The 55,271-nt window shown below is 59.7% G+C and carries 55 protein-coding genes, 1 tRNA gene, 3 pseudogenes and 1 riboswitch (2 of these 60 running past the window's edge); of the genes and pseudogenes, 29 read left to right on the top strand and 30 right to left on the bottom strand.

What is annotated here, in order from left to right; genetic code table 11:
- Positions 1–577 carry the 5' portion of a LysR family transcriptional regulator gene (locus F8N85_RS02850; RefSeq protein WP_150802160.1) on the bottom strand. Its footprint begins 332 nt before the window's first position, so the window shows 577 of its 909 coding nt (coding positions 1–577); the start codon lies at positions 575–577; its stop codon lies off the left edge, out of view.
- 153 nt (positions 578–730) lie between these two features.
- Here F8N85_RS02850 and F8N85_RS02845 point away from each other — a divergent pair, with 153 nt between their 5' ends.
- Together F8N85_RS02845 and F8N85_RS02840 are read left to right on the top strand one after the other, a co-directional pair.
- Positions 731–1,801, top strand: coding sequence for a sigma-54-dependent Fis family transcriptional regulator (locus F8N85_RS02845; protein WP_150802159.1), 1,071 nt, complete (start codon positions 731–733; stop codon positions 1,799–1,801).
- 90 nt (positions 1,802–1,891) lie between these two features.
- Entirely contained in the window at positions 1,892–2,674 is a 783-nt protein-coding gene (locus tag F8N85_RS02840) for an SDR family NAD(P)-dependent oxidoreductase (protein WP_150802158.1), read from the top strand.
- A 61-nt stretch (positions 2,675–2,735) separates the two neighbouring features.
- On the opposite strand, the gene F8N85_RS02835 is transcribed toward F8N85_RS02840, so the two are convergent.
- From F8N85_RS02835 to F8N85_RS02820, 4 genes are all read right to left on the bottom strand, one after another.
- Positions 2,736–3,674, bottom strand: coding sequence for an AEC family transporter (locus F8N85_RS02835; RefSeq protein ID WP_150802157.1), 939 nt, complete (start codon positions 3,672–3,674; stop codon positions 2,736–2,738).
- 69 nt (positions 3,675–3,743) lie between these two features.
- On the bottom strand, positions 3,744–4,541 hold the full coding sequence (locus F8N85_RS02830) for an SDR family NAD(P)-dependent oxidoreductase (RefSeq protein ID WP_150802156.1): 798 nt from the start codon (positions 4,539–4,541) through the stop codon (positions 3,744–3,746).
- Positions 4,542–4,602: 61 nt separating this feature from the next.
- Entirely contained in the window at positions 4,603–5,391 is a 789-nt protein-coding gene (locus F8N85_RS02825; RefSeq protein WP_150802155.1) for a phytanoyl-CoA dioxygenase family protein, read from the bottom strand.
- 27 nt (positions 5,392–5,418) lie between these two features.
- On the bottom strand, positions 5,419–6,117 hold the full coding sequence (locus tag F8N85_RS02820; protein ID WP_150802154.1) for a GntR family transcriptional regulator: 699 nt from the start codon (positions 6,115–6,117) through the stop codon (positions 5,419–5,421).
- 101 nt (positions 6,118–6,218) lie between these two features.
- Here F8N85_RS02820 and F8N85_RS02815 point away from each other — a divergent pair, with 101 nt between their 5' ends.
- Positions 6,219–7,250 carry a TRAP transporter substrate-binding protein gene (locus tag F8N85_RS02815; protein ID WP_150802153.1) on the top strand — a complete coding sequence of 344 codons (1,032 nt, stop codon included), beginning with the start codon at positions 6,219–6,221 and terminating at the stop codon, positions 7,248–7,250.
- 161 nt (positions 7,251–7,411) lie between these two features.
- Here F8N85_RS02815 and ychF read toward each other — a convergent pair whose 3' ends face one another.
- The 8 genes from ychF to F8N85_RS02775 all read right to left on the bottom strand — a co-directional run bounded on the left by ychF (position 7,412) and on the right by F8N85_RS02775 (position 14,335).
- Positions 7,412–8,512, bottom strand: coding sequence for a redox-regulated ATPase YchF (gene ychF, locus F8N85_RS02810; RefSeq protein ID WP_150802152.1), 1,101 nt, complete (start codon positions 8,510–8,512; stop codon positions 7,412–7,414).
- Between the two features lie 22 nt (positions 8,513–8,534).
- Positions 8,535–9,119, bottom strand: a complete 585-nt coding sequence (gene pth, locus F8N85_RS02805) for an aminoacyl-tRNA hydrolase (protein WP_150802151.1) — start codon at positions 9,117–9,119, stop codon at positions 8,535–8,537.
- Positions 9,120–9,287: 168 nt separating this feature from the next.
- Positions 9,288–9,887, bottom strand: coding sequence for a 50S ribosomal protein L25/general stress protein Ctc (locus F8N85_RS02800; protein ID WP_150802150.1), 600 nt, complete (start codon positions 9,885–9,887; stop codon positions 9,288–9,290).
- A gap of 138 nt (positions 9,888–10,025) precedes the next feature.
- The gene (locus tag F8N85_RS02795; RefSeq protein WP_003208392.1) at positions 10,026–10,967 is read right to left on the bottom strand and encodes a ribose-phosphate pyrophosphokinase; all 942 of its coding nucleotides are present in this window, start codon (positions 10,965–10,967) and stop codon (positions 10,026–10,028) included.
- Positions 10,968–11,013: 46 nt separating this feature from the next.
- A tRNA-Gln gene (locus tag F8N85_RS02790) sits at positions 11,014–11,088 on the bottom strand.
- Between the two features lie 37 nt (positions 11,089–11,125).
- Positions 11,126–11,977 carry a 4-(cytidine 5'-diphospho)-2-C-methyl-D-erythritol kinase gene (ispE, locus tag F8N85_RS02785; RefSeq protein WP_150802149.1) on the bottom strand — a complete coding sequence of 284 codons (852 nt, stop codon included), beginning with the start codon at positions 11,975–11,977 and terminating at the stop codon, positions 11,126–11,128.
- The gene (lolB, locus tag F8N85_RS02780) at positions 11,974–12,606 is read right to left on the bottom strand and encodes a lipoprotein insertase outer membrane protein LolB (RefSeq protein ID WP_150802148.1); all 633 of its coding nucleotides are present in this window, start codon (positions 12,604–12,606) and stop codon (positions 11,974–11,976) included. Before lolB ends, ispE begins: the two co-directional genes overlap by 4 nt.
- Positions 12,607–12,610: 4 nt before the next feature.
- Complete coding sequence (locus F8N85_RS02775) at positions 12,611–14,335, bottom strand: tetratricopeptide repeat protein (protein ID WP_150802147.1); 1,725 nt, start codon at positions 14,333–14,335, stop codon at positions 12,611–12,613.
- A gap of 278 nt (positions 14,336–14,613) precedes the next feature.
- Here F8N85_RS02775 and hemA point away from each other — a divergent pair, with 278 nt between their 5' ends.
- The 6 genes from hemA (at position 14,614) to F8N85_RS02745 (ending at position 19,985) form a co-directional block, all read left to right on the top strand.
- Positions 14,614–15,903, top strand: a complete 1,290-nt coding sequence (gene hemA, locus F8N85_RS02770) for a glutamyl-tRNA reductase (protein ID WP_150802146.1) — start codon at positions 14,614–14,616, stop codon at positions 15,901–15,903.
- A complete protein-coding gene (gene prfA / locus F8N85_RS02765; RefSeq protein ID WP_150802145.1) occupies positions 15,900–16,982 on the top strand; it encodes a peptide chain release factor 1 in 1,083 nt (360 codons plus the stop codon). The genes hemA and prfA overlap by 4 nt, the downstream gene beginning before the upstream one ends.
- Positions 16,983–17,813: a peptide chain release factor N(5)-glutamine methyltransferase gene (gene prmC, locus F8N85_RS02760; protein ID WP_150802144.1), complete on the top strand. Its 831-nt coding sequence runs from the start codon at positions 16,983–16,985 to the stop codon at positions 17,811–17,813.
- Complete coding sequence (locus tag F8N85_RS02755; protein ID WP_150802143.1) at positions 17,807–18,562, top strand: molybdopterin-synthase adenylyltransferase MoeB; 756 nt, start codon at positions 17,807–17,809, stop codon at positions 18,560–18,562. The genes prmC and F8N85_RS02755 overlap by 7 nt, the downstream gene beginning before the upstream one ends.
- Positions 18,555–19,346, top strand: a complete 792-nt coding sequence (murI, locus tag F8N85_RS02750) for a glutamate racemase (RefSeq protein ID WP_150802142.1) — start codon at positions 18,555–18,557, stop codon at positions 19,344–19,346. The genes F8N85_RS02755 and murI overlap by 8 nt, the downstream gene beginning before the upstream one ends.
- A 120-nt stretch (positions 19,347–19,466) precedes the next feature.
- Positions 19,467–19,985, top strand: coding sequence for an acyloxyacyl hydrolase (locus tag F8N85_RS02745; RefSeq protein ID WP_150802141.1), 519 nt, complete (start codon positions 19,467–19,469; stop codon positions 19,983–19,985).
- 53 nt (positions 19,986–20,038) lie between these two features.
- Here the strand turns inward: F8N85_RS02745 and F8N85_RS02740 are convergent, their stop codons facing one another.
- From F8N85_RS02740 to F8N85_RS02715, 6 genes and pseudogenes are all read right to left on the bottom strand, one after another.
- Entirely contained in the window at positions 20,039–20,344 is a 306-nt protein-coding gene (locus F8N85_RS02740) for a YkgJ family cysteine cluster protein (protein WP_150802140.1), read from the bottom strand.
- Between the two features lie 103 nt (positions 20,345–20,447).
- Positions 20,448–21,155, bottom strand: a pseudogene (locus F8N85_RS02735) (SDR family NAD(P)-dependent oxidoreductase); the annotation flags it as partial.
- Between the two features lie 18 nt (positions 21,156–21,173).
- On the bottom strand, positions 21,174–22,619 hold the full coding sequence (gene phrB / locus F8N85_RS02730; RefSeq protein WP_150802199.1) for a deoxyribodipyrimidine photo-lyase: 1,446 nt from the start codon (positions 22,617–22,619) through the stop codon (positions 21,174–21,176).
- Between the two features lie 19 nt (positions 22,620–22,638).
- A complete protein-coding gene (locus F8N85_RS02725) occupies positions 22,639–23,577 on the bottom strand; it encodes a MerR family transcriptional regulator (RefSeq protein ID WP_150802138.1) in 939 nt (312 codons plus the stop codon).
- Positions 23,578–23,580: 3 nt separating this feature from the next.
- Positions 23,581–24,546, bottom strand: a complete 966-nt coding sequence (locus tag F8N85_RS02720) for a YbgA family protein (RefSeq protein WP_150802137.1) — start codon at positions 24,544–24,546, stop codon at positions 23,581–23,583.
- Positions 24,547–24,764: 218 nt separating this feature from the next.
- Positions 24,765–25,751, bottom strand: coding sequence for an NAD(P)/FAD-dependent oxidoreductase (locus F8N85_RS02715; protein WP_150802136.1), 987 nt, complete (start codon positions 25,749–25,751; stop codon positions 24,765–24,767).
- Positions 25,752–25,959: 208 nt separating this feature from the next.
- On the opposite strand from F8N85_RS02715, the gene F8N85_RS02710 reads away from it, so the two are divergent.
- Both F8N85_RS02710 and hemH read left to right on the top strand, forming a co-directional pair.
- The gene (locus tag F8N85_RS02710) at positions 25,960–26,862 is read left to right on the top strand and encodes a TIGR01777 family oxidoreductase (protein WP_150802135.1); all 903 of its coding nucleotides are present in this window, start codon (positions 25,960–25,962) and stop codon (positions 26,860–26,862) included.
- An 11-nt stretch (positions 26,863–26,873) separates the two neighbouring features.
- A complete protein-coding gene (hemH, locus tag F8N85_RS02705; protein WP_150802134.1) occupies positions 26,874–27,896 on the top strand; it encodes a ferrochelatase in 1,023 nt (340 codons plus the stop codon).
- A 146-nt stretch (positions 27,897–28,042) separates the two neighbouring features.
- On the opposite strand, the gene F8N85_RS02700 is transcribed toward hemH, so the two are convergent.
- Both F8N85_RS02700 and upp read right to left on the bottom strand, forming a co-directional pair.
- A complete protein-coding gene (locus F8N85_RS02700; protein WP_150802133.1) occupies positions 28,043–29,317 on the bottom strand; it encodes a uracil-xanthine permease family protein in 1,275 nt (424 codons plus the stop codon).
- A 2-nt stretch (positions 29,318–29,319) separates the two neighbouring features.
- Positions 29,320–29,958 (bottom strand): uracil phosphoribosyltransferase, encoded by a 639-nt coding sequence (gene upp, locus F8N85_RS02695; protein WP_150802132.1) that lies wholly within the window; start codon positions 29,956–29,958, stop codon positions 29,320–29,322.
- A gap of 165 nt (positions 29,959–30,123) precedes the next feature.
- On the opposite strand from upp, the gene F8N85_RS02690 reads away from it, so the two are divergent.
- From F8N85_RS02690 to F8N85_RS02675, 4 genes are all read left to right on the top strand, one after another.
- Positions 30,124–30,681, top strand: coding sequence for a hypoxanthine-guanine phosphoribosyltransferase (locus F8N85_RS02690; RefSeq protein ID WP_150802131.1), 558 nt, complete (start codon positions 30,124–30,126; stop codon positions 30,679–30,681).
- Between the two features lie 3 nt (positions 30,682–30,684).
- The gene (locus F8N85_RS02685; RefSeq protein WP_150802130.1) at positions 30,685–31,158 is read left to right on the top strand and encodes a WbuC family cupin fold metalloprotein; all 474 of its coding nucleotides are present in this window, start codon (positions 30,685–30,687) and stop codon (positions 31,156–31,158) included.
- A 53-nt stretch (positions 31,159–31,211) separates the two neighbouring features.
- Positions 31,212–31,697, top strand: coding sequence for a hypothetical protein (locus tag F8N85_RS02680; protein ID WP_150802129.1), 486 nt, complete (start codon positions 31,212–31,214; stop codon positions 31,695–31,697).
- A gap of 63 nt (positions 31,698–31,760) precedes the next feature.
- Positions 31,761–32,048 (top strand): PA4642 family protein, encoded by a 288-nt coding sequence (locus tag F8N85_RS02675; protein ID WP_150802128.1) that lies wholly within the window; start codon positions 31,761–31,763, stop codon positions 32,046–32,048.
- 174 nt (positions 32,049–32,222) lie between these two features.
- Here the strand turns inward: F8N85_RS02675 and mqo are convergent, their stop codons facing one another.
- On the bottom strand, positions 32,223–33,731 hold the full coding sequence (gene mqo, locus F8N85_RS02670; protein ID WP_150802127.1) for a malate dehydrogenase (quinone): 1,509 nt from the start codon (positions 33,729–33,731) through the stop codon (positions 32,223–32,225).
- Positions 33,732–34,471: 740 nt separating this feature from the next.
- Positions 34,472–34,705, bottom strand: a complete 234-nt coding sequence (locus F8N85_RS02665) for a hypothetical protein (RefSeq protein WP_150802126.1) — start codon at positions 34,703–34,705, stop codon at positions 34,472–34,474.
- A gap of 362 nt (positions 34,706–35,067) precedes the next feature.
- Here F8N85_RS02665 and F8N85_RS02660 point away from each other — a divergent pair, with 362 nt between their 5' ends.
- A complete protein-coding gene (locus F8N85_RS02660; RefSeq protein ID WP_150802125.1) occupies positions 35,068–35,652 on the top strand; it encodes a YajG family lipoprotein in 585 nt (194 codons plus the stop codon).
- 125 nt (positions 35,653–35,777) lie between these two features.
- Here F8N85_RS02660 and F8N85_RS02655 read toward each other — a convergent pair whose 3' ends face one another.
- Positions 35,778–35,984, bottom strand: a complete 207-nt coding sequence (locus F8N85_RS02655) for a hypothetical protein (protein ID WP_150802124.1) — start codon at positions 35,982–35,984, stop codon at positions 35,778–35,780.
- A gap of 195 nt (positions 35,985–36,179) precedes the next feature.
- Here F8N85_RS02655 and F8N85_RS02650 point away from each other — a divergent pair, with 195 nt between their 5' ends.
- Positions 36,180–36,467 (top strand): hypothetical protein, encoded by a 288-nt coding sequence (locus tag F8N85_RS02650; protein WP_150802123.1) that lies wholly within the window; start codon positions 36,180–36,182, stop codon positions 36,465–36,467.
- 458 nt (positions 36,468–36,925) lie between these two features.
- Positions 36,926–37,297, top strand: coding sequence for a DUF6124 family protein (locus tag F8N85_RS02645; RefSeq protein ID WP_150802122.1), 372 nt, complete (start codon positions 36,926–36,928; stop codon positions 37,295–37,297).
- Positions 37,298–37,556: 259 nt separating this feature from the next.
- Here the strand turns inward: F8N85_RS02645 and F8N85_RS02640 are convergent, their stop codons facing one another.
- Complete coding sequence (locus F8N85_RS02640) at positions 37,557–38,720, bottom strand: 1-acyl-sn-glycerol-3-phosphate acyltransferase (RefSeq protein WP_191636096.1); 1,164 nt, start codon at positions 38,718–38,720, stop codon at positions 37,557–37,559.
- A 144-nt stretch (positions 38,721–38,864) separates the two neighbouring features.
- Here F8N85_RS02640 and F8N85_RS02635 point away from each other — a divergent pair, with 144 nt between their 5' ends.
- The 4 genes from F8N85_RS02635 (at position 38,865) to F8N85_RS02620 (ending at position 41,081) form a co-directional block, all read left to right on the top strand.
- Positions 38,865–39,047, top strand: coding sequence for a CPXCG motif-containing cysteine-rich protein (locus tag F8N85_RS02635; RefSeq protein WP_150802120.1), 183 nt, complete (start codon positions 38,865–38,867; stop codon positions 39,045–39,047).
- 13 nt (positions 39,048–39,060) lie between these two features.
- Complete coding sequence (locus F8N85_RS02630; protein ID WP_150802119.1) at positions 39,061–39,321, top strand: putative signal transducing protein; 261 nt, start codon at positions 39,061–39,063, stop codon at positions 39,319–39,321.
- A 36-nt stretch (positions 39,322–39,357) separates the two neighbouring features.
- On the top strand, positions 39,358–39,978 hold the full coding sequence (locus F8N85_RS02625; RefSeq protein ID WP_150802118.1) for an SOS response-associated peptidase: 621 nt from the start codon (positions 39,358–39,360) through the stop codon (positions 39,976–39,978).
- 284 nt (positions 39,979–40,262) lie between these two features.
- The gene (locus F8N85_RS02620; protein ID WP_150802117.1) at positions 40,263–41,081 is read left to right on the top strand and encodes a M48 family metallopeptidase; all 819 of its coding nucleotides are present in this window, start codon (positions 40,263–40,265) and stop codon (positions 41,079–41,081) included.
- A gap of 148 nt (positions 41,082–41,229) precedes the next feature.
- Here F8N85_RS02620 and F8N85_RS02615 read toward each other — a convergent pair whose 3' ends face one another.
- From F8N85_RS02615 to F8N85_RS02605, 3 genes are all read right to left on the bottom strand, one after another.
- Positions 41,230–41,814 carry a TMEM165/GDT1 family protein gene (locus F8N85_RS02615; protein ID WP_150645193.1) on the bottom strand — a complete coding sequence of 195 codons (585 nt, stop codon included), beginning with the start codon at positions 41,812–41,814 and terminating at the stop codon, positions 41,230–41,232.
- Positions 41,815–41,903: 89 nt separating this feature from the next.
- Positions 41,904–42,024: riboswitch (yybP-ykoY riboswitch) on the bottom strand.
- A 51-nt stretch (positions 42,025–42,075) separates the two neighbouring features.
- Positions 42,076–43,074, bottom strand: coding sequence for a class I SAM-dependent methyltransferase (locus F8N85_RS02610; RefSeq protein WP_150802116.1), 999 nt, complete (start codon positions 43,072–43,074; stop codon positions 42,076–42,078).
- 33 nt (positions 43,075–43,107) lie between these two features.
- A complete protein-coding gene (locus tag F8N85_RS02605) occupies positions 43,108–44,073 on the bottom strand; it encodes a 2-hydroxyacid dehydrogenase (RefSeq protein ID WP_150802115.1) in 966 nt (321 codons plus the stop codon).
- Between the two features lie 92 nt (positions 44,074–44,165).
- Between F8N85_RS02605 and F8N85_RS02600 the strand changes: the two genes are divergently transcribed.
- From F8N85_RS02600 to F8N85_RS02575, 6 genes and pseudogenes are all read left to right on the top strand, one after another.
- The gene (locus F8N85_RS02600) at positions 44,166–44,795 is read left to right on the top strand and encodes a LysE family translocator (RefSeq protein WP_150802114.1); all 630 of its coding nucleotides are present in this window, start codon (positions 44,166–44,168) and stop codon (positions 44,793–44,795) included.
- Positions 44,796–44,939: 144 nt separating this feature from the next.
- Positions 44,940–46,622, top strand: a complete 1,683-nt coding sequence (locus F8N85_RS02595) for a fatty acid--CoA ligase (RefSeq protein WP_150802113.1) — start codon at positions 44,940–44,942, stop codon at positions 46,620–46,622.
- Between the two features lie 336 nt (positions 46,623–46,958).
- Positions 46,959–48,848 (top strand): DUF1302 domain-containing protein, encoded by a 1,890-nt coding sequence (locus tag F8N85_RS02590; protein WP_150802112.1) that lies wholly within the window; start codon positions 46,959–46,961, stop codon positions 48,846–48,848.
- Positions 48,849–48,876: 28 nt separating this feature from the next.
- Complete coding sequence (locus tag F8N85_RS02585; protein ID WP_150802111.1) at positions 48,877–50,241, top strand: DUF1329 domain-containing protein; 1,365 nt, start codon at positions 48,877–48,879, stop codon at positions 50,239–50,241.
- A gap of 217 nt (positions 50,242–50,458) precedes the next feature.
- A complete protein-coding gene (locus tag F8N85_RS02580) occupies positions 50,459–53,197 on the top strand; it encodes a LuxR C-terminal-related transcriptional regulator (RefSeq protein ID WP_150802110.1) in 2,739 nt (912 codons plus the stop codon).
- A gap of 69 nt (positions 53,198–53,266) precedes the next feature.
- Positions 53,267–53,665 (top strand): annotated as a pseudogene (locus tag F8N85_RS02575) (ABC transporter ATP-binding protein); the annotation flags it as partial.
- A gap of 342 nt (positions 53,666–54,007) precedes the next feature.
- On the opposite strand, the gene F8N85_RS35400 reads toward F8N85_RS02575, so the two are convergent.
- Together F8N85_RS35400 and F8N85_RS35395 are read right to left on the bottom strand one after the other, a co-directional pair.
- The gene (locus F8N85_RS35400; protein WP_263596365.1) at positions 54,008–54,373 is read right to left on the bottom strand and encodes an Abi family protein; all 366 of its coding nucleotides are present in this window, start codon (positions 54,371–54,373) and stop codon (positions 54,008–54,010) included.
- Between the two features lie 97 nt (positions 54,374–54,470).
- Positions 54,471–54,572 (bottom strand): annotated as a pseudogene (locus F8N85_RS35395) (Abi family protein); the annotation flags it as partial.
- 366 nt (positions 54,573–54,938) lie between these two features.
- On the opposite strand from F8N85_RS35395, the gene F8N85_RS02565 reads away from it, so the two are divergent.
- Positions 54,939–55,271: the 5' portion of an MBL fold metallo-hydrolase gene (locus F8N85_RS02565; RefSeq protein WP_150802109.1), read on the top strand. The gene runs 309 nt beyond the window's last position; only the first 333 of its 642 coding nucleotides appear in the window; the start codon lies at positions 54,939–54,941; its stop codon lies beyond the right edge, outside the window.

The raw sequence follows: 55,271 nt of genomic DNA, 5'->3' as shown, positions 1-55,271 counted from the left end.
TGAAGGTTTCCCCGGCCAGTTCCCGTGGGTCGATCATCGGCTGCTCCAGCAGTCGATGATCCGGCGGCAGTACCACAGTCATTTCTTCCCGGTACAGGGTCACGGTCTCAAGCCCGCTGCAGTCCTGCGGACGGTACATGATCGCCACGTCCTTGTTGCCGTCGCTGATGTCCTGGGCAAGGTCCAGTGGCAAGGTCTCGGTCAGCTTGAGCCTCACCTGCGGAAACTGCGCGGCATAGCGTCGGGTAATCGCCGGGGTAACGCTGTAGGCCGTAGACATCATGAAACCCACCGACAGTTCGCCCGCCGCGCCCCGCGCGGCGGCCAAGGCGTTGCGCTTGGCTTGCTCGAACGCGGCAAACACCGTGGCGGTATCCAGGTAAAAGCGCTGGCCCGCCTCGGTCAGTTCTACCCGTCGGCGTGAACGATCGAACAGCTTGACCCCCAGTTCTTCTTCGAGCAAAGCGATCTGCCGCGACAGCGGCGGCTGGGAGATATGCAGGCGTTCAGCGGCACGGCCGAAGTGCAGGGTTTCTGCCAGGGTGCGGAAATATTGCAGATGGCGGAGTTCGATCATGATGCTCTAAAAGGTATCAATAGATGATTTATTATGGATTGGAAAATATAAGTGTGCCTGCCTTATTGTGATTCAACGCCATATCGACGGCTGCATCACAAGTGCGGCGAGTCGACATAGTCACGAGCTATACAATAAAAACAGGTGACGCTGATGCCTTCCGTACACGAACACCCTTCGTTTGCCCGAGCCCACGCAACCTCCGCTTACCCTGAATGCGATATTGCCCACGACAGTGACCCGCAAGTGCGCCAGGCTTTTCGCCGCGCGTTGCGCCTGATGGAGCGCGGCATCGCCGTACTCATTCAGGGGGAGACCGGTACCGGCAAAGAGGTACTGGCCCGTGCGCTGCACGAGCACGGTCAGCGCCACGCCGCGCAACTGGTCGCCCTCAATTGTGCGTCCATCCCCGAAACCCTGATCGAAAGCGAACTGTTCGGCTACTCCCGCGGTGCGTTTTCCGGTGCCCTGCCGAGTGGCAAGAAGGGCAAAGTGGCGCAGGCCGACGGCGGCACCTTGTTTCTCGACGAAATCGGCGACATGCCTTACGAGCAGCAAACCCGCCTGCTGCGGGTGATCGCCGAGCGCGAGATCACCCCGCTGGGCGCCGAGCGCAGTGTGCCGGTGAACTTCGCGCTGATCTGCGCCACCCACCAATCCCTTACCGCGCTGGTGGAAAACGGCAGCTTTCGCGAGGATCTGTTCTATCGCATTGCCACCGCAGTGGTGCAGTTGCCGCCGCTGCGCGAACGCACCGACCGTGCCGAGCTGGTGTGCAGCATGGTCGCCACCGAGCTGCCTGGCTGCGATCCACGCCAAGTCATCGCCGCCGATGTCTGGCCGTTGCTGCTTGGTCATTCGTGGCCGGGCAACCTGCGGCAGATGCGTGCGGTCATTCGTTATGCCTGTGCGGTGAAGGAGGGCGCGCGAGTTCAGCGCTGGGACCTGCCCGCTGACTTCCTCCCTCAGGCTGGCGGCCAGCCGTCGCTGCCGGTACGGGCGAAGGTGCAGAACGTTACGCCGATTCGCCAGACCCGACATACCGCCGCACCCGTGGATGAACGCGAGGACGTACTCGGCGTGCTCATCAATTGCCGCTGGAACATGACCGCCGCTGCTCGTGCGCTGGGGATCTGTCGGCCATCGCTGTATCGCGTGCTGCGGCGTCTGGATATCGCGCCGCTCAAGAACCAGTTGGCGCTGGGCAGCTACGCCCCTTCCTGACGGCATCAGCTGTCTGATTTTCATTGAACAACCGGCCTTTTCCCGTTGAGCGGGAAGGCCGACCTGCGTCCAGATCAAGGGATAACAATAATGAATGCCTCTGCCAATTTTGCGCCGATCAGTTTTTCTCTCGAAGGCCGTAACGCACTCGTCACCGGCGCCGCCCGCGGTATCGGCTATGCCATCGCTGTGGCTCTGGGCCAATGCGGCGCGCGGGTCGCAATCTGTGATCTCGACCATGGCGCCGCCGAACGGGCAGCAGCACAGCTAGGTGAGTTGGGCATTCATGCCATTGGCCTGGGGGTGGATGTTGCCGATGAGCAACAGGTGGAGGCCATGGTGAGCCAGGTTGGGCAGGCGCTGGGGAGCATCGATATCCTGGTCAACAATGCTGGCATCGTTTCCACCGCGCCGCTATTGGAGGTGAGCGCGGCCGAATGGAGGCGCGTTATGGCGATCGACCTGAACAGCGTTTTCTACTGCGCCAAGGCGGTCTTGCCGGGCATGATGGCCCGCCGCTCGGGACGGATCATCAACATCGCCTCGGTCGCTGGAAAACGCGGTGGCGGCCTGTTGGGCAACAGTTGTTATGCCGCGGCCAAAGGCGGCGTGATTGCCTTGACCAAGGGGCTGGCGCGCGAAGCCGGGCCGTTCAATATCACCGCCAATGCGGTGTCGCCAGCGTTGACCGATACCGACATGACCAGCACCCTGAGTTCCGAAGCACGGGCACGAGTGTTGGTGGACATGCCGTTGGGGCGCGCGGGAACACCGCGAGACATCGCCGCCGCGGTGTGTTTTCTGGCATCGGATGCGGCGAGTTTCGTGACGGGTGAAATCATGGATGTGGACGGTGGGTACATGCGTGATTAAGCGGTCACCGAGGGCAGGGCGCATCCGCTACAGGATCGTCGAGATCCTGTAGCGAGGGACTTCATTGTTGGGGGATCCACGCCAGAATCACCGACACCGTCAGCAACGAACACAAGGTCGACATCAGGATCGTGCGCGACATGGTGTTCGCCTCCCGACCAAACAATTCCGCCAGCATAAAGGGCCCGTTACCCACCGGTAATGCGCTCAACAGTAAAGCCGACCAGGCCCACATCGGCGGCAGCTCGAACACCCAGAACACCAATGCCCCCGTTACTGCCGGCTGCACGAGCAACTTCATCGTGACCAGCATGCCCAACGTCTGGCCGTCGACCTTGTGCGAACGGGTGGCGGCCAGGAACAGGCCAATGGAGACCAGTGCGCAAGGGCCCGCTGCCGCCCCGAGAAACTGGAACAACTGCTGCACCCCGGTGGGCAGCGCTACACCGCTCCACGCCACCAGGCAACCCAGCACCGGCGCCACCATGATCGGGTTGCGCAGCAGCGAGCCGCCCACCTTGGCCAACGTGCGGCCCAAGTGCTTTTCGCTCTGGCGAAACATCTCGATCATCACAATCGCCAGCGCGAATAGCAGGCACGCGGTCATCAAGGTGCCGATCACTGCGGGCGCAATGCCTGCCTCGCCGAAGGTCAACAAGCACAGTGGAATGCCCAGAAACCCGGAGTTGGGGTAGGCGGCGCCCAGCGCATCGATGGTGGCATCGATGAAGTGAGCCTTGTTGCGTAGCCGTAGCCACAAGGTGATCAGGAACACCACCGCCATGCCCAGGGCGAACGCGGCGATGAAACCCAGGTCGAGTGCCTGCACCGAGGCCAGTCGGGACATCGACTCGAACAGCAGCGCTGGCAGCCCCAGATAAATGACGAAGCGGTTGAGCTCGGTGGATGCGTTGGGCCCCAGGATGCCGCGACGGCGGCAGAAAAAGCCGACAAAAATCAGACTGAATACGGGAAAGGCAACATTGAAGATAGCGAGCATCGCCGCACGTGTCCTTACCGCCGCGGCACGCCACGGCAGATGCGAAGAGAAAAGGTGGCAGGTGCGGTTTCAGGCGCAGCGCAGGGTCAGGCCACCATCGACCACCAGATTGGTGCCGGTGATGTAACGCGCGGCATCGGAGGCCAAAAACAGCGCGGCGTGAGCCACGTCCCAGGCATCGCCCATGAAACCCATCGGGCATTGCGCGTGGCGGGTGTCGAGCATGGCTTGAACCCCTGCGCCGTAGGTCGCGGTCAGCGAAGCGCTGACCATCGGCGTGTTCATGAAGCCGGGCGACACGCAGTTGGCGCGGATGCCCAGCGGTGCGTACTGAACCGCAACGTTCTGGGTAAAGGCAATCATCGCCGCCTTGGTCGCTGAATAACCGACATAGGGGAAACCCAACCAATGCGTCGCGGCAATCGAGGCGATGTTGACGATGGCGCCGCACTTCTGTGCTTCCATCACCGGCAGGGCGTACTTGCAGGTCAGAAACAGGCTGGTCTGGTTGACGGCCAGCAAGCGGTTCCAGCTCTCTTCGCTGGCCTCCACCGGCCCGCCGGTTTCGGCGATGCCGACGTTGTTGTGCAACACGTCCAGGCGACCGAAATGATCCTGCGCCGCCTCGACCATGCGGCGCATGTCGGCTGAGTTGGACACATCGCCGGTGAACACTTCGCAGGTGCCGCCTTCTTCACGAATGATGGCGCAAGTAGCCTCGGCCGATTGTGGATCACGGTCCACCGCCAGCAGCCTGGCGCCTTCGCGGGCATATAACACTGCCGCCGCCCGGCCATTGCTCCAGCCCTCGGCGATGGCGCCGGCGCCCGTGACGATTACAACTTTGTCGCGCATGGAATCGTTCATCGTTGTTGTCCTTTTTATGGCGATGGCTGCCCGCCGAACGCGGTTCGGCGGGCGGCGGGGCTCAGGCTACAGCTTGTTGAAACTCGTCGAGGCAGGTGTCGTCGAGGGTCCGGATCGGTGTGAAATCGCGATGAGCGATGTAGTCCGGGCGCTGGAATTTGCGGATGGCGTTCTCCACTGAGTTGGTGGTGACGTACAGCGTGTTGCGGTCCCAGGGCGACAGATTGGGTGACGACGCATGCACCAGCGTGCTCTGGAAAATCAACACCGTACCGGCGACGCCCTTGGGTGCAACGATCCCCCCTTGCTCCACCAGCTCGGAGACCTTGGCATTGTCCAGCGTCCACAATGGATAGCTCGTCGTGGTCAGGTCGTGGCTGGCATCCAGGCGGCCTTCCTTGTGCGAGCGAGGAATGAGCATCAGCGGGCCGTTGAACTCGTTGACGTCATCGAGGAATATCGCAACGTTCATCGCCCGAGCCTCTGGCATGCCGTCATCCTGGTGCCAGGTGCCGAAATCCTGGTGCCATTGCCAGATATCGCCATTGAACGCAGCCTTGGCGTTGATCTTGAACTGATGCATGTACACCTCGCTGTTCAGCAATTGCCGCGCCGGATCGATCAAGCGTGGATGGCTGGCCACACGGGCGAATACCTCATCGAAGGTATGAGCGGCGAACACGGTGCGCACCACGCCGCTTTTTTCCTTGATCACTTCGTCGCGGTTCATCTGGTACAGCGCCGGAAGACGGGATTTCATCAGGGCTGCTTCCTGTTGTGAAAACAGGCTCGGCAGCAGGATGTAGCCTTCTTCGTCATAAGCCTTGATTTGTTCTTGTGTCAGCTTCATGAGTGTCTCCAGGGGGCAGTCCGCAGGTCAGGCCTGCTTCAGTTTTGTCGCGTGTTCCGCGCTCTCCAGAATCCGCGCCAGGTGTTCGGCGGCGCTTTCGGCGTGCTGTTGGGCAAGCCGCGCCGCCAGTTCTTCATTGCCATCGAAAATGGCGCAGAGGATGGCTTGGTGCTCATCCCATACGCCTTCGAACGTGCGCACGTCGTGTTGCAGAATCGAGCTCATGGTCCGGCGGATGTGATGCCAGTGCAGGGCGGTGGTCTGGGCGATCACCGGGTTGCCGGACATTTCGTAGATGAATTGGTGGAACGCCATGTCCAGGCGAACCAGGGCGCTGGTGTCATTGGCCGCGGCGGCCGCACGTCCCTGACTGACCAGCTTGTCGGCAATCGCCTGGAGTTTCTTTGCGCCATTTTGCTGAACAAGTCGCGCGGCGTTGCGTGCGGCGAGGGCGTCGAGGGCTGCGCGCACTTGATACAACTGCACCAGCTTCTGCGGGTCGAGTGGCGTGACGATCACGCCCTTGCGACCGTGATCTTCGATAAAGCCTTCGCGCTTGAGGATCTGGAATGCTTGCAGGATCGGCTGGCGTGAAACTCCCAGCTGCGCGGCCAGACCTTCCTGGGTCACGCGCTCGTTAGGCTGTAGTTGGCCTTGGCAGATGGCGTCGAGAATGGCGTCGTAAACCTGTTCGATCAGATGCGCCGGGGTATTGAGCTTCTGCATGTCCGCTTTCCTTTTTTCGTGTTCTGTATACAGACTACAAATCAATCGCTATGCTGTCAATGCACTCTTTTATCCATAAAAAAATCAAGTGGAGAGTCATCATGACCGGCATCTCACGTCGCCGATTTGTCCAGACCCTGTCCCTCGCCTCAGCGGCGGTGCTGGCCGTGGGATCAGGCCTGTATAGCGAAAACAGCCGAGCAGCAGAGTTTCGACTGAAGTTCGCCAACAATTTGCCCCTGAGCCACCCCATGAATGTCCGTGCACGCGAGGCCGCCAAGCGTATTGCCGAAGAGTCGCAAGGCAGTGTTGCGCTGCAGGTCTTCCCCAGCAGCCAACTGGGCGGCGACACCGACATGCTCGCCCAGGCACGTTCCGGGGCCATCGATTTTTATGCCGGGCCACCGGTCATCCTCGGCACGTTGATACCCTCTGCGCAGATCAGCGCAGTAGGCTTCGCGTTCAAGGACTACGATCAGGTGTGGGCCGCGATGGATGGAGAGTTGGGCGCACACATCCGCGCCGAGATTGCCAAGAGTGAGGTGTTGTTCGCCTTCGAGAAAATCTGGGATAACGGTTTCCGGGTCACGACCACGAGTACCCGGCCGATCGCGACGCCAGGTGACCTCGTTGGGATGAAGTTACGGGTACCGCCAAGCCCTATCATCATGTCGATGTTTCGCAGCTTCGAGGCTGCCCCGGCCAGCATCAACTTCTCCGAGGTCTATTCCGGGTTGCAGACCCATATCGTTGAGGGCCAGGAAAACCCGCTGACGTTGATTGCTTCCGCCAAGTTGTATGAAGTGCAGAAGTACTGCTCGATGACCAACCACATGTGGGACGGCTTCTGGATCCTCGGCAACCTGTCGAAGTTCGCCAGGCTGCCCGCGCCGGTGCAGGCACTCGTGACAAGGCACATCAACGAGGCCGGGGTGAACATGCGTGCCGATCTGCGAACGATGCAGCGGGGTGTTATCGAGGTGCTGAGTGGCAAAGGACTGATCCTGAGTAGCGTTGCCCCCGAGGCTTTCCGTCAGAAACTGCGCGATGCCGGTTATTATTCGCAGTGGCGCGAGACGTTCGCAGAGCAGCCTTGGGCACTGTTGGAGAAGGCTAGCGGGTCGCTGGTTTGATCGACGAAAAACACTCGCGCGCGATGCAGGCACTGCGGTCTGTCAGCTACACTGCGGTGATGCAATCGCGAGCAAGCCCGCATTAAATGGGGGGTGAGCCGACGATTGTTTCAGGCACAAAAAAGCCGCGTCGTGACGCGGCTTTTTCTTGGGTGTGGCTTTTACACGTTGAAACGGAAGTGCATCACGTCGCCGTCTTTAACGATGTAATCCTTGCCTTCCAGGCGCCATTTACCGGCTTCTTTGGTGCCGGCTTCGCCCTTGTACTGAATGAAGTCGTTGTAGGCGATGACTTCAGCGCGGATGAAGCCTTTCTCGAAGTCGGTGTGAATCACGCCGGCTGCTTGTGGCGCGGTAGCACCGACTTTTACGGTCCAGGCGCGGACTTCTTCGACACCGGCGGTGAAGTAGGTCTGCAGGTGAAGCATTTCGTAGCCGGCGCGGATCACGCGGTTCAGGCCAGGTTCATCGAGGCCCAGGGCTTCGAGGAACATGTCTTTTTCTTCGCCGTCGTCGAGCTCGGCGATTTCCGCTTCGATCTTGTTGCAGACCGGTACCACGATCGCGCCTTCTTCTTCGGCAATGGCCTTGACCACGTCCAGCAGCGGATTGTTTTCGAAACCGTCTTCAGCAACGTTGGCGATGTACATCACCGGCTTGGTGGTCAGCAGGTGGAAGCCGCGGATCACCGCCTTTTCGTCGGTGCTCATGCTCTTCATCAGGCTGCGCGCGGGCTTGCCTTCGGTGAAGTGAGCGATCAACTGTTCCAGCAGGCCTTTCTGGACCACTGCGTCCTTGTCACCGCCCTTGGCATTGCGGGTGACTTTCTGCAGTTGCTTTTCGCAGCTGTCGAGGTCGGCGAAGATCAGCTCGAGGTCGATGATCTCGATGTCGCGTTTCGGGTCGACGCTGTTGGAGACGTGGATCACGTTCTCGTCTTCGAAGCAGCGGACCACGTGGGCGATGGCATCGGTTTCGCGGATGTTGGCCAGGAATTTGTTGCCCAGGCCCTCACCTTTCGAGGCGCCGGCAACCAGGCCGGCGATGTCGACGAATTCCATGGTAGTCGGCAGGATGCGCTTGGGATTGACGATGGCCGCCAACGCGTCCAGACGCTTATCCGGCATCGGCACGATACCGGTGTTCGGTTCAATGGTGCAGAAGGGGAAGTTCTCGGCCGCGATACCGGATTTGGTCAGGGCGTTGAACAGGGTGGACTTGCCGACGTTAGGCAGGCCGACGATGCCGCAGTTGAATCCCATGGTGTTTCCCCTTGGATAAGAGTCAGGCCTTCTGGCTGTGCAGGTTTTTCATCGCGCGGTTCCATTCACCGGCGAAGATATCCGGCAGCACGCCGAGGGCAAAATCGATGCTGGCATCGAGTTTTTCCTGTTCGGCGCGTGGCGCACGACCCAGGACAAAGTTTGAAACCATACTGGCAACGCCCGGGTGGCCAATGCCAAGCCGCAAGCGATGAAAGGTATTCTGATTGCCTAGCTGCGCAATGATGTCGCGCAACCCGTTGTGACCGCCATGGCCGCCGCCCTGTTTGAGCTTGGCGACGCCGGGAGGCAGGTCGAGTTCGTCATGCGCCACCAGGATTTCTTCAGGCTTGATGCGGAAGAAACCAGCGAGTGCCGCTACGGCCTGGCCGCTGCGGTTCATGTAGGTGGTGGGAATCAGCAGACGAACATCCTGACCCTGGTGTGAGAAGCGCCCGGTCAGGCCGAAATATTTGCGATCGGCCACAAGGTTTACGCCTTGTGCGTTCGCGATGCGTTCAACAAAAAGGGCCCCTGCGTTATGCCGGGTCTGTTCGTATTCAGCGCCTGGATTTCCCAAGCCAACGATCAGTTTAATGGCAGTCACGATAGGGGCCCTTCCTTGGAGTGGTGGATAACATCGCCGCAATCAGGTTGTGCGGCGAAAGTGGACGAAAAATGCTCATTTACCATTATGTAAACTCCGCGTTCTCGCCCGCTTTCTCGCTACGCTCTAGTCCGCGATGTTTCCATCAACTCCGGCGTACAGAGTGAATTACTCTGCAGCGCCTTCTGTAGCTTCTGGAGCAACACGTGGAGCGTGAACGTTGGCAACAGCCAGGTCGTTACCGTGAGCCAGAGCAACAAACTCAACGCCTTTAGGGGCTTTGAGGTCGGACAGGTGAATGATCGAGCCGACTTCGGCGTCAGCCAGGTCAACTTCGATGAATTCAGGCAGGTCTTTCGGCAGGCAGGAAACTTCGATTTCAGAAATAACGTGCGAGATTTCGCCGCCTTTCTTGATCGGCGCTTCTTCACCAACGAAGTGTACAGGCACGATAGCGGTCAGTTTCTGGCCAGCTACAACGCGTACAAAGTCAGCGTGCATCACGTGGCCTTTGGCCGGGTGACGCTGCAGGGCTTTGATGATTACGTTTTGCTTGGTGCCGCCAACGTTCAGCTCGATGATGTGGCTGTAAGCCGCTTCGTTTTCGAGCAGTTTGGCAACTTCTTTGGCCAGCATGCTGATGGATTCAGGGGCTTTTTCGCCACCGTAAACTACAGCTGGAACCAGGCTTGCGAGACGACGCAGGCGGCGGCTCGCACCTTTCCCCAGGTCGGAACGCACTTCAGCATTCAGAGTAAAATCGTTCATGTTGTATCTCCAAAATAACCACATTCACCCCAGCGTTTGCGACCAGCGCTAAAGGCGATATGGGCAAAAAAGCCCCGCCCCAACAGAGTGTTAGGGCGGGGCGCTTTTCGTCGGCGGGATGTCGCTAAGGTTTGACCCTTAACGGAACATCGCGCTGATCGATTCTTCGTTGCTGATGCGGCGAACCGCTTCGGCAACTACCGGTGCGATATCCAGTTGACGGATACGCGAACAGGCTTGAGCAGCAGCGGACAACGGGATGGTGTTGGTCACCACCAGTTCGTCCAGCATGGAATTCTCGATGTTCTCGATCGCCCGGCCCGACAGCACAGGGTGTGTGCAGTAGGCAAAGACTTTAGCCGCGCCATGCTCTTTCAAGGCTTTCGCCGCGTGGCACAGAGTGCCGGCGGTATCGACCATGTCATCGACCAGAATACAGGTACGCCCTTCGACATCACCGATGATATGCATCACTTCAGAGTGATTGGCTTTCTCACGGCGCTTGTCGATGATCCCGAGATCCACGCCCAGGGATTTGGCAACAGCACGTGCACGCACGACGCCGCCAATGTCCGGGGACACGATCATCAGGTTTTCGAAGCGTTGGTCTTCGATGTCATCCACCAGAACGGGGGAGCCGTAGATGTTATCTACCGGAATATCGAAGAATCCCTGGATTTGGTCAGCATGCAAATCAACCGTGAGAACACGATCGATGCCGACCACGGTGAGCATGTCAGCGACGACTTTCGCGCTGATAGCCACACGTGCGGAACGCGGACGGCGATCCTGACGGGCATAACCAAAGTAGGGGATTACAGCTGTGATTCGAGTCGCTGAGGAGCGGCGGAAGGCATCAGCCATCACGACGAGTTCCATCAGGTTATCGTTGGTCGGAGCGCAAGTCGGCTGAATAATGAAGACATCTTTACCGCGGACATTTTCATTGATCTCGGCTGTGATTTCGCCGTCGGAGAATTTACCGACAGAGATGTCGCCGAGAGGGATATGCAGCTGACGTACAACACGCCGAGCCAGATCGGGGTTAGCATTCCCCGTAAAGACCATCATCTTGGACACGCGCAGTACCTGAAGGCTGAGGGTAACCTGGATGAGTATTAGAAAATGGCAGGGGCGGCTGGATTCGAACCAACGCATGGCAGGATCAAAACCTGCTGCCTTACCGCTTGGCGACGCCCCTGTATTTGTTGCAACGAGTGCCCAGCACTCGGTTCCTTTTAGAGCAGACTTTGCAGCTTGCGATGCAACATCGAAACGTTGCTTCCCTTTGCTACAAACCCTGTAAGGGTCTCTGTAAGAAGGGCCGAGACTTTATCAGCTTCAGCTTTGCTTGGGAAGCCCCCAAACACACAACTTCCAGTGCCGGTTAATTTTGCTTCGGTAAATTTACCTAACAAATTCAAAGCGTTACGTACATCTGGGTAACGCCTTGCTACAACCGGTAAGCAGTCATTTCGACTGTTTCCCTTGGGAACGGGGCGCACTTTAATGGGAGAAGAGTTACGTGTCAACAACGGATCTGAAAAAATTTCTGCTGTACTTACAGAGACTTGCGGCACAAGCACCAGATACCACGGTTCTTCGGGGTCTACAGGCGTGAGTTTTTCCCCAATGCCTTCAGCAAAAGCGGCGTGTCCACGCACGAAAACCGGGACGTCGGCGCCTAGAGTCAGGCCCAGATCGGCCAGCCGATCTTCATCCCAACCCAGCTGCCAAAGATGATTGAGGCCGAGCAGGGTAGTCGCGGCATTTGAACTGCCGCCACCGATTCCACCGCCCATGGGCAGGATTTTTTTTATCCAGATATCCATTCCCAGCGTGGAACCGGATTGTTCCTGAAGTTTTTTTGCCGCGCGCACGATCAAATTACTGTCGTGGGGCACGCCATCGAATTCGGTATGCAGCTTGATGACACCATCATCACGAACGGCAAAGGTCAGTTCATCGGCGTAATCGAGAAACTGAAACAGCGTTTGCAGTTCGTGATAGCCGTCTTCGCGGCGACCGAGGATGTGCAGCATCAGGTTGAGTTTTGCCGGAGCGGGCAAGGTCAGCCGGGTTGCCGTCATTTTATTGCCCCAACGTGCCCCAGCTTGCGCGGTTGCCAGTCCTTGATCACCAGCGTGACGTCGAGGTCGGGGCCGTGCAGCTTGATCCGTTCGGGCAGCCAGATGCCGCTCTGTTGCGCATAGCTCAGGTACTCGACCTTCCAGCCATCCTGGTCGAGGCTGGCCAGGCGGCTATCGGCATCGAGGTTCAGACGGCTTTTACTGTCAGGCGCGGGAAGGCCGCGGACCCACCAGACCAGATGCGAGACCGGCAGCTTCCAGCCCAGCTGCTCTTCGAGCAGGGCTTCGGGCGTAGGCGCTTCATAGCGTCCCTGGTTGGCGACTTCCAGTGATACCTGCCCCGGGCGACCGGTCAGGCGTGCCGCACCGCGCCCCAGCGGGCCGGAGAGGCGGATGTCGTAGTAATCCTGACGTTGCAGCCAGAACAAGGTGCCGCTGCCCGAATCTTTCGGGGCGCGAATGCCGACCTTGCCGCTGATCTGCCAGCCATCGAGGCTGCTCAGTTGCTGTTTGTGCTCGCGCCATTGCGCGGCGTTGCCATGCCCCTCGACAGACTCGCGGGGGCCCAGGCCCGCGCAACCGGCGAGCAGGGCGATGAAGCTGAAAACGATAACGTGGCGCAAAAACATAATCTTAAAGAGTCTCGGAACCGGTCAGGCGCTTGATGGTGCTGCGCAGAATTGGGCTGTCGGGCTGATCCTTGAGGAACTTGCCCCAGATTTGCCTGGCTTCGCGTTGTTTGCCATTGGCCCACAGGACTTCGCCCAGGTGCGCGGCGACTTCCTGATCGGGGAACCGCTCAAGGGCCTGACGCAGCAGGCGTTCAGCCTCATCGAGGTTGCCCAGGCGGAAATTCACCCAGCCTAGGCTGTCGAGTACCGCCGGATCTTCCGGGGTCAGCTGATGAGCCTGCTCGATCAGCGCCTTGGCCTCGGCATAACGCGTCGTACGGTCGGACAAGGTGTAGCCGAGGGCGTTCAATGCCATGGCATTGTCCGGATCACGCTGGATGATCAGGCGCAGGTCTTTCTCCATTTGCGCCAGGTCGTTGCGCTTCTCTGCCTGCATGGCGCGGGTATACAGCAGGTTCAGATCGTCCGGGTATTGCTGCAAGGCCTGCTGCAGGACTTTCCAGGCCAGCTCGCCCTGCTTGTTGGCTGACAGGGTCTCGGCTTCGATCAGGTACAACTGAATCGCGTAATCGGGCTGAGTATCGCGGGCAGTGGCCAGACGGCTTCGGGCTTCACTGGTGCGACCGTGGTTGATCAAGATGTCGGCCTGGCGCAGTTGCGCCGGCAGGTAGTCATTGCCCGGGCCGACCTGGGCGTACTCGATCAGCGCGCCTTGCGGGTCATTGCGTTCTTCGGCGATCCGACCGAGGTTCAGGTGCGCCGAATCGACGTGGCTTTCCCGGGCGACCAAGTCTTCCAGATAACCCTTGGCCTCTTCCCAGGCCTTGGCTTCCAGGCAGACCAGTGCCAGGGAGTAGCGCAAATCGTCATCTTCCGGGTATTGCTGGACCAGGCTGGAGAATTCGACCTTGGCGTCATCCATGCGGTCCTGCTCGACCAGCATGCGCGCATAGGTCAGGCGCAGGCGTTTGTCGTCCGGATACTTGCGAATGCTTTTTTCCAGCAGCGGCAAGGCTTCCGGGCCACGATTCAATGCTTGCAGCAGGCGTGCGCGCAGCAGCAACGGCGCTATTTCACCTTCTTCCGGCGGATTATCCTCGAGCAGGCCCAAGGCGCCCTCGGAATCACCGTCCTGTTGCAGCATCAAGGCTTTGCCGAAGATCAACTGGCCGTTGTTCGGGTACTTTTGCAGCAAACGGTCAAAACCTTTCATCAGGCCGTTGCGGGTTTCTTGATCGGTATCGGCGGCAGACAAGGCCAGAAAGTCGAAATGGGTGTCGCCTTTGCCTTGCAGGACTTTCTCCATATAGACCATGGAGTCGTCATAGCGCCCGCTGCGTGCCAGTTGAATGGCCGCGGCGCGTTGCGCCTCCAGGTCATCCGGGGCGTTTTTCGCCCAGATCAGCGCGGTATCCAGTGCGGCCTGATCGGCGCCCAGGTATTCGGCGATGCGAAAGGCCCGCTCGGAGATCTCGGGATCCTGAGTATTGATGGCCTGGGTCACGTAGTTGTCCAGGGCAATGTCGTAACGATTGCGCTGGCCTGCCAGTTCCGCGCTCAGCAGGCTGAAGATCGTGTCTTCGCTGAACGAGCTGTAGACCTTTGGCTTTTCAGGCGCCGGAGTGCTGTCTTCAACCGGCGGCGTGCTGTCCGGTGGAACGGGTGCCAGGAACTGGCAGCCGCTGAGCAAGACAAAAGCGAGGAGCAACGAGGAAGATCTATTCATATAGGAGGAGGACGACTAACCTGCGGTCGGATCATCATGACACAAGCCTTCGGTCAAACATAACCGGGCCAGGCAATTCATATTGACAGACGATTGAACACTTAATGTAGGCGCTGGCGGAGCCTGCGACCTTTTGATCTTGACCTTCGATGGACCTGAAAGTGCCAACAGATCGCAGCCTTCGGCAGCTCCGACAGGGTATTCGGTGCGGCAGTGGTTGTTCTGGATCTGGCGAAGTAGGACAATTGTCGGCTTCTCGACATCATCAGCGACCTTGAATGGCCTTCCTTGCACTCGGTATTAACCACAAGACTGCTTCAGTAGACGTCCGCGAGCGCGTGGCTTTTACCCCAGAGCAGTTGGTTGAGGCCTTGCAGCAGCTCTGCCGCCTCACCGACAGCCGCGAAGCTGCGATCCTCTCCACCTGCAATCGCAGTGAACTCTATATAGAACAGGATCACCTTTCGTCTGACTCCGTGCTGCGCTGGCTGGCCGATTACCACCATTTGAGCATCGAAGAGCTGCGCGCCAGTGCTTATGTGCATGAAGACGATGCGGCAGTTCGTCACATGATGCGGGTGGCTTCGGGGCTGGACTCGCTGGTGCTCGGCGAACCGCAGATTCTCGGTCAGATGAAATCGGCTTATGCCGTGGCTCGCGAGGCGGGCACTATCGGGCCGCTGCTCGGGCGCTTGTTCCAGGCCACATTCAATGCGGCCAAACAGGTGCGTACCGACACCGCCATCGGCGAAAACCCGGTGTCGGTGGCTTTCGCCGCCGTCAGCCTGGCCAAGCAGATTTTCAGTGACTTGCAACGCAGCCAGGCGCTGTTGATCGGTGCCGGCGAAACCATCACCCTGGTCGCCCGGCATCTGCATGAACTGGGCGTCAAGCGCATAGTGGTGGCCAACCGGACCCTGGAGCGCGCGAGCATCCTGGCCGAGCAATTTGGTGCCCACGCAGTGCTGCTCTCGGATATTCCGGCAGAACTGGTTCGCAGCGATATCGTCATCAGCTCCACCGCCAGCCAGTTGCCGATTCTGGGCAAGGGCGCGGTCGAGAGCGCATTGAAGCTGCGCAAGCACAAACCGATCTTCATGGTCGACATCGCTGTACCTCGTGATATCGAGCCGGAAGTCGGCGAACTGGACGACGTTTACCTGTACAGCGTCGACGATCTTCACGACGTGGTCGCCGAAAACCTCAAGAGCCGTCAGGGTGCTGCCCAGGCGGCTGAAGAGATGGTCTCCATCGGCGCCGACGACTTCATGGTGCGCCTGCGTGAACTGGCGGCGGTGGATGTGCTCAAGGCCTACCGTCAGCAGAGCGAACGCCTGCGCGATGAAGAGTTGCTCAAGGCCCAGCGCATGCTCGCCAATGGCAGCAACGCCGAGGACGTGCTGGTGCAATTGGCCCGCGGCCTGACCAATAAATTGCTGCATGCGCCGAGCGTGCAATTGAAAAAGCTGACCGCCGAAGGCCGCCTCGATGCCCTGGCCATGGCCCAGGAACTTTTTGCTCTCGGTGAGGGCCCTTCGGATAGCTCTTCGGATAAAAAACCGCAATGAAAGCGTCACTGCTCAATAAGCTGGACATCCTCCAGGACCGTTTCGAGGAACTGACCGCCTTGCTTGGCGATGGCGAAGTCATTTCCGATCAGCTCAAGTTCCGCACCTATTCCAAGGAATACGCAGAAGTTGAACCGATTGTCAGCACTTATTCCCAGCTGCTCAAGGTCCAGTCCGACCTCGAAGGCGCCCAGGCGCTGCTCAAGGACAGCGACCCGGACATGCGTGAAATGGCCGTGGAGGAAGTGCGCGAAGCCAAAGAGCGGCTGATCGAGCTCGAAGGTGATCTGCAACGCATGCTGCTGCCCAAGGATCCCAACGACGGGCGCAACGTGTTTCTCGAGATTCGTGCCGGCACCGGCGGTGACGAAGCGGCGATTTTCTCCGGCGACCTGTTTCGCATGTATTCGCGCTACGCCGAGCGTCGTGGCTGGCGGGTCGAGATTCTCTCGGAGAACATTGGCGAACACGGTGGCTATAAAGAAGTCATTGCCCGGGTCGAAGGCGACAATGTCTACGGCAAGCTGAAATTCGAATCCGGTGCCCAGCGCGTGCAGCGGGTTCCGGCCACTGAATCCCAGGGCCGTATCCACACCTCGGCCTGTACCGTGGCGGTATTGCCTGAGCCGGATGAACAGGAAGCGATCGAGATCAACCCGGCGGATCTGCGGGTCGACACCTATCGCTCCTCGGGTGCCGGTGGTCAGCACGTCAACAAGACTGACTCGGCAATCCGCATCACTCACCTGCCTTCGGGAATTGTGGTCGAGTGTCAGGAAGAGCGTTCCCAGCACAAGAACCGTGCACGAGCCATGTCCTGGCTGTCGGCCAAGTTGAACGACCAGCAGACCAGCGCCGCGGCCAATGCCATCGCCAGCGAGCGCAAGTTGCTGGTGGGTTCGGGGGATCGCTCCGAGCGGATCCGCACCTATAACTTCGCCCAGGGCCGGGTAACCGATCACCGGGTCAACCTGACCCTGTATTCCCTCGATGAAATTCTCGCGGGTGGCGTCGATGCGGTAATCGAGCCATTGCTGGCGGAGTTTCAAGCGGATCAACTGGCAGCAATAGGTGAGTAAATGACGATTATTGCCAGCCTGTTGCGCGCTGCCGACCTGCCTGACTCGCCCACGGCCCGGCTGGATGCCGAGTTGTTGCTGGCGGCGGCCCTGGGCAAGTCCCGGAGCTTTCTGCACACCTGGCCAGAGCGGATTGTCAGCAGCGAAGCCGCGCTGATTTTTGCCGGCTATTTGCAGCGCCGCCGCAGTGGCGAACCAGTGGCTTACATCCTTGGTCAGCAAGGCTTCTGGAAGCTCGACCTGGAGGTCGCACCCCATACCCTGATCCCGCGGCCAGACACCGAACTGCTGGTGGAGGCCGCGCTGGAATTGTTACCGGCCACGCCAGCCAGGGTCCTCGATCTGGGCACCGGCAGCGGCGCGATCGCCCTGGCCCTGGCCAGCGAGCGTCCGGCCTGGCAGGTCACGGCGGTGGATCGGGTGCTCGAAGCCGTGGCCCTGGCCGAGCGCAACCGTCAGCGCCTGCATTTGCGCAACGCGACGGTACTGAGCAGTCATTGGTTCAGTGCGCTGGCAGGTCAGCGTTATCAGCTGATTATCAGTAACCCGCCGTACATTGCCGACGCCGACCCGCATCTGGTGGAAGGTGACGTGCGTTTCGAACCGGCCAGTGCGTTGGTGGCCGGTTCCGACGGGCTGGATGATTTGCGTTTGATCATCACCCAGGCCCCACAATACCTTGAGGCCGGCGGCTGGCTGATGCTCGAGCACGGCTACGATCAGGCCGCTGCGGTGCGTGATCTGCTGCTGACCCAGGGTTTTGAACACGTCCACAGTCGCCTGGACCTGGGCGGCCACGAACGCATCAGCCTGGGGCGCCTGCCGTGCTGAATGATCAAGAGCTGTTGCGCTATAGCCGGCAGATTCTGTTGCAGCACGTCGACATCGACGGCCAGCTGCGCCTGAAGAACAGCCGTGTGTTGATCGTCGGTCTTGGCGGGCTCGGTTCGCCAGTGGCTCTATACCTGGCTGCGGCGGGGATCGGCGAGCTGCATCTGGCGGATTTCGACACCGTCGACCTGACCAACCTGCAACGGCAGGTCATGCATGACACCAACAGCGTGGGCCTGAGCAAGGTCGACTCGGCGATTCATCGCCTGACCGCGATCAATCCCGAGATCCAACTGATCGCCCATCGCGCCGCCCTTGATGAAGACTCTCTGGCCGAGGTCGTGGCTGCAGTCGATCTGGTGCTCGATTGTTCCGATAATTTCTCGACCCGCGAAGCGGTCAATGCCGCCTGTGTGCTGGCCGGAAAACCTTTGGTCAGCGGCGCGGCGATTCGCCTGGAAGGGCAGCTTTCAGTGTTTGATCCGCGCCGGCCCGAGAGTCCTTGCTACCACTGCCTGTACGGGCACGGCAGCGAAGCCGAACTGACCTGTAGCGAAGCTGGGGTGCTGGGGCCGCTGGTGGGGCTGGTGGGTAGCCTGCAAGCCCTTGAAGCGTTGAAATTGCTGGTCGGTTTTGGCGAGCCGCTGGTGGGTCGGTTGCTGTTGATCGATGCCCTGGGCACGCGTTTTCGCGAATTGCGCGTCAAGCGTGATCCAGGCTGCAGCGTTTGTGGACCCAAACATGCGTGAAGCGCCGATTGGCGTGTTCGATTCCGGTGTCGGCGGGCTCTCGGTGCTGGCTGAAATCAAGCGTTTGCTGCCCAACGAGTCGCTGCTGTACGTCGCCGATTGCGGCAATATTCCCTACGGTGAAAAGACCCCGGAGTTCATTCGCCAGCGCTGCAGTGTGATGGCTGAATTCTTCGTCAAGCAGGGGGCCAAGGCATTGGTGCTGGCCTGCAACACGGCAACGGTGGCGGGCGTTGCCGACTTGCGTCGCGACTATCCGCAGTGGCCCATCGTCGGCATGGAGCCCGCGGTCAAACCGGCGGCTGCAGCAACCCGCAGTGGTGTGGTCGGCGTGCTGGCGACCACCGGGACCTTGCAGAGCGCCAAATTCGCCGCCTTGCTCGATCGTTTTGCCATCGATGTGCGGGTCATCACTCAACCGTGCCCGGGGCTGGTTGAACTGATTGAAGCGGGTGACCTGCACAGCCCGGCGTTGCGCCAGTTATTGCACGGTTACCTCGAACCGTTGCTGGCGGCGGGGTGTGACACCATCATTCTCGGCTGCACCCACTATCCCTTCCTCAAGCCGTTGCTCAAGCAGATGATCGCCGACGACATCAGCCTGATCGACACCGGCGCCGCGGTTGCCCGGCAACTTCATCGCTTGCTGGCCGAGCGTGAGTTGCTCGCTTCGGGCCCATCCCGCGAAGCGCAATTCTGGACCAGTGCCAGTCCCGAGCACTTGCGAAATATCCTGCCTCTGCTATGGAGCGGGTCTGGCGTGGTGCAAGAATTCCTTTTGTAAAAAAACCTGAAAAGAACCCCTCAAAAAGCTCTGAACTTCTGCATGAGCAGCGACTTCTATAGCTAGTCTGTTGAGTAGTAAAAGAACAATACAAAAAACGTTCGGAAAAGGATGTTTCTCATGAAGCGACTATTCTGTTTGGCCGCTATTGCGACTGCCATGCTGGGACACAGTTTTTCGGCACAGGCTGCGGGGGTCGAGTTCGCGGTCGGCCGGACTGGCGAGTCGACGATGACCTATCGTCTGGGCATGCAACTGGATTGGGACAAGAACTGGCTACAGACTAGTGTCGGCCGTCTGACGGGCTACTGGGACGCTGCCTACACCTACTGGGATGGCGACCAGACCTCCAGCAATCACAGCCTGTCGTTCTCGCCGGTATTTGTGTATGAGTTCGCCGGTGAAACCGTCAAGCCGTACATTGAATTAGGGGTAGGCGTAGCGGTGTTTGCCTCCACCGAGTTGGAGAGCAACAACCTGGGGTCGGCCTTTCAGTTCGAGGACCGTTTCGGTGTAGGCCTGCGCTTCGCCGGTGGGCATGAAATTGGCGTTCGCGCGACGCACTACTCCAACGCCGGTATTGCCAGCCCCAACGACGGAATAGAGAGTTACGCGTTGCATTACACGATGGCGTTGTAAGTCTGCGACCTGTGGCGAGGGAGCAAGCTCCTTCGCCACAGGTGCTATGTTTCTCAGCAATACGCCGTCGAAATCCCCTGTCGTTCATCGATGCATTCTGGCGCACCCATCTCGAATTCCCGACAGATCAGCGGGCGTTTTTCGTAGATGGTGCACATCATGCTGTTGCGATCCAGCGCGGCGCACCAGCCGTCATCCAGGCGCAGCATGACTTCCCCGCCCCAATCGTCCGTGTCGATAAAACGTTCGGGCACGCCGGTGTCGGTAATCAGCATGACTTCCAGTTGGCAGCAGCAGGCCGCGCAGGTGGAGCAGGTGACGGCCGGTTCGGCGATCTCGATGAGGGGAATATTGATCATAGCCGTGCAGTGTAAGGCAGGGAGCCACTGTTGTGTGAAAGGCCTGACGGACGCAGTGGCGCGTCCTTGTGTTTGCCGATCAGTGCTTCACCCGGGCCGGCTACTTCGGCAGCGGCCAGAACCCGGCCATGTTCAAGGCCGCAAAAGCGACGGTCGGCGGGCGCCTCTGGATTTCCTCCAGGGCATGCCGTGCGGCCTTGTCCAGCGGCCAGTTCTGCGGCATGGGCACGTCATTTTCATCGATCGATGGCGTATTGACGAAGCCTGGGCTCAATACGGTGACGTCAATGCCTTGTGGTGCCAGATCGATGCGCAGCGATTCGAACATTGAGCGCAGGCCGCTATTGCAAGCGCCATTGTCGGCAGTTCGCGGCAGCGGCAGCCAGGTCACTGAGCTGGCGATGCCCACCAGATGCGGTGTGTTCCCGGCCCGCAACAGGGGCAGGGAGGCTTCGATGCAATAACTGCTGGCCAGCAGGTTGGTGCGCACCACGTGTTCGATGATTGAGCTGTCGTGCTGCCTGGCATCGACGTATTCACAGGTGCCGGCATTGAGAATCAAGCTGTCGAGCGAGCCCCAGGCCTCGCCGATGCGTTCGCCGATCTCTCGCACCTGCTGGCTGTTGGTGAGGTCGCCGGGGACCAGCAGCACCTGGCCCGGAAACCGCGCGGACAACGCTTGCAGTGGCGCGACAGCACGTGCGCTGAGAGCAAGGTGCGCCCCTGACGTGAGCAGCTCCTCGGCCAGCGCGGCACCGATTCCGCTGCCCGCACCGGTCAGCCAGATACGGCGTGGAGGTGTACGACTCATCCCATTCTCCTTCTGAAATTATTCATCCCCGGCTCCCGCGGCCTGTCGCGAGGGCAGGCTCTTGAATGCGGCCAGTGCCCGTCGACGAGACTGGCTCAAGTCGACTATCGGCGGTGGGTAGTCGGCCACGCCGAATAATCCACCCATGGCGGCCGGGTTGTGGATATCTTTATTGCTCAGAGCCGCCAGTTCCGGCAACCAGTGCTTGATGAACAACCCTTGAGCATCGAACTTTTCCGACTGGCTCAGCGGGTTGAAAATGCGGAAATATGGCGCCGAATCGGTACCCGTGGACGAACTCCATTGCCAGCCACCGTTGTTCGCCGCCAGATCGCCGTCGATCAAGTGGCGCATGAAGAACCGCTCGCCTTCACGCCAGTCGATCAGCAGGTTCTTGGTCAGAAACATCGCCACGACCATTCGCAACCGATTGTGCATCCAGCCGGTTTCCAGCAATTGGCGCATGGCTGCGTCGACGATCGGCAAACCGGTCCTGCCCTGTTGCCAGGCGGCCAGTTCTTCGGGGGCGTGGCGCCAGGCCAGGGCTTCGGTTTCCAGGCGAAATGCGCGGTGCCGGGAAACTCTTGGGTAACCCACCAGAATATGTTTATAGAACTCGCGCCAGAGCAGTTCGTTGATCCAGCTCACGGCGCCTTCATTGCCGCTTTCAAACTCACCCTGGTTACTTTGCAAGGCAGCATGCAAGCACTGGCGTGGCGAAATAACCCCGGCGGCCAGGTACGCGGACAGTTGGCTGGTACCAGGCTTGGCCGGAAAGTCCCGCTCGCTTTTGTAATAGTCGATCTGCTGCTCGGCAAAACGCTCCAGACGGTGCCGTGCCTCGGTTTCACCCGCAGGCCAGAGTGTGCGCAACGCCTCGCCGGGTGGCGCGAAACCTTCTACCTGTGATGGAACCGGATCGCTGCCGATGGAGGGCGGCAACTGGGTGTTGGGCGCGCTGATCAATCGCGGTAGCGCACTGTGCAGGCGGGCGTAGCAGACTTTACGGAACGGGCTGAAGACCTGGAAATAGCTGCCGGTCTTGCTCAGAACGCTGCCGGGCTTGAACAGCAATTGATCGAGGTAACTGTGGAAGGTAATGCCGTGGGCTTGCAGCACTTTATTGACGGCCGTATCACGCAGGCTTTCATGAACGCCGTATTCCTCGTTGGCATGAACCGCTTCGATCCGGTGTTGCCGGCATACCTCGAGCACTACCTGCGGCACCTGTTCCCAGGTGCCGGCATGGCGGATCAGCAAGGGGATATTCAGTTCACCCAGGGCTGTGCTCAACTCACGCAGATTACGTAGCCAGAAGTCGACTTTGCACGGAGCGTCGTCGTGGGCCAGCCATTGCTTGGGACTCAGCACGTACACCGCTACCGTCGGGCCGCTCGCCGCGGCGGCCGAGAGGGCAGTATTGTCATGTACGCGCAGATCGCTACGCAGCCAGATCAATTGCAGGGTCATTCCAGGAAAAACCTTAAATCAGACCGCATTGAACCAATCCCTGATGAGCCGACAAAGGGTCGTCGGCGAGGAACAAATCAGCCATTTCAGTTGTTTTCAGGGACAGCTCGGCGTGGTGGATGCGCACCGTGGGTCCGGCAATGACTTTTGGGCAGCTGACACCATTCAGAAGTTTCGTCAGTTGGCTCACATTTATCGCGTGGCTCGAATAGAGCAGTACGCCACGGGCTTGCAGGTGATCGACGGCCAACGCCAGTTCACCCGCGGGCAGCGGCCAGTCGAAGACTTCTACCGGGCAATCGGCGCTGCTCACCAGCCAGGCGGTAAGCCACAGGTGGGGCTCCAGCGGCAGGCCCGAGTGGTTGATCAACAGCAGCGGCGCTGTGCGTAACTGGCGATTGTTATGGTAGATCCTTGCGCCGAACTTGCTGCGCAGCCAGGAATAGAAAAACACCCGTTCCATTTGCGTGCCGAACTGGCCCTGCCAGCGCTGCTCGAGGTCAGCCAGCAGCGGAATCAGCAGGTGTTCGCACAAGGTTCGCGGCGGGTAGAGGGACATGGCCTGGTTGAAGGTCTCGTCGACCTGGCGTTCGGCCAACTGGCTGATCGCCTGCAGCAGGCTTCGGCGCAAGGCCTGCCAATCGTTTTCGGCGGGCTGCAAGGATGCCTGTGGCGTATCCAGCAGGTGCTTGACCTGACTGACCGCAACGCCGCGGTTGAGCCAGGTAAGGATCATCAAAATACGTTGCACATGTTCGCTGGAGAACAAGCGGTGCCCTTTGGGTGTACGTTGCGGCACGATCAAGCCATAGCGGCGCTCCCAGGCCCGCAGCGTGACGGCGTTGACGCCGGTCTGGCGGGCGACTTCGCGAATCGGCAGCCAGCCGTCTTCCAGTGCCTGTTGGTAGTCGGCGCCGGGATCATCGTTGGCGCAAGTGTCGGGCTTGGTCATGGGTTAGATCGCATTGCGCAGGCTGAGGTTTTCCGGGTGCGGTTGCAGATACACCTGCTGCGCGACATACGGATCGGGGTGCAGGCGCAGGTGGTGCTTGAGCAGCGTCAAGGGCACTACCAACGGCACGATGCCGCGAAGGTACTGGCTGATGACCTGCTGCATTTCCTGCTTATCTTCGGCACTGATGGCTTGCTTGAGGTAACCACTGAGATGTTGCAAAACATTGGTATGGGTGCGGCGGGTGGCGCATTTTTTTAGCGCCGCCATCAGCTCGCTGAAATACCGAGGACCGAGCAGGGCAGGGTCGGATTTGCCCATGCTGCCGAGCAAATTGCCCAGGGCTCTGTATTGCTCCGGGTTATGGGCCATGAGCAGGTATTTGTAGCGCGAGTGAAATTCGGTCAGCCGGCGGCGGCTCAAGCCCTCCTTGAGCAACTGCTGCCAGGCGGCATAGGCGAAAACCCGAGTCAGAAAATTTTCGCGCAGTACCGGATCATTCAGGCGGCCGTCTTCTTCTACCGGAAGGTCAGGATGCAACGCGCAGAACGCCTGGGCATAGATCCCGCGGCTGCCACCATTAATCGGCATGCCGTTATCCTGGTAGACCTTTACCCGGTGCAGGCCGCAGGAAGGCGACTTCTGCATGAAGATATAGCCGCAGATGTCATGCAGTTCGCCGGCCATTTTTGAGGCGTAATCAGCCAAGGGTCGAGTGACATTGAGCTCGTGATGAACCGTGCCGACGGCATCCGGATGCTGTGGATCACCCACCAGGCGGATTGGCTCACGGGGAATGCCCAAGCCGATAGCGACTTCCGGGCAGACCGCAATGCAGTCGAAATAGTCCGTGAGGGTGTGGCTGCACAGGTACGATTGCTTGTGCCCACCGTTGTAACGGACTTCAGCACCCATCAGGCAAGCACTGACAGCGATTTTCGGTCGGGTCGCGGTAGCGTTACCGGGCATGGGGGGCCTCTGATTCAGGTCTGTACAGATTTGTTTACCCGTACAACTTTAATTCATCATAGATTCAAAGGTGTACAAGTCAAACTATTTGTATAGGTTTTTCAGAGGAGGGGGCGAGCTTAACTCTGTAGGAGCGAGCATGCTTGCGATGGGCGTTAACGATAACGCGTGTTTCTTCTGAATAAACGCGCCGCCCGGCTGTTCCTGCAGGGTGCGCTTCACTGCAGGTGTTCATGCAAGCGGCGGGCGGCTTCCTGGCCACTGAGCCAGGCCCCTTCGACGCGTCCGGACAAGCACCAGTCGCCACACACATACAGGCCCAGATCGGCATCGGCCAAGGCGCCCCATTCATGCGTGCCGGCCGGCCGGGCATAGAGCCAGCGGTGGGCAAGACTGAAGGTCGGAGCGGGCATGGCGCTGTGCAGCAACTCGGCGAAAGCACCGTGCAGTTGCTCGATGACGGCCTCTTTCGGCAGGTCGATATGCTGCCGGCTCCAGCTGCTGGTGGCGTGCAGTACCCAGGTGTCCAGGGTGGTGTCACGCCCCGGTTTACTGCGGTTGCGAGCCAGCCAGTCGAGTGGGCTGTCCTGCACGAAGCAGCCTTCCATCGGGGTATCCAGCGGTGTTTCGAAGGCCAGGGCGACGGCCCAGGTCGGCTCCATTTTCACGCTGGCGGCAGCACCCGCCAATTTTGGCGCGGCCGCCAGCAGGGCGGTGGCCTGAGGGGCCGGAGTGGCGATCACTACATGGCTGAATGGGCCGTGGGTGAAGCCTTCGGCATCTTGCAGATGCCAATGCTGCTCGCCACGGTAGACCTCGGTGATACGGCAGCCGAAATGCACTTCCAGGTCGCCGATCAGGGCGCGAGTGATGGCGCTCATGCGTGGCGTACCGACCCAGCGAGTCTGCTCGTCCGGGGAAAGGGTGAGCTGGCCGCCGTGAAAGTTATAGAGCAGCGGAGTCCATTCGGCGACCCAGCCCTTGGCTTGCCAGCGCTGGACTTCGGTGACGAAGCGGCGGTCACGGGCAGTGAAATACTGCGCCCCCAAGTCCAGCACGCCAGCGTCGCTGCGCTTGCTCGACATGCGTCCGCCGCTGCCATGACTTTTATCGAAAAGTTGTATCTCATGCCCGAGGTCACGAAGTGCCTGGGCGGCTGACAGACCGGCGATGCCGGTGCCGATGATTGCGATAGGTACAGTCATAGGGGCCTCGTTTACCTTCTGTACAGACTACGCCGTGGATTAAACCTGTACAATATTGTTTTTTGGTATAGATTTTTGCGTGCGCGGTCTCGCAAGCTGTTCCGGTAGGTTGTCCTATTGTTAACCATAGAGCCTGCCCAATTGAAAAGATCCCTGCTTATAAAAATAGACTAATGGACAGGGTAAAACGCCACGCGAGGAAGTCGTCATGCACATATTGCTGACCGGCGGTACTGGTTTGATAGGACGTCAGCTCTGCCGACACTGGTTGACTCAAGGTCATCGCTTGACTGTATGGAGTCGTCGACCGGACCAAGTGGCAAAGCTTTGCGGTGCCGAAGTCCGCGGAATCGGCCGCCTCGAAGAGTTTGGCGCCGAGCCGCTCGACGCGGTGATCAACCTCGCCGGTGCACCGATTGCCAGTCGGCCCTGGACCCACAAGCGCAAGGCGTTGCTCTGGAGCAGCCGGATCAGCCTGACTGAAACCCTGCTTGCCTGGCTGGAAAGTCGCGAACAAAAACCACAGCTACTGATTTCCGGTTCGGCGGTGGGCTGGTATGGCGATGGTGGGGAGCGCGAGCTGACCGAGGACTCGCCGCCGATCAATGAAGATTTCGCCAGTCAGCTGTGTATTGCCTGGGAGGAAACCGCGCAACGCGCCGAGGCCATGGGCATCCGCGTGGTGCTGATTCGCACCGGGTTGGTGCTGGCCGCCGAGGGCGGCTTTTTGTCGCGGCTGTTAATTCCCTTCAAACTCAGGCTGGGCGGGCCTATTGGCAGTGGTCGGCAGTGGATGCCGTGGATTCATATCAAGGATCAAATCGCCCTGATTGATTTTCTTCTGAATCAGAAAGACGCCCGCGGTCCTTATAATGCCTGCGCGCCGAAGCCGGTACGCAATCGCGAGTTTGCCAAGACCCTGGGCAGCGTGTTGCACCGGCCGGCGATAGTGCCGTTGCCGACCCTGGTTTTGCGGGTTGGCCTGGGTGAGTTGTCACTGTTGCTGCTGGGTGGCCAGCGGGCCACGCCGACACGTTTGTTGGCGGCGGGTTTTACTTTTCAGTTCACTGATTTACATGCGGCACTGGACGATTTATCCAGCCGCCTTTGAAAGGACGTTGCATGACCGATCACGCGTTGCTCCTGGTCAACCTGGGTTCGCCTGCCTCCACTTCGGTGGCTGATGTGCGCAGCTACCTCAATCAATTTCTGATGGATCCTTACGTCATCGACCTGCCATGGCCGGTGCGACGTTTGCTGGTCTCGCTGATTTTGATCAAGCGCCCTGAACAGTCGGCCCACGCCTACGCGTCGATCTGGTGGGAGGAGGGTTCGCCGCTGGTGGTCCTCAGCCAGCGCCTGCAACGGGCGATGACCGAACAATGGACTCAGGGCCCGGTGGAGTTGGCAATGCGTTACGGCGAGCCGTCGATTGAGACGACGCTCACCCGGCTGGCCGCCCAAGGGCACAAGAACATCACCCTGGCGCCGCTCTATCCGCAGTTTGCCGACAGCACCGTGACCACGGTGATCGAAGAGGCCAGGCGGGTGGTGCGGGAAAAGCAGCTGGATATTCAGTTCTCGGTGCTGCAGCCGTTCTACGACCAGCCGGAATACCTGGACGCGCTAGTGGCCAGTGCCAAGCCGCATTTGCAGCAGGATTTCGATCACCTGCTGCTGAGTTTCCATGGCCTGCCGGAGCGGCATCTGAAAAAGCTCAACCCCGGTCATTGCTTCAACGGTGGGGGCGATTGCTGCCGTGATGCATCGCCAGAGGTCCTCGCGACCTGTTATCGCGGCCAGTGCCTGCGCACGGCCCGGGCCTTTGCCGAGCGCCTGGGGTTGCCGGAGGATAAATGGTCAGTCTCGTTCCAGTCGCGGCTGGGCCGGGCGAAATGGATCGAACCCTACACCGAAGCGCGGCTTGAAGACCTCGCAGCCCAAGGCGTGAAGAAAATTCTGGTGATGTGCCCGGCATTCGTTGCCGACTGCATCGAGACGCTGGAAGAGATTGGCGATCGCGGGCGTGAGCAGTTCCGCGAAGCGGGGGGCGAGGAGCTGGTGCTGGTGCCCTGTCTGAATGACCACCCTGAATGGGCGGTGGCGTTGAATACGCTGTGCGAACGGGCGCCGAGAGCCTTGTAACCTCAAGAACCAATCGCGAGCAAGCTCGCTCCCACATTGGATCGGGGTCGAACACAAATTATGTGTACGCCGAATATTCAATGTGGGAGCGGGCTTGCTCGCGATAGCTATCCGACAGTCGATAAAGACCTCAAGTCTTCAGCCCATCAAAGCAACGACTCATCCGCCTTCTTGTGCTTCCAGCTGTCATTGCCGGGCAACAGCAGATTCAGCGCAATCGCCACCACCGCGCACAAGGCGATGCCTTTGAGGCCGAAGTCATCCGGGCCGGTTCCGGTGCCCACCAGCACACCGCCAATCCCGAACACCAGGGTCACCGACACAATCACCAGGTTGCGCGCTTCGCCCAGATCGATTTTGTGGCGAATCATCGTGTTCATCCCCACCGCGGCGATCGAGCCGAACAACAGGCAGAGAATCCCGCCCATCACTGGCACTGGAATGCTCTGCAGCAGCGCACCGAACTTGCCGACAAACGCCAGGCTGATGGCGAAGATCGCCGCCCAGGTCATGATTTTCGGGTTGTAGTTCTTGGTCAGCATCACCGCGCCTGTCACTTCGGCATAGGTAGTGTTGGGTGGGCCGCCGAGCAATCCGGCAGCGGTGGTGGCGATGCCATCACCGAACAGGGTGCGGTGCAGGCCGGGTTTCTTCAGATAATCGCGACCTGTCACGCTACCGACCGCGATCACGCCGCCGATATGCTCGATGGCCGGCGCCAGCGCCACCGGAACGATAAACAGAATCGCCTGCCAGTTGAACTCCGGAGCGGTAAAGTGCGGCAGCGCGAACCATGGCGCAGCGGCAATCTTCGCGGTATCGACTACGCCGAAGTAGAACGCCATGCCGAAGCCCACCAGCACGCCGGAAATGATCGGCACCAGGCGGAAAATCCCTTTGCCGAAGACGGCCACGATCAAGGTCGTCAGCAGCGCCGGCATCGAGATCAGCATGGCGGTCTGGTAAGGGATCAGCTCAGAGCCGTCGCCGGCCTTGCCCATCGCCATGTTGGCGGCAATCGGCGCCATGGCCAGGCCGATGGAAATAATCACCGGGCCAATCACCACAGGAGGCAGCAGCCGGTCAATGAAACCGGTGCCCTTGATCTTTACCGCCACCCCCAGAAAGGTATAAACGAAACCGGCCGCCATCACCCCGCCCATGGTCGCGGCGAGGCCAAACTGGCCCTTGGCAAGAATGATCGGGGTAATGAAGGCGAAGCTCGACGCCAGGAACACCGGCACCTGACGCCCGGTGACCAGCTGAAACAGCAGAGTCCCCAAGCCCGCCGTGAACAGCGCGACGTTGGGGTCGAGGCCGGTAATCAGCGGCATCAACACCAACGCGCCAAACGCCACGAACAGCATCTGTGCACCCGATAAAATCGTACGCCAGAGCGGGTCGTTGAACTCGTCCTGCATGCTCAAGCGTCCTTCTGCTTGGTACCGAAAATCTTGTCGCCGGCATCACCCAGGCCAGGAATGATGTAACCGTGTTCATTCAGGCGCTCATCGATGGACGCGGTGTAGATGGTCACGTCGGGATGAGCTTTGTCGACGGCAGCGATGCCTTCGGGAGCGGCGACCAGCACCATGGCGCAGATATCCTTGCAGCCGGCCTTTTTCAGCAGATCAATGGTCGCGACCATCGAACCGCCGGTGGCGAGCATCGGATCGATGATCATTGCCAGGCGTTCGTCGATTTCCGGAACCAGTTTTTCCAGGTAGGTATGCGCTTCCAGGGTTTCCTCGTTGCGGGCCACGCCCACGGCGCTGACCTTGGCCCCTGGAATCAGGCTGAGGACACCTTCAAGCATGCCGATACCGGCGCGCAGGATCGGCACCACGGTAATCTTCTTGCCAGCGATCTTTTCGACCGAAACCGTGCCGCACCAGCCCTCGATGTCGTAACTCTCGAGCGGCAGGTCTTTGGTTGCCTCGTAGGTGAGCAGGGCACCGACTTCCTGAGCGAGCTCACGGAAGTTCTTCGTGCTAATGTCGGCGCGGCGCATAAGGCCGAGCTTGTGGCGGATCAGCGGATGGCGGATCTCACGGATGGGCATAGGGAATGGCTCCGGGCGGCGGGCAAAAAAACCGGCCTAGATTAATCTATCCGGGGGTGTTGTCCTATAGACATGCTGTACGTTAGTCCAGAAAGGCTTGATCTGGCTCCGCCGGATGCGTACCTTTGCCCGCTTTTCCGAACCCGCCACCCCCTGGAGAGCGCCATGTCCGCTGATCTCGAGCATATCCGTCAAATCATGCGAGAGGCTGACTGCCTGTACACCGAAGCTGAAGTCGAGGCGGCCATCGCCCGTGTCGGTGTGCAAATCAACGAACAACTGGCTGAGCGCAATCCAGTGGTTTTCTGTGTGATGAACGGTGGGCTGATTTTCTCCGGCAAACTGCTGACCCACCTTGATTTTCCACTGGAAGCGTCCTACCTGCACGCCACCCGTTACCGCAATGAAACCAGCGGCGGCGACCTGTTCTGGAAAGCCAAGCCGGAAGTCTCGTTCATCGACCGTGACGTACTGATCATCGACGACATCCTCGACGAAGGTCATACCCTGGGCGCGATCATCGACTTCTGCAAACACGCCGGCGCTCGCGCCGTACACACTGCCGTGCTGATCGACAAAGATCACGACCGCAAGGCTCGCCCTGATCTGAAAGCAGACTTCGTCGGCCTGCCATGCATCGACCGTTACATCTTCGGTTACGGCATGGATTACAAAGGCTACTGGCGCAATGCGAACGGCATTTTCGCCGTCAAAGGAATGTAAGACATGCCAACCGCGAGCTTTCTCGACCAATCATTATTCTGCGAACTGGCCGAGAAAGCCGCGGCCAACCCTCGTGGCCGGCAGCATCACAACTTTCATCAGATGGAAGAGCCGTGCCACCGGATGGCGGTGGGCTTGCAACCCTCGACCTACATCCCGCCCCATCGGCATCTGGGTGCCGACAAGGCCGAAACCCTGCTGGTTCTCAAGGGCCGCCTCGGCCTGCTGATTTTCGACGAGTCGGGTCAGGTGCTGAGTAAGCGCGTGCTGCAGGCAGGCGGCGATTGCCTGGGCGTGGACTTGCCGCCGGGCGTGTTCCACGGCCTGGTGGTGCTGGAAGCCGACAGCCTGATGTTCGAATGCAAATCCGGGCCTTACCGGCCGGTGGGCGAGGGCGAGTTGGCGCATTGGGCGCCACGCGAAGGTGAGGCAGGCGTGGCCGAATATCAGGCCTGGATGCGCGCGCAGTTCGATTGATTGCTGCCCAGTGCCCCATGCTAGAGTGCTCGGCCATGTGTCCGGAGCCCACCATGAGCCTTTTGATTCGCAGTTGCGCTGCTGTGTTGCTGGCACTCTGCCTGCCGCTGGAGGCCGCGCCAGCGCCGATGCACGGGCAGTTCCTGCCGCCAGACGATCTGACCCTGCGTGACGCCCAACCTGAGCAGCAACAGCTGCTGCAGGTCACCGAATACTCGGTGGTGGTCGGCAGTCAGCGCCAATCCAGCCAGCAGCCGATCCCGGTGACTTCTCCGGTGATGATTCGTTTGAAGGGCAAGCCGCTGAACAAGGGCGCAGCGATCAATCAGGTGCTGGTCAATTTCGATGGCGAAAGCAAAAGCCTGAAAAAGCCGGTATTCGACGACAAGACCAAAACCCTCACCCTGTATTACCCGATGGCCCAGTACCGGGTGATCATCGATCTGCTGCGCAATGACACGGTCTATTGCCAGTTCCTGAGTTATGCCAACGGGCATGTCTGGGCCGATCTGCACACCGGGGCCGTACGCGCGCGTTGAGCGCAGAGGCTGGCGGGGGGTAAACTGCCCGCCCCGTGAAACGTCTGCGAGCTGGAGTCGGCAATGCGTAAAGATAAAAAACAGGTGATTGGTGACGAGATCGGCGATGCGCAGATCAAATTGTTCCTCGATTTCGAGCCGGTCGACGCCACATCGCCGTCCCTGCACAAACTGATCAAGGCCTACCGTGGCCTGCGTATCGACGATTTCCAGCGCTTTCTGGGGTTCTTTGTCGAAGCCGGTTACAACCTGGATGGCAAGGACGAGCAGGGCAAGGATTTCGTGGAGTTGATCCAGGACCAGCGCAATGCGGCCGAGTACATCGAGTTGATCCAGAAGGCTCGCGGCTGACATAGACGCAAGATCAAAAGATCGCAGCCTTCGGCAGCTCCTACAGGGGGATGCGTACGACCGGCTTCTGTAGGAGCTGCCGAAGGCTGCGATCTTTTTCTTATCGTCGGCGAAGATCTAAAAAAAACGCCCCGCTCTCAAGGAGAACGGGGCGTTTTTTTATGCGCCAAGACTTCAAGCGTAGCTTTGGGTCTCGCTGCTTGGCTCAACCAGTTCCAGGCTGAGATTGTTCTGCGTGTTGAGCTTGCGGTACAGCGCAGCGTCGGTTTCCAGGACCTTTTCCCGAGCTGGGAAGATTTCCTTGAGTTTGGTCGCCCAAACGCCTTTGGTTTTTTCCGGGAAGCAACGTTCGATCAACTCAAGCATGATCGAAACGGTCACCGAGGCACCTGGCGAGGCACCGAGCAGGGCCGCCAGCGAACCGTCCTTGGCTGCAACCAGTTCGGTACCGAACTGCAGAACGCCGCCTTTCTTCGGATCCTTCTTGATGATCTGTACGCGCTGACCGGCCACTTCCAGGCGCCAGTCTTCTGCTTTGGCTTCTGGATAGAAGCGACGCAGGGACTCCAGACGCTGCTCCATCGACTGCATCACTTCGCTGACCAGGTACTTGGTCAAGTCCATGTTGTTTTTGGCCACGGCCAGCATCGGGCCGATGTTGCCGGCGCGAACCGACATCGGCAGGTCCATGAACGAGCCGTGCTTGAGGAACTTGGTAGTGAACCCGGCATAAGGTCCGAACAGCAGGGACTTCTTGCCATCGACGACACGGGTGTCCAGGTGCGGTACCGACATCGGTGGCGAACCCACCGCAGCCTGGCTGTACACCTTGGCCTGGTGGTGTTTGACCACTTCCGGGTTGTCGCAACGCAGCCATTGGCCACTGATCGGGAAACCGCCGAAGCCTTTGCTTTCTTCGATGCCCGAAGCCTGCAGCAACGGCAAGGCCGCGCCGCCAGCACCGAGGAAGACGAACTTGGCATCGACATCACGGGAGTTGCCGGTGTTCACGTCCTTGATGCTGACGGTCCAGCCGCCGTTGTTACGCTTGAGGCCGGTGACACGCTTGCAGTACTTGACCTGGGCATCGGGTGCGCTGGCCAGGTGCTGGAGCAACTGGTTGGTCAGGTTGCCGAAGTTGACGTCGGTACCGTTGATCACACGGGTGGCGGCGACGATTTCGTCAGCCGGACGCCCCGGCATCATCAATGGCATCCACTCCGCCATTTTCGCCTTGTCTTCGGTGTATTCCATGTCCGCGAAAGCGTGATGCTTGTGCAGCTTCTCGAAGCGCTTTTTCAGGAACGAAACGCCGCTCTCACCTTGCACGAAGCTCAGGTGCGGTACCGGGGCGATGAAAGTTTTCGAGGAGCCGAACGTGCTTTTTTTGGTCAGATAGGACCAAAACTGCTTCGACACCTCGAACTGGGTGTTGATGTGCACGGCTTTCTTGATATCGACGGAACCATCCGCGGCCTGGGGCGTGTAATTCAGCTCACACAGCCCGGCGTGACCGGTACCGGCGTTGTTCCACGGGTTGGAACTCTCCGCGGCACCCGAATCCATCAGCTCGACGACTTCCAGCTTGATCGCGGGGTCGAGCTCTTTGAGCAGTACAGCGAGGGTGGCACTCATGATGCCTGCCCCAACCAATACCACGTCGACTGCTTCGTTATGCGCCATTTAACGCGTCTCCAAAATCTGCAGCACCAAATTGACGGCATAGCTGCCAGGAGTTACAGGGCATGCTTCAAATAAAGCCCCAGGTCACCCATGGCCAGGATCGCCATGTCCGAATCTTCGCAATTTTTCGCAACGTCGACGGACGCTACCAACCGGCCCAAAGCTCGTATGAACTCACTTCAGCGCGCCGCAGGCAATTCGACTTATGGTCTAGGCGTCCGTTTGTGCAACCAAATCCGTAGCGGACAGGCTTCAGGCTCCAGTTCTTGAGGAGTGCTCGGTCCCGTGTAGTTGGGCTGTTTCAGACGCTAATAGTGCATTTTCAGACGCAAAACTATTCATTTGCTCGCCACACTCTTGTGAAGTTGTGAAAACCCGTTTTTTCACGCTCTTTTGAAGACGTGAACCTCAAAAAGGGCTGCCCCAGCCTGGCACCGGGCCCGAGGTTAACTGCCGTCATGGGATACATGACAGGCAAAACGGGCAAACAACTCAGTGACCGAGCGCAATGGCAGCTCTGGCAGATTCGCGAAAAGTGGTGGTTTGCAGGAAAAACAGCAAGCGCGCCAGCTTCACTCGATCTGTGTGGGCGGCTCTCTGTGGGCGGTGCGGGGAGCTAATGCAAGCGCATTAGCGATGCTGCGAGGCCCGATCAGGAGACGTCCTTATAATCGGGGGGAGATTGTAGCGAAGAAACGCATGGAAATGGTCTTGTTAAATGACTTTTATTAGCCGTTTGGTCAGGTGGTCAACGCGTAATGTGCTCGTGAGCGGGGCATGCGCGGGCTGATCCGGGCATCGGCGGGCAGTGGTCGCTGTAGCCAATTGAGGCGAATTTCTTCGATTTCGACCCAGCCGTCGCCCATCGGCGGCAGGCAGCAGTGCTTGAATGCCTGGCAGCAACCCTTGTGGTCGAGCAAGGCAAAGCTGCGGTATTGCTGGCGTGGAGCGAACAAGGACCGGAGAAAGCGCATGGCGGAGTACCTGCTGGGTGACTGAGTCGAAGGTTGCCAGCCAGGCATGACAGACCGATGTAAAAGCTGTGACGGCTGTGTGACAGCAGCCCGCCCGCAGCGCCCGGGTCAGACGTTTGAGCAAGTGTTGCGTAAGGGTAGTGGCCTGTATGGCTAGTTCTGTTAGTCAACTTCGTTGCCGAGCCCCTATCCTGCGTTGCTGTTTCTCGCCATAACGGGCTATGACTCGTCACAGCGCCTTGACTATGGACTTCTGGCATCCGAATTTGAGCTAACGAACTAGCCGTACAGGCCACTGGTTCGCAGCACTGGCCCACCGCTATACTGCGCGCCTGTTTGTACCTGATTCTGGAGAGATGAGCATGTTGCAACGCCTGTTGTTCGGTTTGATCACTGTGACCAGCTTGACGCTGGTCGGCTGCGCCCACAGCCCGCAACAACTCAGCCCGCAACCGAAACTCTTGGCGCAACTCGCGCCTGTGGGCCAAGGCCAGCCGGTAGTGGTGAAAGTGGTCGACGGTCGTCCGTCGCCAACCTTGGGGACCCGTGGCGGTCTGTACCCTGAAACCAGCGCCATCAGCGTCGCCAGCGCCGACATCGTGCCCAAGCTGCAAGCCCAGGCCGAAGCCGCCGTGCGCCTGCTGGGGTTCACTCCGAGCCAGAATGCGCTGAACGCTCCGCAAGTGACCGTGACCCTGGTCGAACTGAAGTATCAGTCGCCTAAACAAGGCATGTACGTGACCGAAGCGACTATCGGCGCGACCTTCCGTTCCGACGTGTCGAACGCCAACCGTCGCTACAGCGGCCGTTACGGCGCGTCCCTGGACCAGCGCTTCGGCATGGCGCCGAACCAGGAAACCAACACCAAGCTGGTCAGTGATGTGCTGAGCGATGCCCTGACCCGACTGTTCAAGGACCCGACCATCGGTCAGATCCTCAGCCAATAATGTTGGCTCTGTGTAGGAGCTGCCGCAGGCTGCGATCTTTTGATTTTCGATCCTGTCGGCACGCTGCTTAAACACAAAAGCCCGGCTTCAGTGATGAAGCCGGGCTTTTTCATGGCTCCCTGAATTCAGGCCGCTTGGACATAGAAGTCGAGCATGCTCACCCCGGTCAGCAAGTCAGTCTCGGGCAGGTCGGCATGCTGATGGCCACCGAGGGCGCAATACACCAGCCAGTGACGGTCCTGAACGTTGAAGGCCAGGCCGCCAATCAGGGCTTCCTGTTCGTCGCTGGGGGAGATCAGATAAAGGCGATCCTGGTTTTCTGCATGCAGCATGACAAACTCCGTGTCGGTTTCGAGGGGCAACAGACTGGCTTGTTTAAATGACGAAAGCGTGACCGGATAAATTAATCGGCGAATGGGTCGCTCGTTGGTCGAATAGGCTAGGGCATGGGTCAGCGCTTTCGGTAGAATCCGCGCCGCGGCTGCTTGTTCGATAGCCCCTACGGCATGTTTTACTCGAGGTTCCCGATGTCGCTGCAACTGATTGTGTCCATGTTCAACGCCCACCCCGCGAAACTGGTGAATATCCTGGCCTTGCTGTTTGCCTGCCCTGGCGGTTGGTTGCTGCATGCGACCCGTCGTCGAGAGCAACGCGCCCTGGCCAGCCTCGAGGCGCAAAGCCAGAAGCGCACTATCGACCAGCCCATCCTGCTGCTGGATGTTGCGACCTTACGCAAGAACCGGTTTTTCTATTGCTTCGGCTTCGCCTGCCTGGGCTTGGGGCTGCTGGTGTCGTGGGTCAGTACCTGGATCTGAGCCGGGACTCTGTGGCGAGGGAGCTTGCTCCCGCTGGGTCGCGAAGCGGCCCTAAAACCTGCCACCACGATTATTCAGATAAAACGCAGCAGCCGGCGGGAGCAAGCTCCCTCGCCACGGTGCGATTAAAGTGAGCGTCACGCTCCACTGACTACAACGCCTTGCGCCGCTGCCTACAAATCCTCCAGAATTCGCCGGCTTGTGCACCTTGCCCCGCGCCACTAAGGTTCTCCAGTCGCTGCCCATCAGCGATCGGGTTTAGTCGCCCGTGGTTGTTAGCAAGGTGTATCAGCTCCGCTCAGTCAGGTATTCCCCATCCCTGAACTCAATGGTGGCTGTGCGCAGGGCGCTTCGGCGCGCCGGTATTGCTGAACTCCCCGGTCGACTAACCTGCGTACAGCCGCCACCCCTTCGTTTAGTCGCGAGGTGGTGGCGGCCCCACTCAAGGAGTTTAGCGAATGTTCAAAGTCAGCCCCAACCCACCCGAAATCCCAAACGTTTCGCCCTACGAATCCTTCGATTCAAAAAAGCTCCACGCGGCCGCCTACCGAGCCCTCGATCACTACCTGACGCCACCGCCACCAGACAAGCCGCCTTCCAGCAACGAGCGTCCAAACCAGTTCTTCACCGTCGCCCCGGACATCAACGCCGAAGCCTTGATGGCCCATACCTACGAAACCTTCTGTTCGGCCAGCACGCTGACCCTGGATCTTTCCGATGATCTGGAAGGCAAACAACGCAACCTGGCCCTGGCGATCTACAGTCTGATGGAGTTGGGGTTGTTGTTGGTCGAAAAAATGATGGATCGCGAGTGTGCGGTGAAGGTTTAGCCAGAGGCAGGAATGTATCGCCGAACGCAGAACCTGTGGCGAGGGGGCTTGCCCCCGCTCGGCTGCGAAGCAGTCGTAAAGTCGGAGCATGCGGTGCGCCTGATACAACGCGCTTGCAGGTTTTAGGGCCGCTACGCGCCCCAGCGGGGGCAAGCCCCCTCGCCACAGTAAACCCCGTTGCCACAGGGGATCCGCCAGGCTGAAGATTCGAGACAAAAAAACGGCGCCCAAGGGCGCCGTTGTCGTACTCAGTCACGCCTCAGCGCAGCAACCCCGCCTTCACCAAATACTGATTACGTACCGGTGTTGCGTATTGCTTGACCATAAACGGCCGATGCTCGACCGGACAGGCGTCCAGGCGGCGTTGCCATTCTTCCTGGGCTGTGGCCAGCTCCTCGGCCGGGAACAGGTCGGCAGCGAGCGGCACCTGCAATTGCGGGTTGGCGTCGCTCCATTGTGCGTACGCGAGATAGTGCACCGGAAACAACCGGTAGCCACCCAGAATCTGCCGGTCCATTTCGATCGCCAGTTGCTTGGTGTCTTCGAACAGTTCGCAGATCGGTGCGGCGAAATTCACGTGCACGCGGCCCTTATAGCCCGTTATCCCTTTGGCGATGCTGGCATCGTCCTCGCCCGGCACCTTGCTGTAAGTGCCCGTGGTGGCGCGGATGTACAGCTCGCGAGCCTTGGCCTGATCGCAGGGGTCATATTCGTAGCTGATCGACACGGGGGTCAGGTTCAGCGAACGGATGACCTCGCCGAACGGCTCGTCCTTGCGGCTCATGTGAAACATCTTGAGGATCGCCGACTCGGTACGGTCGTCGCCGTCCTTGGCGCGGCCTTCGGCCTGGGCGATCCAGATCGACTGGCAATCGTTGCGGATCGAGTGGCTGATGTAGGCCGACAGCAGCTGATAGGCGGCCATTTTCTCGCGGCGACCGATGATGGAGCGGTGCACGATAAAGCTCTTGTTCAGGCGCATCAGGTCGCTGACAAACGGCTTTTGCAGCAGGTTGTCGCCAATGGCGATGCGCGGGGTCGGCAGGCCAGCGTGGTAAATGGCGTAGTTGACGAAGGCCGGGTCCATCACGATGTCCCGGTGGTTGGCCAGGAACAGGTAGGCGCTGCCGGACTTGAACTGTTCGACGCCGGTGTAGGTCACGCCGTCGGTTGCGCGTTCGATCGTGTGGTCGACGTAAAACTCGACCTTGTCCTGCAAGGTGGCCACCGAAGTGATACCGGCGAACTCGCGCCGCAGCCGATGAGCTATAAGTGGTTTGAGCATCCAGCCGAGGGCGCCGGCAAAGCGCGGGAAGCGGAAGTGGGTGAGGATATCTAGAAACGCCTTGTCGCCGAGCAGCCGTGCCAGCACTGCCGGGACTTCGCTGTCGTCGTAAGGTCGGATGGCATCGAATTCGCCCATCATGCTCTCTTGTTAGAAACGGCTAGGGTAAGTAAAAGGTCTGGATCAAAAGGTAGCCGGGCACGGTCTGAAAAGTAAGCTCAAACAAAAATAGCCCGGCAAATAGACCGGCGATTATACGCACAAGTCACTCGGGAGACCGCGATGCTCGAAACTGCCCACTACGACTGCCCTTATTGCGGTGAAACGGTCGAGGCTGTACTCGACCTTTCCGGCGGTGATCAGCAGTACATTGAGGACTGTCCGGTGTGCTGCCGGCCGATTGTATTCACGCTGCAAACCGATGGTCATGAATGGATGCTCGACGTTCGCACTGAAAACGAGTGAAGGGGGGGGCTGCATGCAGCGAATCTACGAACCGGAAAACCTGATGGAGGGCGAGTTGCTGCAAGGCATGCTCGCCAGCGAAGGCGTGGAAGCGCATTTGGTGGGTGGCGATCTGCTGGGTGGGGCCGGTGAGTTGCCGGTGTTCGGTCTGCTCGGTCTGGCGGTGGATAACGACCAGGCGCAATACGCACGGGAACTGATCGCCGCGTACAATGCCGCGGCGCCGCTGCCGGGGGATGAACCGGAAAGCTTTTCTGGCGTTCTGGTCTGTTAGGCTGGCGTTTGTTTTGTTCTAGAGTCGTGTTGCCCCATGTGTGGACGTTATGCTCTGTTTCGCTGGAACCCCGCTTTCGCAGCCCTGCCAGGATTCCCCGCGGATCAGCAGGCGCAGTGGAATATTTCGCCCAACGACTCGGTGCTGATCCTGCGCGCGACCGACGGTCAGCGTAACCTGGCCCGCGCCCGCTGGGGGCTGACACCGCCGTGGCTGACCGACATGTCGCGGACCCCGGCTCACGCCCGGGCGGAAACCCTGGCCGAGCAGCCGATGTTTCGCGAGGCCTTTCGTTTGCGCCGTTGCCTGTTGCCGGCCAATGGTTTTTACGAATGGCGCGGCACCACCCGCAAGCGTCCGTACTGGTTGACTCCGGGAGAGGGGTCGGCGCTGTTCTTCGCGGCGATCTGGGAGGCTTATCCGGTTCAGGAGCAGGTCTGGCTGAGTACCGCGGTGGTCACTCAGGTGGCTTCAAGCCAGCGTCGCCCGCTGATTCTCGATGCCGCCGGCCAGGAAGCCTGGCTGAACCCGCAAACGCCGCTGCACAGCTTGCAGGCGTTGCTCGCCAGCGAGCCGGCACCGTTGCGCGAGCGGGTGCTGGCCAACCTAGTGAATGATCCGAAGCTCAATGCGCCGGAGTGTTTGACCCCGGGTTGAGTCGACTGGAGTCCGTGGAGCATTCGAAAAGATCGCAGCCTGCGGCAGCTCCTACGGGATGTGTGTTGTACCAATGACATTGGAAAAACACGGTCCGTGTAGGAGCTGCCGTAGGCTGCGATCTTTTGGGGGGCGCCCCGCGCCTGACTGACTGGCATTGCAGATGGAGCTGGGTGAGGTTTTCCGCGGATGAATCCGAAAATCAGCTGTTACACGTCCGTTGCATCTGGCGCCGATACCCATCACCGCCTAGGATACGCGCCATGTCTTCAGGGAGCGCATTCATGAGTAAGTCATTGGTTTTGTGTGCACTGAGCGCAGCCTTGCTGCTCAGCGGTTGTCAGTCGGTCAACACCACCAGTGGCGGCGCAGTGGGTGTTGAGCGCAAACAGTACATGTTCAGCATGCTGTCGACCGCCGAGGTCAACAAGATGTATGCGCAGTCCTACCAGCAGACGGTGGGGGAGGCGAGCAGCAAAGGTTTGCTGGACAAGACCAGTAACGATGCCAAACGGGTCCAGACCATTGCCGACCGACTGATTGCTCAGGCGCCGAATTTCCGTCCGGACGCTGCCCAGTGGCAATGGGAAGTCAACCTGATCAAGAGTGACGAGCTCAACGCCAGCTGTGGTCCTGGCGGCAAGATCTTTTTCTACAGTGGGTTGATCGACAGCCTGAAACTCACCGACGACGAAATCGCCGCGATCATGGGCCATGAGATTGCCCACGCATTGCGCGAGCATGGCCGTGAAGCGATGTCCAAGGCCTATGGCATCGAGATGGCGAAGCAGGGCGCCGGGGCCTTGTTCGGCCTGGGGCAGAGCAGCCTCGCGCTGGCGGACACCGTGGCCAATTACGGCATGACCTTGCCCAACAGCCGCGGCAATGAAAATGAAGCGGACTTGATCGGCCTGGAACTGGCCGCCCGCGCCGGCTACGACCCGAATGCGGCCATCACCCTGTGGACCAAAATGAGCAAGGCCTCGGAAGGTGCACCACCAGAGTTCCTGAGCACCCACCCGTCATCCAGCAGCCGGATGGCTTCGTTGCGGGCAGCGATTCCGAAGGTGATGCCGCTTTACCAGAAGGCCAAGAAGTCCTGATAGCCTGCTGGCGTAGCCTGCGATCTTTTGGTGTCATCAAAGGCACTGAAGATCAAAAGATCGCAGCCTGCGGCAGCTCCTACAGGCATTAGGGCAAGCCCCTTAGCCACAATTACCCGCCAGACAGAGATGTCTTGTTCGGCAGAACCTACACCCACCCACTCATCTGCATCGCTTTGTACACCGCGACAATGGCGAGGATGAGGAATGCTGCGGCCGCCAAACGGCGGATCAGGGTCAGGGGCAGCTTTTCCGCTGCGAAGTTACCCGCCAGCACCACCGGCACGTTGGCGATCAGCATGCCGAGAGTAGTGCCGATGATCACCAGCCACAGTTCCGGGTATTGCGCGGCGAGCATCACGGTGGCGACCTGGGTCTTGTCGCCCATCTCGGCGAGGAAGAAGGCGATCAGCGTAGTCAGGAATGGCCCGAATTTGCGTGCGGTGCTGGCTTCGTCGTCGTCCATCTTGTCCGGCACCAGGGTCCACAGCGCCGTCGCCGCGAAGCTCGCGGCGAGGATCCAGTGCAGGGTGGCGTCCGAGAAGAAGCTGCCGAACCAGGCACCGACCACACCCGCTGCCGCATGGTTGGCCAGGGTTGCAGCGACGATACCGGCAATGATGGGCCAGGGTTTGCGAAAGCGCGCGGCGAGAATCAGGGCAAGCAGTTGCGTCTTGTCGCCGATTTCGGCCAAGGCAACGATCGCGGTAGGAACGAGTAGAGAATCCAGCATCAGGGTTTTCCTAAGGGGCGGGTCGACACGGCTATGACACGTACAGCCTTCCCGCCCCGGGTAAGGTGTTCGTGTCATAGGTCTTGTCAAACCCTGCGGTCCGTCTGTGCGGACTCTGGGTCGCATACGCCATGATCTGAGGACCAAGTATGTTGACGTATGCCGGACGAGCATGGCGCTCGTGGGAGACTACTCCCCTAGGACGGAGCGGATTCTGCCTAGGCAAATCCGATTGAGCAAGCCCTGTTTTGCTAAGGGGTGTTACCCACGCTTGGCCCGGTAGATTCTGAAGCCTTGCCCTTCAGCCTTGATTGCACACACACCAAGGTGCTCTTCGATCAAGGGTTGATACTTCAGGAAACTGTTGGCGACCAAGCGCAGTTCGCCGCCGTTTTTCAGATGTTTGGCTGCTTTTCGCAGCAAGTTTTCTGTCGCGTGATAGTCGGTATGGACCCCGACATGGAACGGCGGGTTGCTCAAAATCGCACTCAAACCCATGGGGGCGGCATCGATTCCGTCGCCGGTCAGCACCTCGGCTTCCAGGCCGTTGGCAGCCAGGGTCAGGCGACTGCTGGCCGCGGCAAACGCATCGACGTCGAGCAGGGTCACGGTGTTATGCGGATAGCGCCGTTTGACCGCCGCGCCCAACACCCCGGCGCCACAGCCGAAGTCCAGCAGATGCCCGCTGGGCAATTTGTCCAGGTGTTCAAGCAGCAGCGCGCTGCCCCGATCCAGGCGCCCGTGACTGAACACGCCGGGCAGGCTGATGACTTTCAGTGGGCCCTCGGCCAGCGGCAGTTCGTACTCCTGCGCCAGGCTCTCCAGGGTCACCGCCTGCGGGGCATTGGCCACGGTGACTTGCCAGAGTTGGCAATGCCGCGCGCTGTCGAGTTTGCGCGGTTTGCCAAAGGGATTCAGTTGCTTGGCCGCGCCTTCGATACCACTGCGCTTTTCCCCCACCAGGTACAACTCGCGGCCGGCTAGGCGCGAGGCCAGGGCATTCAGCACGTAGTCGGTCAGGTCCTTGGATTTGGGCAGGAACAGCACCGCGGTTTCGAAGCCTTGAGCCGGCGCATTCACGCCAAAATGGCTGCGCTCGGCAAAGCGTGCATCCAGCGCGGCCTGATCCCCGGCGTGCCAGCACCAGCCATGGGCGTCGGGCAATTTGCCCAGCAAGTCATCGGCGGGCAAACCGGCCAGCAGCAGCGAGCCCTGGAATAACTCGGCCTGACGAAGCAGTACTTCACTGCGCGGATCCATGGTCTGCTCCCTGAAAAAATGGTGCGCAGTTTATCAACTGACAACCCGCAGCGCTGCACCGTTGAAGAAGCCTTGGGCGTTTTCCGTCAACTGACCGACGATCCGCTGCCGCGCTTCGCGACTGCCCCAGGCGTTGTGCGGGGTGACGATCAACCGCGGGATGTCGGTGGCCAGCAGGGGGTTGCCGGCAGTGGGCGGTTCGACGCTCAATACGTCGGTGGCCGCGCCGCCGAGGTGACCGCTGCGCAGGGCATCGGCCAGCGCCTGCTCGTCGATCAAGCCGCCGCGCGCCGTATTGATCACAAAGGCGCCAGGCTTCATCAGCGCCAGTTCACGGGTGCTGATGAAGTGGCGGGTGTGTTCGTTGAGCGGGCAGTGCAAAGTCAGCGCGTCGATTTGCGGCAGCAGTTCATCCAGCGGCAAGCGATCGGCTCGGGCAGGGCGCCCTGGCAGCTGGCCGAGCAATACGCGCATGCCGAAGGCTTCGGCCAATCGAGCGACGGCGCTGCCCAGCTCGCCATGCCCGAGCAGGCCAAGAGTCTTGCCCTCCAGCTCGACAATCGGGAAATCCAGCAGGCAAAATTGCTTGGCCTGCTGCCAGCGACCCTCGCCGACCGCTTTCTGATAGTCGCTCAGGCGCGTGGCCAGGGCCAGCAGCAGCATGATGGTGTGTTGGGCCACCGAGGGCGTGCCATAACCCTGGCAGTTGCTCACCGTGATGCCGTGGGCGCGGGCGGCATCGAGGTCGACGTTGTTGGTGCCGGTGGCGGCGATCAGGATCAGCTTCAGTTCGGGGCAGGCCGCCAGGGTCTGGGCATTGAGCATGATCTTGTTACTGATGGCGACGCTGGCGCCTTGCAGGCGTTCGACCACCTGATCCGGGGTGGTCTGTGCGCACAGCTGCAAGTCGCTGAAGCTGTTTCGCAGCGCACTGAGGTCGAGGTCACCCAAATCCAGGGAGGTGTGGTCAAGGAACACGGCGCGGCGATTGTTACTCATCAACTGTACCTTTTGTGGGATTGACTGAAGGCGTAATGTGGCGAGCCTAACAGATGAAACAATTCGTTACTCCCTGCCCAAAAGGAGCCCCCATGTACTGGACAGAGTTTTTTACCGTCGCCCTTATTCACCTGCTCGCCGTTGCCAGCCCGGGCCCGGACTTCGCCGTGGTGGTTCGCGAAAGCGTGACCCACGGTCGCCGCGCGGGCACCTGGACGGCGTTGGGCGTCGGCACGGCGATCTTCCTGCACGTGGGTTATTCGTTGCTGGGGATCGGCCTGATCGTGTCGCAGTCAATTGTCCTGTTCAATGCCCTGAAATGGCTGGCGGCCGCCTATCTGCTGTACATCGGCTTCAAGGCGTTGCGCGCGCAACCGGCGAAACCGGCGACTGACGACCTGCACCAGGAAGCCGGCGAGCGCACGGCCCGTGGCGCCTTTACGTCGGGTTTCGTGACCAATGGCCTGAACCCCAAGGCGACCTTGTTCTTCCTGTCGTTGTTCACCGTGGTGATCAATCCGCATACGCCGCTGGCAATCCAGGCGGGCTATGGGGTGTACCTGGCCGTGGCGACCGGGTTCTGGTTCTGCCTGGTGGCCATGCTGTTCAGCCAGCAACGGGTACGTGCCGGTTTCGCCCGCATGGGCCACTGGTTCGACCGGACCATGGGCGCGGTGCTGATTGCCATTGGCGTGAAGCTGGCGTTCACCGAGATGCATTGACTGCGCTAGCGGAAATAAGTGCTGGCGCAAAGCCGGCATTTGTACACCCTGCAAATCATTCCTTTGGCTGATTTAGCGGTCATCAAGGGGCTCTAAAGTGAAGATCTTTACAGCCCAGACCGTGCAGTCACAAAAGGGATTCATATGTTGCAGACTCGCGTTATCCCGCCAGCCGAAGGCGCTTATCAATACCCGCTGTTGATCAAGCGGCTGCTGATGTCCGGCAGCCGTTACGAGAAGACCCGCGAGATCGTCTACCGCGATCAACTGCGCTACAGCTACCCGACCCTCATCGAGCGTGTCGCGCGGCTGGCCAACGTCTTGACGGCAGCCGGGGTCAAGGCCGGTGACACCGTGGCGGTGATGGACTGGGACAGCCATCGCTACCTGGAGTGCATGTTCGCTATCCCGATGATCGGCGCAGTGATACACACCATCAACGTGCGCCTGTCACCCGATCAGATTCTCTACACCATGAACCACGCCGAGGACCGCTTCGTGCTGGTCAACAGTGAGTTCACGGGCCTTTACCAGGCGATAGCCGGGCAGTTGACCACGGTCGAGAAGACCCTGCTGCTGACCGATGGGGCGGAAAAAACCGCCGACCTGCCGAATCTGATCGGCGAGTATGAGCAATTGCTGGCCGCCGCCAGCCCGCAATACACCTTCGAAGACTTCGACGAGAACTCGGTCGCGACCACGTTCTACACCACCGGCACCACGGGTAACCCGAAAGGGGTGTATTTCACCCATCGGCAACTGGTCCTGCACACCATGGGTGTGTCGACGATCATGGGCAGCATCGACAGCGTGCGGCTGCTGGGCACCAGCGACGTGTACATGCCGATCACCCCAATGTTCCATGTGCACGCCTGGGGCTTGCCATACGTAGCGACCATGCTCGGGCTCAAGCAGGTCTATCCCGGCCGTTACGATCCGGAATTCCTGGTGGAGTTGTGGCGCAAGGAAAAGGTCACGTTCTCTCACTGCGTGCCAACCATCCTGCAGATGTTGCTCAATTCCAAGGCGGCTCAGGGCACCGACTTCGGCGGCTGGAAAATAGTCATCGGCGGCAGCGCCCTCAACCGTGCGCTGTACGAAGCGTCCAAGGCCAAGGGCATACAACTGACTGCCGCTTATGGTATGTCGGAGACCGGCCCATTGGTGTCCTGCGCGCACCTCAATGACGAGCTGATGGCCGGTACCGAAGACGAACGCACCACTTATCGAATCAAGGCCGGGGTGCCCGGGCCCTTGGTGGAAGCGGCTATTGTCGATCCGGAGGGCAACTTCCTGCCGGCCGATGGCGAGTCCCAGGGCGAGCTGGTGCTGCGTGCGCCATGGCTGACGGAGGGTTATTTCCGCGAACCGCAGAAGGGCGCCGAACTCTGGGCTGGCGGCTGGTTGCACACCGGTGACGTGGCCACCCTGGACAGCATGGGGGTGATCGATATTCGCGACCGGATCAAGGATGTGATCAAGACCGGTGGCGAGTGGGTGTCGTCCCTGGCGCTGGAAGACCTCATCAGTCGCCATCCGGCGGTACGCGAAGTAGCAGTGGTCGGCATCCCGGATCCGCAATGGGGCGAGCGCCCGTTTGCCCTGCTGGTGGTGCGCGAGGGGCACGCCATCGAGGCCAAAGAGCTCAAGGAACACCTCAAGCCATTCGTTGAACAAGGGCACCTGAGCAAGTGGGCGATCCCCAGCCAGATCGCGCTTGTTACTGAAATTCCCAAGACCAGTGTCGGCAAGCTCGACAAGAAGCGCATCCGCGTCGACATCACCGAATGGCAGCGCAACAACAGCACCTTCCTTTCGACGCTTTAAGCGTCTTTTGCCGTGCCCGAAAGGGCACGGCAGGCCCACCAAGCAAGCGCTTGGCTTGTCAAATCGAAAATTTCAGCCATGCTCCCCCGGCCGGCATCTGCCGGACTGGCGAAAGGACTGTTCCAGAGTGGTTGGGGGCTGCAAATCACACTTTAGAGGGATCAAGCAGTACTACCTGCTGGCTATAGTCCGCTCAAGGATTTTTAAGAACGGGGCAAACGCACAAAACACCGCGATGCAACTCTGACTGGCTTCGGGACAACCTGGCTCCCTGCCACTCAGAGCGTTTTTAGAAGTGCTCACTGCCATAAAAATAAAGCACATGGAGTAGCGTCGATGACATCAGTAAACCAGTTCTGGCGCCGGGCGAAATTGCCCCTGGCGGTCAGTCTCGCCTCTACGCTCGCCGGGCCAGCATTCGGCGTCAGTTTCAATATCGGTGAAATCGAAGGTCAGTTCGACTCGTCCCTGTCGGTCGGCGCCAGCTGGTCTACTCAGAGCCCCAACAAGAACCTGATCGGTGTCAACAACGGCGGCCACGGCCTGTCCCAGACCTCCGATGATGGTCACGCGAACTTCAAAAGCGGCGAAACGTTTTCGAAGATCTTCAAGGGCATTCATGATCTTGAATTGAAATACGGCGATACCGGGGTCTTCGTCCGGGGCAAATACTGGTACGACTTCGAACTCAAAGACGAACATCGTCTATTCAAGGACATCAGCGACGAAAACCGCAAAGAGGGCGCCAAGTCCTCTGGCGGGCAGATCCTCGATGCGTTCGTCTACCACAACTACTCGATTGGCGATGAGCCGGGCTCGGTTCGTCTGGGCAAGCAGGTCGTCAGCTGGGGTGAAAGTACCTTCATCGGCGGCGGCATCAACTCGATCAACCCGATCGATGTGTCCGCGTTCCGCCGTCCAGGCGCCGAGGTCAAGGAAGGGCTGATTCCGGTCAACATGTTCTACGTCTCGCAAAGCCTGACCGAGAACCTGTCGGCCGAAGCTTTCTACCAACTCGAGTGGGACCAGACCGTCGTCGATAACTGCGGCACCTTTTTCTCGCAGCCGGACATCATCGCCGATGGCTGCGAAGACAACCTGCGTGTACTGAACAAGCGCTCCACACTGCCTCCGGCTGCCGTGGCTGCAGCGGCCGGTTTAGGCGTCAATGTCAACGATGAAGGTGTGCTGGTTCGTCGCGGTGGGGACCGCGATGCACGCGACAGCGGCCAGTGGGGCGTGACGTTCAAGTACAACTACGAGCCGCTGGACACCGAGTTCGGCGCCTATTTCATGAACTACCACAGCCGTGCGCCGATCTTCAGTGCCACGGGGGCACCGCAGTCGATTTATAACCTCGCCGCGGGATTGCCAGCCGCATTCAGACCGCTGGCCCCATTGCTGGTGGCCGGTAGCTCCGAATACTTCGTCGAATATCCGGAAGACATTCGCCTCTACGGCCTGAGCTTCTCCACCACCCTGCCTACCGGTACCGCGTGGCAAGGCGAGATCAGCTACCGTCCGAACGCGCCGGTGCAACTGAACTCCACCGACATCCTGTTCTCCGGCGTGGTTCCATTGGGCGGCAGCCTGACAAACGCTTCGTTGCTCCGGGGGGTACCAGGAGAGGACCTGCACGGCTATCGCCGCAAGGAAGTCACCCAGATCCAGACGACCTTCACGCACTTCTTCGATCAGGTCATGGGCGCCAGCCGTCTGACCCTGGTGGGCGAAGTAGGCATGACCTATGTCGGCGGCCTGGAAAGCAGCTCCAAGCTGCGTTACGGCCGTGATCCGGTCTACGGTCCGGGCGAATTGCCGGCAACCGGCGGCGTCGACACCTGCGCCAACATCCTCAACGCCAGCACCATCAACGGTGCCGGGCCAGGCGCCGCGCAAAACAACCGCAGCCGCAACTGCGACGACGAAGGCTTCACTACGGCAGCCTCCTGGGGTTATCGCGGTCGTGCCATCTGGGAATACAACGACGTATTCGCCGGTGTGAACCTCAAGCCGAACGTGGCCTGGTCCCATGACGTCAGCGGCTACTCGCCTGGCCCTGGCGGCAACTTCGAAGAAGGCCGTAAAGCCGTGAGCCTGGGTGTCGATGCCGAATACCAGAACACCTACACCGCGAGCCTGGCCTACACCAACTTCTTTGACGGCAAGTACACCACCGTAGATGACCGCGATTTCGTTGCGCTCAGCTTCGGCGTGAACTTCTAAGCACTGCATCTTCAGGACGAACAAGAATATGAAAATAACCAAGAGTCTGTTGCACGTCGGTGTCCTTGGGCTTTCCCTGCTGGCGACCAGCGTCATCGCAGCGGTACCTGCGGCTGAAGCGGACAAGCTGGGCAAAAGCCTGACGCCGATGGGCGCAGAAATGGCAGGCAATGCCGACGGCTCGATTCCAGCCTGGAAACCCATGGCCAAGAACGCCGGCAACGTCGACAGCAAAGGCTTCCTGTCCGACCCTTTCGCCAGTGAAAAACCACTGTTCACCATCACCGCGCAGAATGTCGATCAGTACAAGGACAAACTTGCCCCGGGCCAGTACGCGATGTTCAAGCGTTACCCGGAAACCTTCAAGATGCCGGTCTATCCGTCCCATCGCAGTGCGACCGTGCCGGATGCGGTGTTCGCCTCCATCAAGAAGAACGCCACCACGACCAATCTGGTGTCTGGCGGCAACGGTCTGGAAAACTTCGAGACCGCCGTGCCTTTCCCGATTCCAAAAAGCGGCGTCGAGGTGGTCTGGAACCACATCACCCGCTATCGCGGCGGCAGCGTGACCCGTCTGGTGACCCAGGCCACGCCACAGCCGAACGGCTCGTACAGCCTGGTGTACTTCCAGGATCAGTTCGTGTTCCGCGACAAGATGAAGGACTACGATCCAGCAAACCCGGGCAACATCCTGTTCTACTTCAAGCAGAAAGTGACCGCGCCGGCACGTCTGGCCGGTGGTGTGCTGCTGGTGCACGAAACCCTCGATCAGGTGAAGGAACCGCGTTCGGCGTGGGTCTACAACGCCGGTCAGCGTCGCGTTCGCCGTGCGCCACAAGTGTCCTATGACGGTCCGGGTACCGCAGCCGACGGCCTGCGTACTTCCGACAACCTGGACATGTACAACGGTGCGCCGGATCGTTACGACTGGAAGCTCGAAGGCAAGAAAGAGATCTACATTGCTTCCGACAGCTACAAGCTCGATTCGCCGCAGCTCAAGTACGCCGACATCATCAAGGCCGGCCACATCAACCAGGACCTGACTCGTTACGAGTTGCGCCGGGTCTGGCATGTGGTTGCGACCTTGAAGGAAGGTCAGCGTCACATCTATGCCAAGCGTGACTTCTACATCGACGAAGACACCTGGCAAGCCGCGGTGATCGATCACTACGACGGTCGTGGTCAACTCTGGCGTGTGGCTGAAGCTCACTCCCAGAACTATTACAACGTTCAGGTGCCGTGGTACACCGTGGAAACCCTCTACGACCTGCAGTCCGGCCGTTACCTGGCACTGGGCATGAAGAACGAAGAGAAACAGGCATATGACTTCGGCTTCACCGCGACCACCAGTGATTTCACCCCTGCCGCACTGCGTCAGGAAGGTGTTCGCTAACAGGCAGTAAGACAGAGGCCGCAACCTCTGAACGCCCCGACCGGTTCGGGGCGTTTTCTTTTGGGCGCAAAAAACCACCCGCCGGCAAAACTGGACTGACAATTCTGGTCGCAGTCTTTTTCCATCAATTTGTAGCAATAACCTTCAACATCAGGCCTTTTACCGCTAGTCTGCGGACATCTGCAATGCCGACAACAGCAATTAACAAGAGTTGGCTATGACTGACCTGTCCCGTACACAAGGGCCATCCGGCGTTGCTGTTCCAGCACTGGAAGGGCGCTTTTACCGTCCACCCTTGCCTGACGGCTATGTACTGCGGCCTCGCTTGTGCGAGCGCCTGAGTGCCGGCTTGAGCGGGCGTTTGCTGTTGGTCAGCGCTCCGGCCGGGTTTGGTAAAAGCTCGCTGGCGGTGGAGTTCTGTCAGGGCCTGCCGGCTCACTGGCGAAGTCTCTGGCTGGGCCTGAGTCCCCGCGACAACGATCCCGGGCGCTTCCTCGAACGTCTGCTCGATGGTCTTCAACACTATTTCCCGCGTCTGGGCAGCCAGGCCCTCGGCCTGCTGAAAATGCGTCAGCGGCACCAGCCGTTCGCCTTCGAAGAATGGCTCGATGGGCTGCTCGATGAGCTGGCCGATCACCTCGTGCCGAGCAATCCATTATTGCTGGTGCTGGATGACTATCACTTGGCCCAAGGCGCGGTGCTCGATCGCTGCCTGCAATTTTTCCTCAATCATTTGCCCGATGGCTTGCTGGTACTGGTCACCAGCCGGCAGCGACCGGACTGGCACCTGGCGCGGCTGCGGTTGTCCCGGCAGTTGCTTGAACTGAATGAGCAAGACCTGCGCCTGACCCACGACGAATCCCTGGCCTTGCTCGACCGGCACAGCAGTTCGTTGCGTGGTGAAGCCCTGGAAAGCCTGATCCAGCGCAGTGAAGGCTGGGTCGCCGGATTGCGCTTCTGGCTGCTGGCGGCCTCCGAAGCAGGCAATGACGGTGCATTGCCCCAGGTGTTGCACGGCGGCGAAGGGTTGATTCGCGATTATCTGCTTGAAGAGGTGATCGATTGCCTGCCCGTCGAAGTGCAGTCATTCCTGTATGACACCGCGCCCCAGGAGCGTTTTTGCAGCGAGTTGTGCGACGCCGTGCGCGAAGCCCACGACAGCGCCGAAATTCTCCGTTACCTGCAGGCCCATCAGGTGTTCCTGGTGCCCCTGGATGACCAGGGCCATTGGTACCGTTATCACCACCTGTTTTCCGACCTGCTGCGGACCCGTCCCACGGCCAATGCGGTATTGCCGGCGGCCAGCCTGCACCTGCGGGCCTGTCGCTGGTTCAATGCCCAGGGCCTGCTCGACGAAGCGGTGGAGCAGGCGTTGCGTGCCGGGCATCTGGATGTCGCGGCGAATCTGGTGCAGAACCTTTCCGAAGAGCAGCTGTTGGCCGAACAAAACGTCGGCATGCTGCTGCGCTGGAAAATGGACTTGCCCGACAGCCTGCTGATCAGCACGCCACGGTTGATCGTGCTCTACAGCTGGGCGCTGGGATTGGCCTGTCAGCTGGACGCAGCCGAGGAACTGGCTAGCCATTTGAGTCGCTTCCTGCCGGCGCCTTCGGAGACCGCGCAGAAATCCATGCTGGCGCAATGGCTGGCACTGAGCGGAATCATCGCCCGTGGTCGCGGCAACCGCGAGTTGACCCGGCTTTATTGCACCGAAGCACTGGAAAGCCTGCCGCAGAAGCGTTACGGCCAGCGTTTGATGTGTCTTTCGACCCTCTCCAATCTGGCGATTGCCGACGCCGACCTGTGGCGTGCCCGAGGCTTGAACCGTGAGTCTCTGGAGTTGGCGCAACGGGTCGGCAACCCGCTGTTCGAAGCCTTGGCCCATTCCGATCGGGCGCGGGTGCTGCATGCCCGTGGGGAAATCCTCCGCGCGCTCGATGAAGTGCGCCAGGGTTTGCAGCGTCTGCAGGGGTTGTCCGCCCTGCGGTTGTATGCGGTGCGTGCGCGCCTGACCCTGTACGAAGGGTTTTTGCTGACGCTGCTTTCCCAGCCCGAAGCCGGTCTGGCCCGATTGCAGGCGGGCCTGATCGAAGCGCGAGCCTGTCGGGATATCAGCGTGTTGATCGGCCATTGCGCGATCGCCACGCTGGAAGGCAACAACGGTCACTTCGCCAGGGCTTTCGCCGAACTGGCCGAGGCCGAACGGCTGATGCATATCTGGGACGTGCCGCCGATCTACTACCTGGCGATGATTACCCTGGTGAAATGCCAGCTGTGGCTGGCCCAGGGCCGTACCGATCTGGCCGAAGCCTGGCTGGCGCGGTTGGGGCAGACCTATAACGGTGAACAGGCGGCCGCGCCTCCGGAGTTCCATCCGCAACTGCCGCTGCACATCGAACTGCAACAGGCGTTACTCGAGGTGATCCAGGGGCAGCCTGCGGTTGCTGAGCAACGATTGAATAAACTGGTCGAGCACGGACGGCAAACCGGCCGGCTGATACTCAGTGTGATGGCGTTGAATCAGAAGGTGGCGTTGCTGCTCGGCAGCGGGCGCGAGCCTGAAGCGCGGCAGGCCCTGATTCAGGCGTTTGAAGCGGCGTCGGGGGGTGCCCTGCAACCTTTCGAGTGGTTGCTGAGCGGGCATCCAGACTGGCTGCGAGAACAACTCCCGCAGTGCCCGCAACCGGCATTGCGTAAAAGTCTGCTTGAACGTTTACCGGTAGCTGTGGCCCGTGAGCCGATCGAACCGCAGCATCACATGGAAAACCTCAGTGCTCGTGAACTGGCGGTTCTGCAATTGATCGCCCAAGGGTGCTCGAACCAGGAAATCAGCGACCGGCTGTTCATTTCCCTGCACACGGTAAAAACCCACGCTAGCCATATCAACAGCAAACTCGGCGTCGGACGCCGGACCCAGGCCGTGGCGCGGGCGAAGGAGTTGGGGGTGTTGGGTTGAACACAGCCCCACAGGAAATCACCGAGATCTCTCAGACTTCGCCGTCAACTGCTCCCGACAATAATCCCGTTTGCCGACAACTTTGCCAAACAACTCTCCGGCGGCATGATGCAACGCGTCGCCATCGCCATCGCCCGGGCCCTGGCCAACGACCCACAAATCCTGCTGATGGACGAACCCTTCGGCGCCCTCGACAGCCAGACCCGCCTGCAAATGCAGCAATTGCTCTTGCGGGTCTGGGGCAACAGCAAGAAAACCGTGCTGTTTGTCACCCGTGACATCGACCAAGCCATCCTCCTCGGTGACCGCGTCTACGTCATGGGCGCCAGGCCCGGGCGGATAAAAAAGATTCTGGATGTGCCCATCGACCGGCCACGGACCCTGGACATGGTCATGGAGCGGTCGTTTATCGAGATGAAACGGGAGATGTTCGGGCTGTTGCATGAAGAGATGGGGGAGGAGCATTGAACCCATTCGCGGGCAAGCCTCTCTTGTATGTTTAGACTTGAAGGGGTGGGTGGGGCGCATAACCTGTGGGAGCGGGCTTGCCCGCGAAGACGGCGGAACAGGCACCATAGACCACTAGTATTGGACTAGCTGGCAGTCACGAAAAAGAACATGCGTGAGGCCTCTGAGCCGATGTGTAACGAGTTGCGTTGAAGGGGGCGGAATCATAGGCCTTCGGTACCTGCCGGTAGTTGACGAGAGGCCCTCAACCCATATAATTAATCGCAACACGGCCCCTGTCGATTGATGCGCTACGGCGCTGAGATTGCTCAGGGGTTTTTTATTGCCTGGCTTTCTCCCTTGCTACCAGTCTCGTTTTTGCCAGTCCTGGTCGGTTCCCATTCCGTCCAGGCTGAGATCCAGATGGGTCAGATTCAGGAATTCATTTTCCAGCAGTGCCTTCAAGCGTTTCCCCCAACTTGATGATGGGTTGGTGACCTTCATCAGATGTTGGGTAATACACAAAAGCATGAACGGACGAGCCCGGCGTTGGGCGTCATCGTGGAAGGCGAACAGTGAGGGGGCCTGCTGTACTGGTGGCAGTTTCGGTTGGTCGACGATGTTTCGGTTCCACAGGCGACTGTGATGGGCGCACACGTTGCGTAGATAGTTCAGGCTGCGCAGCCAGCAGGCGCAACTTCTTATCGAACACGTATAGGTCGACCGCATTCTGGAATGTCGTCCCCAGCTTGAAATTGTCCAGGGGAAGGCGAGTAGGCTTGGTCCTGGATAGTTTTTGATTACCCTGATGATAGAGCGGGCAACAGAGTTCAGTGCGCTCGCGAAAGGCAAACCAATAGCCGCTGAGACGGTAGTAGCCGATGCGCTCCAGATACTCCAGGGCTTTGGGTTGATCGGTCACTACCATGCCACGAACCATTGGCAGTTCAAGCTGCTCCTGATAGCTCTGCCACGGTTTAGGATAGCGCTGCGTCATCGGTACATCACCCTGGCCACCCATGGCAGCTTCACGTTTTTCATACTTTAAATCGGCTGCTCGGAACCAGGGCGCGTCAATTTGCCTGGATGATTTCCTGTTGTTTCGAGATTGAACTCAACTTTGTCGGGACCGGGCTTCAACGAAAAGTCTTCACGGGCTAACCCGTTCCCACAAGGACACTACTTGACCTTGTGGGAAAGACCGGGCGACGTTTGCTTGCTCGCGAAGACTCTGGATCAGCCAGCTCATGTTTTGTGCCAGAATCGCCCATCACTGATTTCCGAGCACGCCCCGATGTCCCAACAGCCCGCCCTTATCCGCGAAACCTTCCCCGTCGGCCCGTTGCAGTGCAACTGCACGATCATCGGCGATCCGATCACGAAAAAGGCCATCGTCGTCGATCCGGGTGGCAATCATGAGTTGATCCTGGCGCGGCTCGATGCCTTGGGCCTGAAGGTGGTGAGCATCATTCACACCCACGCCCATCTCGATCATTTCCTGGCGTCTGGCCAGATGAAGGAAAAAACCGGCGCCACGCTGCACCTGCATAAGGAGGATCAGTTCCTCTGGGACAACCTGGAGATGCAATGCCGCACGTTCGGCGTGCCCTATACGCCAGTGCCGCCT

Source organism: Pseudomonas fluorescens (assembly GCF_902497875.1).
GTDB lineage: Bacteria > Pseudomonadota > Gammaproteobacteria > Pseudomonadales > Pseudomonadaceae > Aquipseudomonas > Aquipseudomonas fluorescens_BR.
The sequence above is the reverse complement of the archived record's forward strand: the minus strand, read 5'-3'. Positions and strand labels throughout refer to the sequence as shown.

Excerpts from the sequence above, each read along its gene's own strand:
- hemA (WP_150802146.1), top strand. The coding sequence starts at position 14,614 with ATGGCCTTCCTTGCACTCGGTATTAACCACAAGACTGCTTCAGTAGAC.
- F8N85_RS02635 (WP_150802120.1), top strand. The coding sequence starts at position 38,865 with ATGCTCGAAACTGCCCACTACGACTGCCCTTATTGCGGTGAAACGGTC.
- F8N85_RS02600 (WP_150802114.1), top strand. The coding sequence starts at position 44,166 with ATGTACTGGACAGAGTTTTTTACCGTCGCCCTTATTCACCTGCTCGCC.
- prmC (WP_150802144.1), top strand. The coding sequence starts at position 16,983 with ATGACGATTATTGCCAGCCTGTTGCGCGCTGCCGACCTGCCTGACTCG.
- F8N85_RS02830 (WP_150802156.1), bottom strand. The coding sequence starts at position 4,541 with ATGAACGATTCCATGCGCGACAAAGTTGTAATCGTCACGGGCGCCGGC.
- F8N85_RS02650 (WP_150802123.1), top strand. The coding sequence starts at position 36,180 with ATGTCGCTGCAACTGATTGTGTCCATGTTCAACGCCCACCCCGCGAAA.
- F8N85_RS02775 (WP_150802147.1), bottom strand. The coding sequence starts at position 14,335 with ATGAATAGATCTTCCTCGTTGCTCCTCGCTTTTGTCTTGCTCAGCGGC.
- F8N85_RS02645 (WP_150802122.1), top strand. The coding sequence starts at position 36,926 with ATGTTCAAAGTCAGCCCCAACCCACCCGAAATCCCAAACGTTTCGCCC.
- F8N85_RS02715 (WP_150802136.1), bottom strand. The coding sequence starts at position 25,751 with ATGACTGTACCTATCGCAATCATCGGCACCGGCATCGCCGGTCTGTCA.
- F8N85_RS02815 (WP_150802153.1), top strand. The coding sequence starts at position 6,219 with ATGACCGGCATCTCACGTCGCCGATTTGTCCAGACCCTGTCCCTCGCC.
- F8N85_RS02825 (WP_150802155.1), bottom strand. The coding sequence starts at position 5,391 with ATGAAGCTGACACAAGAACAAATCAAGGCTTATGACGAAGAAGGCTAC.
- F8N85_RS02580 (WP_150802110.1), top strand. The coding sequence starts at position 50,459 with ATGACTGACCTGTCCCGTACACAAGGGCCATCCGGCGTTGCTGTTCCA.
- F8N85_RS02630 (WP_150802119.1), top strand. The coding sequence starts at position 39,061 with ATGCAGCGAATCTACGAACCGGAAAACCTGATGGAGGGCGAGTTGCTG.
- F8N85_RS02720 (WP_150802137.1), bottom strand. The coding sequence starts at position 24,546 with ATGCCCGGTAACGCTACCGCGACCCGACCGAAAATCGCTGTCAGTGCT.
- F8N85_RS02605 (WP_150802115.1), bottom strand. The coding sequence starts at position 44,073 with ATGAGTAACAATCGCCGCGCCGTGTTCCTTGACCACACCTCCCTGGAT.
- F8N85_RS02660 (WP_150802125.1), top strand. The coding sequence starts at position 35,068 with ATGTTGCAACGCCTGTTGTTCGGTTTGATCACTGTGACCAGCTTGACG.
- F8N85_RS02625 (WP_150802118.1), top strand. The coding sequence starts at position 39,358 with ATGTGTGGACGTTATGCTCTGTTTCGCTGGAACCCCGCTTTCGCAGCC.
- F8N85_RS02685 (WP_150802130.1), top strand. The coding sequence starts at position 30,685 with ATGCCAACCGCGAGCTTTCTCGACCAATCATTATTCTGCGAACTGGCC.
- F8N85_RS02740 (WP_150802140.1), bottom strand. The coding sequence starts at position 20,344 with ATGATCAATATTCCCCTCATCGAGATCGCCGAACCGGCCGTCACCTGC.
- upp (WP_150802132.1), bottom strand. The coding sequence starts at position 29,958 with ATGCCCATCCGTGAGATCCGCCATCCGCTGATCCGCCACAAGCTCGGC.
- F8N85_RS02835 (WP_150802157.1), bottom strand. The coding sequence starts at position 3,674 with ATGCTCGCTATCTTCAATGTTGCCTTTCCCGTATTCAGTCTGATTTTT.
- F8N85_RS02655 (WP_150802124.1), bottom strand. The coding sequence starts at position 35,984 with ATGCTGCATGCAGAAAACCAGGATCGCCTTTATCTGATCTCCCCCAGC.
- lolB (WP_150802148.1), bottom strand. The coding sequence starts at position 12,606 with ATGTTTTTGCGCCACGTTATCGTTTTCAGCTTCATCGCCCTGCTCGCC.
- F8N85_RS02640 (WP_191636096.1), bottom strand. The coding sequence starts at position 38,720 with ATGGGCGAATTCGATGCCATCCGACCTTACGACGACAGCGAAGTCCCG.
- F8N85_RS02845 (WP_150802159.1), top strand. The coding sequence starts at position 731 with ATGCCTTCCGTACACGAACACCCTTCGTTTGCCCGAGCCCACGCAACC.
- prfA (WP_150802145.1), top strand. The coding sequence starts at position 15,900 with ATGAAAGCGTCACTGCTCAATAAGCTGGACATCCTCCAGGACCGTTTC.
- F8N85_RS35400 (WP_263596365.1), bottom strand. The coding sequence starts at position 54,373 with ATGCGGTCGACCTATACGTGTTCGATAAGAAGTTGCGCCTGCTGGCTG.
- F8N85_RS02700 (WP_150802133.1), bottom strand. The coding sequence starts at position 29,317 with ATGCAGGACGAGTTCAACGACCCGCTCTGGCGTACGATTTTATCGGGT.
- hemH (WP_150802134.1), top strand. The coding sequence starts at position 26,874 with ATGACCGATCACGCGTTGCTCCTGGTCAACCTGGGTTCGCCTGCCTCC.
- murI (WP_150802142.1), top strand. The coding sequence starts at position 18,555 with ATGCGTGAAGCGCCGATTGGCGTGTTCGATTCCGGTGTCGGCGGGCTC.
- F8N85_RS02840 (WP_150802158.1), top strand. The coding sequence starts at position 1,892 with ATGAATGCCTCTGCCAATTTTGCGCCGATCAGTTTTTCTCTCGAAGGC.
- F8N85_RS02585 (WP_150802111.1), top strand. The coding sequence starts at position 48,877 with ATGAAAATAACCAAGAGTCTGTTGCACGTCGGTGTCCTTGGGCTTTCC.
- F8N85_RS02610 (WP_150802116.1), bottom strand. The coding sequence starts at position 43,074 with ATGGATCCGCGCAGTGAAGTACTGCTTCGTCAGGCCGAGTTATTCCAG.
- F8N85_RS02710 (WP_150802135.1), top strand. The coding sequence starts at position 25,960 with ATGCACATATTGCTGACCGGCGGTACTGGTTTGATAGGACGTCAGCTC.
- F8N85_RS02665 (WP_150802126.1), bottom strand. The coding sequence starts at position 34,705 with ATGCGCTTTCTCCGGTCCTTGTTCGCTCCACGCCAGCAATACCGCAGC.
- F8N85_RS02800 (WP_150802150.1), bottom strand. The coding sequence starts at position 9,887 with ATGAACGATTTTACTCTGAATGCTGAAGTGCGTTCCGACCTGGGGAAA.
- F8N85_RS02690 (WP_150802131.1), top strand. The coding sequence starts at position 30,124 with ATGTCCGCTGATCTCGAGCATATCCGTCAAATCATGCGAGAGGCTGAC.
- F8N85_RS02620 (WP_150802117.1), top strand. The coding sequence starts at position 40,263 with ATGAGTAAGTCATTGGTTTTGTGTGCACTGAGCGCAGCCTTGCTGCTC.
- F8N85_RS02615 (WP_150645193.1), bottom strand. The coding sequence starts at position 41,814 with ATGCTGGATTCTCTACTCGTTCCTACCGCGATCGTTGCCTTGGCCGAA.
- ispE (WP_150802149.1), bottom strand. The coding sequence starts at position 11,977 with ATGACGGCAACCCGGCTGACCTTGCCCGCTCCGGCAAAACTCAACCTG.
- F8N85_RS02675 (WP_150802128.1), top strand. The coding sequence starts at position 31,761 with ATGCGTAAAGATAAAAAACAGGTGATTGGTGACGAGATCGGCGATGCG.
- ychF (WP_150802152.1), bottom strand. The coding sequence starts at position 8,512 with ATGGGATTCAACTGCGGCATCGTCGGCCTGCCTAACGTCGGCAAGTCC.
- mqo (WP_150802127.1), bottom strand. The coding sequence starts at position 33,731 with ATGGCGCATAACGAAGCAGTCGACGTGGTATTGGTTGGGGCAGGCATC.
- F8N85_RS02820 (WP_150802154.1), bottom strand. The coding sequence starts at position 6,117 with ATGCAGAAGCTCAATACCCCGGCGCATCTGATCGAACAGGTTTACGAC.
- F8N85_RS02745 (WP_150802141.1), top strand. The coding sequence starts at position 19,467 with ATGAAGCGACTATTCTGTTTGGCCGCTATTGCGACTGCCATGCTGGGA.
- F8N85_RS02725 (WP_150802138.1), bottom strand. The coding sequence starts at position 23,577 with ATGACCAAGCCCGACACTTGCGCCAACGATGATCCCGGCGCCGACTAC.
- F8N85_RS02590 (WP_150802112.1), top strand. The coding sequence starts at position 46,959 with ATGACATCAGTAAACCAGTTCTGGCGCCGGGCGAAATTGCCCCTGGCG.
- F8N85_RS02680 (WP_150802129.1), top strand. The coding sequence starts at position 31,212 with ATGAGCCTTTTGATTCGCAGTTGCGCTGCTGTGTTGCTGGCACTCTGC.
- F8N85_RS02595 (WP_150802113.1), top strand. The coding sequence starts at position 44,940 with ATGTTGCAGACTCGCGTTATCCCGCCAGCCGAAGGCGCTTATCAATAC.